This is a genomic window from Kushneria sinocarnis (genome assembly GCF_003633775.1).
GTDB classification, from domain to species: domain Bacteria; phylum Pseudomonadota; class Gammaproteobacteria; order Pseudomonadales; family Halomonadaceae; genus Kushneria; species Kushneria sinocarnis.
Genome location: NZ_RBIN01000004.1, coordinates 1 through 57,393 on the forward strand (window position 1 = coordinate 1; position 57,393 = coordinate 57,393).

General features: G+C 65.1%; 52 protein-coding genes and 1 pseudogene (1 of these 53 only partly in view). 18 read left to right on the plus strand and 35 right to left on the minus strand.

Features of this window, described 5'->3' with window-relative positions; genetic code table 11:
- The first annotated feature begins 146 nt into the window (after positions 1 to 146).
- Positions 147 to 482, plus strand: coding sequence for an STN domain-containing protein (locus tag C7446_RS06865; protein ID WP_121172368.1), 336 nt, complete (start codon positions 147 to 149; stop codon positions 480 to 482).
- A gap of 315 nt (positions 483 to 797) precedes the next feature.
- Complete coding sequence (locus tag C7446_RS16290) at positions 798 to 1,121, plus strand: hypothetical protein (protein ID WP_147408736.1); 324 nt, start codon at positions 798 to 800, stop codon at positions 1,119 to 1,121.
- 158 nt (positions 1,122 to 1,279) lie between these two features.
- Here C7446_RS16290 and C7446_RS06870 read toward each other — a convergent pair whose 3' ends face one another.
- Positions 1,280 to 4,096: a sensor domain-containing protein gene (locus C7446_RS06870; protein ID WP_121172688.1), complete on the minus strand. Its 2,817-nt coding sequence runs from the start codon at positions 4,094 to 4,096 to the stop codon at positions 1,280 to 1,282.
- Positions 4,097 to 4,356: 260 nt separating this feature from the next.
- Between C7446_RS06870 and C7446_RS06875 the strand changes: the two genes are divergently transcribed.
- The 6 genes from C7446_RS06875 (at position 4,357) to C7446_RS06900 (ending at position 10,850) form a co-directional block, all read left to right on the plus strand.
- Positions 4,357 to 5,790 carry an FAD-binding oxidoreductase gene (locus C7446_RS06875; protein ID WP_121172369.1) on the plus strand — a complete coding sequence of 478 codons (1,434 nt, stop codon included), beginning with the start codon at positions 4,357 to 4,359 and terminating at the stop codon, positions 5,788 to 5,790.
- An 81-nt stretch (positions 5,791 to 5,871) separates the two neighbouring features.
- Positions 5,872 to 6,471: a deoxynucleoside kinase gene (locus C7446_RS06880; protein WP_170150018.1), complete on the plus strand. Its 600-nt coding sequence runs from the start codon at positions 5,872 to 5,874 to the stop codon at positions 6,469 to 6,471.
- A 276-nt stretch (positions 6,472 to 6,747) separates the two neighbouring features.
- Positions 6,748 to 8,043 carry an Nramp family divalent metal transporter gene (locus C7446_RS06885; protein ID WP_121172371.1) on the plus strand — a complete coding sequence of 432 codons (1,296 nt, stop codon included), beginning with the start codon at positions 6,748 to 6,750 and terminating at the stop codon, positions 8,041 to 8,043.
- A 127-nt stretch (positions 8,044 to 8,170) separates the two neighbouring features.
- Positions 8,171 to 9,943 carry a methyl-accepting chemotaxis protein gene (locus tag C7446_RS06890; protein WP_121172372.1) on the plus strand — a complete coding sequence of 591 codons (1,773 nt, stop codon included), beginning with the start codon at positions 8,171 to 8,173 and terminating at the stop codon, positions 9,941 to 9,943.
- A gap of 199 nt (positions 9,944 to 10,142) precedes the next feature.
- The gene (locus C7446_RS06895; RefSeq protein ID WP_121172373.1) at positions 10,143 to 10,337 is read left to right on the plus strand and encodes a hypothetical protein; all 195 of its coding nucleotides are present in this window, start codon (positions 10,143 to 10,145) and stop codon (positions 10,335 to 10,337) included.
- Positions 10,338 to 10,436: 99 nt separating this feature from the next.
- Positions 10,437 to 10,850, plus strand: coding sequence for a hypothetical protein (locus C7446_RS06900; protein WP_121172374.1), 414 nt, complete (start codon positions 10,437 to 10,439; stop codon positions 10,848 to 10,850).
- Between the two features lie 82 nt (positions 10,851 to 10,932).
- Here C7446_RS06900 and C7446_RS06905 read toward each other — a convergent pair whose 3' ends face one another.
- From C7446_RS06905 to C7446_RS16565, 3 genes and pseudogenes are all read right to left on the minus strand, one after another.
- A complete protein-coding gene (locus tag C7446_RS06905; protein ID WP_121172375.1) occupies positions 10,933 to 13,359 on the minus strand; it encodes a phosphoketolase family protein in 2,427 nt (808 codons plus the stop codon).
- 54 nt (positions 13,360 to 13,413) lie between these two features.
- A pseudogene (locus tag C7446_RS16555) lies at positions 13,414 to 14,376 on the minus strand (acetate/propionate family kinase).
- The gene (locus C7446_RS16565; protein ID WP_211327885.1) at positions 14,340 to 14,618 is read right to left on the minus strand and encodes a hypothetical protein; all 279 of its coding nucleotides are present in this window, start codon (positions 14,616 to 14,618) and stop codon (positions 14,340 to 14,342) included. Before C7446_RS16565 ends, C7446_RS16555 begins: the two are co-directional and overlap by 37 nt.
- A 181-nt stretch (positions 14,619 to 14,799) precedes the next feature.
- Between C7446_RS16565 and C7446_RS06915 the strand changes: the two genes are divergently transcribed.
- Entirely contained in the window at positions 14,800 to 15,072 is a 273-nt protein-coding gene (locus C7446_RS06915; protein ID WP_121172376.1) for a hypothetical protein, read from the plus strand.
- A gap of 47 nt (positions 15,073 to 15,119) precedes the next feature.
- On the opposite strand, the gene C7446_RS06920 is transcribed toward C7446_RS06915, so the two are convergent.
- The 11 genes from C7446_RS06920 to C7446_RS06970 all read right to left on the minus strand — a co-directional run bounded on the left by C7446_RS06920 (position 15,120) and on the right by C7446_RS06970 (position 27,015).
- Positions 15,120 to 17,225: an FUSC family protein gene (locus C7446_RS06920; protein ID WP_121172377.1), complete on the minus strand. Its 2,106-nt coding sequence runs from the start codon at positions 17,223 to 17,225 to the stop codon at positions 15,120 to 15,122.
- A complete protein-coding gene (locus C7446_RS06925) occupies positions 17,222 to 18,205 on the minus strand; it encodes an efflux RND transporter periplasmic adaptor subunit (protein ID WP_121172378.1) in 984 nt (327 codons plus the stop codon). The genes C7446_RS06920 and C7446_RS06925 overlap by 4 nt, the downstream gene beginning before the upstream one ends.
- Positions 18,206 to 18,218: 13 nt before the next feature.
- Positions 18,219 to 18,425, minus strand: a complete 207-nt coding sequence (locus C7446_RS06930; RefSeq protein ID WP_121172379.1) for a DUF1656 domain-containing protein — start codon at positions 18,423 to 18,425, stop codon at positions 18,219 to 18,221.
- Positions 18,426 to 18,678: 253 nt separating this feature from the next.
- Positions 18,679 to 19,875: a porin gene (locus C7446_RS06935; RefSeq protein ID WP_121172380.1), complete on the minus strand. Its 1,197-nt coding sequence runs from the start codon at positions 19,873 to 19,875 to the stop codon at positions 18,679 to 18,681.
- 328 nt (positions 19,876 to 20,203) lie between these two features.
- Positions 20,204 to 20,977, minus strand: coding sequence for a ProQ/FINO family protein (locus tag C7446_RS16655; protein WP_245977748.1), 774 nt, complete (start codon positions 20,975 to 20,977; stop codon positions 20,204 to 20,206).
- Between the two features lie 82 nt (positions 20,978 to 21,059).
- Complete coding sequence (locus tag C7446_RS06945) at positions 21,060 to 21,581, minus strand: dihydrofolate reductase (RefSeq protein WP_121172381.1); 522 nt, start codon at positions 21,579 to 21,581, stop codon at positions 21,060 to 21,062.
- Positions 21,578 to 22,372: a thymidylate synthase gene (locus tag C7446_RS06950; protein ID WP_121172382.1), complete on the minus strand. Its 795-nt coding sequence runs from the start codon at positions 22,370 to 22,372 to the stop codon at positions 21,578 to 21,580. Before C7446_RS06950 ends, C7446_RS06945 begins: the two co-directional genes overlap by 4 nt.
- A gap of 3 nt (positions 22,373 to 22,375) precedes the next feature.
- Positions 22,376 to 23,197, minus strand: coding sequence for a prolipoprotein diacylglyceryl transferase (gene lgt / locus C7446_RS06955; RefSeq protein WP_121172690.1), 822 nt, complete (start codon positions 23,195 to 23,197; stop codon positions 22,376 to 22,378).
- Between the two features lie 43 nt (positions 23,198 to 23,240).
- The gene (locus C7446_RS06960) at positions 23,241 to 24,029 is read right to left on the minus strand and encodes a sulfite exporter TauE/SafE family protein (protein ID WP_121172383.1); all 789 of its coding nucleotides are present in this window, start codon (positions 24,027 to 24,029) and stop codon (positions 23,241 to 23,243) included.
- Between the two features lie 139 nt (positions 24,030 to 24,168).
- A complete protein-coding gene (gene ptsP / locus C7446_RS06965; protein ID WP_121172384.1) occupies positions 24,169 to 26,436 on the minus strand; it encodes a phosphoenolpyruvate--protein phosphotransferase in 2,268 nt (755 codons plus the stop codon).
- 84 nt (positions 26,437 to 26,520) lie between these two features.
- Positions 26,521 to 27,015, minus strand: a complete 495-nt coding sequence (locus C7446_RS06970; RefSeq protein WP_121172385.1) for an RNA pyrophosphohydrolase — start codon at positions 27,013 to 27,015, stop codon at positions 26,521 to 26,523.
- 201 nt (positions 27,016 to 27,216) lie between these two features.
- On the opposite strand from C7446_RS06970, the gene C7446_RS06975 reads away from it, so the two are divergent.
- Entirely contained in the window at positions 27,217 to 27,876 is a 660-nt protein-coding gene (locus tag C7446_RS06975) for a histidinol-phosphatase (RefSeq protein WP_121172386.1), read from the plus strand.
- 257 nt (positions 27,877 to 28,133) lie between these two features.
- Positions 28,134 to 29,543, plus strand: a complete 1,410-nt coding sequence (locus C7446_RS06980; RefSeq protein ID WP_121172387.1) for an FAD-dependent oxidoreductase — start codon at positions 28,134 to 28,136, stop codon at positions 29,541 to 29,543.
- Between the two features lie 78 nt (positions 29,544 to 29,621).
- Here the strand turns inward: C7446_RS06980 and C7446_RS06985 are convergent, their stop codons facing one another.
- The 8 genes from C7446_RS06985 to C7446_RS16825 form a co-directional block, all read right to left on the minus strand.
- Positions 29,622 to 30,173, minus strand: a complete 552-nt coding sequence (locus C7446_RS06985) for a disulfide bond formation protein B (RefSeq protein WP_342768352.1) — start codon at positions 30,171 to 30,173, stop codon at positions 29,622 to 29,624.
- Between the two features lie 47 nt (positions 30,174 to 30,220).
- Entirely contained in the window at positions 30,221 to 31,819 is a 1,599-nt protein-coding gene (gene gshA / locus C7446_RS06990; RefSeq protein ID WP_121172389.1) for a glutamate--cysteine ligase, read from the minus strand.
- A gap of 212 nt (positions 31,820 to 32,031) precedes the next feature.
- Complete coding sequence (locus tag C7446_RS06995; RefSeq protein ID WP_121172390.1) at positions 32,032 to 34,359, minus strand: Tex family protein; 2,328 nt, start codon at positions 34,357 to 34,359, stop codon at positions 32,032 to 32,034.
- A gap of 141 nt (positions 34,360 to 34,500) precedes the next feature.
- Complete coding sequence (locus C7446_RS07000) at positions 34,501 to 36,069, minus strand: phosphoenolpyruvate carboxykinase (protein WP_121172391.1); 1,569 nt, start codon at positions 36,067 to 36,069, stop codon at positions 34,501 to 34,503.
- A gap of 281 nt (positions 36,070 to 36,350) precedes the next feature.
- Positions 36,351 to 37,241: an Hsp33 family molecular chaperone HslO gene (hslO, locus tag C7446_RS07005; RefSeq protein ID WP_121172392.1), complete on the minus strand. Its 891-nt coding sequence runs from the start codon at positions 37,239 to 37,241 to the stop codon at positions 36,351 to 36,353.
- Positions 37,242 to 37,306: 65 nt separating this feature from the next.
- Complete coding sequence (locus tag C7446_RS07010; protein ID WP_121172393.1) at positions 37,307 to 37,699, minus strand: RNA-binding S4 domain-containing protein; 393 nt, start codon at positions 37,697 to 37,699, stop codon at positions 37,307 to 37,309.
- 106 nt (positions 37,700 to 37,805) lie between these two features.
- Complete coding sequence (locus tag C7446_RS16820; RefSeq protein WP_342768353.1) at positions 37,806 to 38,228, minus strand: HAD-IA family hydrolase; 423 nt, start codon at positions 38,226 to 38,228, stop codon at positions 37,806 to 37,808.
- A gap of 12 nt (positions 38,229 to 38,240) precedes the next feature.
- Positions 38,241 to 38,456, minus strand: coding sequence for an HAD family hydrolase (locus tag C7446_RS16825; protein ID WP_342768354.1), 216 nt, complete (start codon positions 38,454 to 38,456; stop codon positions 38,241 to 38,243).
- 100 nt (positions 38,457 to 38,556) lie between these two features.
- Here C7446_RS16825 and nudE point away from each other — a divergent pair, with 100 nt between their 5' ends.
- Positions 38,557 to 39,129, plus strand: a complete 573-nt coding sequence (nudE, locus tag C7446_RS07020) for an ADP compounds hydrolase NudE (RefSeq protein ID WP_121172394.1) — start codon at positions 38,557 to 38,559, stop codon at positions 39,127 to 39,129.
- Between the two features lie 107 nt (positions 39,130 to 39,236).
- On the opposite strand, the gene C7446_RS07025 is transcribed toward nudE, so the two are convergent.
- Positions 39,237 to 39,689, minus strand: a complete 453-nt coding sequence (locus C7446_RS07025; RefSeq protein WP_147408737.1) for a hypothetical protein — start codon at positions 39,687 to 39,689, stop codon at positions 39,237 to 39,239.
- Positions 39,690 to 39,997: 308 nt separating this feature from the next.
- A complete protein-coding gene (locus C7446_RS07030; RefSeq protein ID WP_147408738.1) occupies positions 39,998 to 40,435 on the minus strand; it encodes a hypothetical protein in 438 nt (145 codons plus the stop codon).
- 167 nt (positions 40,436 to 40,602) lie between these two features.
- Here C7446_RS07030 and C7446_RS07035 point away from each other — a divergent pair, with 167 nt between their 5' ends.
- The 5 genes from C7446_RS07035 (at position 40,603) to C7446_RS07055 (ending at position 46,326) form a co-directional block, all read left to right on the plus strand.
- Positions 40,603 to 41,361: an SDR family NAD(P)-dependent oxidoreductase gene (locus tag C7446_RS07035; protein WP_121172397.1), complete on the plus strand. Its 759-nt coding sequence runs from the start codon at positions 40,603 to 40,605 to the stop codon at positions 41,359 to 41,361.
- A 21-nt stretch (positions 41,362 to 41,382) separates the two neighbouring features.
- Positions 41,383 to 43,014, plus strand: coding sequence for a dihydroxyacetone kinase subunit DhaK (locus C7446_RS07040; protein WP_121172398.1), 1,632 nt, complete (start codon positions 41,383 to 41,385; stop codon positions 43,012 to 43,014).
- 141 nt (positions 43,015 to 43,155) lie between these two features.
- Positions 43,156 to 44,595, plus strand: coding sequence for a circularly permuted type 2 ATP-grasp protein (locus C7446_RS07045; RefSeq protein WP_121172399.1), 1,440 nt, complete (start codon positions 43,156 to 43,158; stop codon positions 44,593 to 44,595).
- Positions 44,589 to 45,533, plus strand: a complete 945-nt coding sequence (locus C7446_RS07050) for an alpha-E domain-containing protein (protein ID WP_121172400.1) — start codon at positions 44,589 to 44,591, stop codon at positions 45,531 to 45,533. Before C7446_RS07045 ends, C7446_RS07050 begins: the two co-directional genes overlap by 7 nt.
- Before the next feature lies 1 nt (position 45,534).
- Positions 45,535 to 46,326, plus strand: a complete 792-nt coding sequence (locus tag C7446_RS07055; protein WP_121172401.1) for a transglutaminase family protein — start codon at positions 45,535 to 45,537, stop codon at positions 46,324 to 46,326.
- 18 nt (positions 46,327 to 46,344) lie between these two features.
- Here C7446_RS07055 and C7446_RS07060 read toward each other — a convergent pair whose 3' ends face one another.
- The gene (locus tag C7446_RS07060; RefSeq protein WP_121172402.1) at positions 46,345 to 47,334 is read right to left on the minus strand and encodes an NAD(P)-dependent oxidoreductase; all 990 of its coding nucleotides are present in this window, start codon (positions 47,332 to 47,334) and stop codon (positions 46,345 to 46,347) included.
- Between the two features lie 167 nt (positions 47,335 to 47,501).
- On the opposite strand from C7446_RS07060, the gene C7446_RS07065 reads away from it, so the two are divergent.
- Complete coding sequence (locus C7446_RS07065; protein WP_121172403.1) at positions 47,502 to 48,248, plus strand: proteasome-type protease; 747 nt, start codon at positions 47,502 to 47,504, stop codon at positions 48,246 to 48,248.
- Between the two features lie 119 nt (positions 48,249 to 48,367).
- On the opposite strand, the gene lon is transcribed toward C7446_RS07065, so the two are convergent.
- The 9 genes from lon to nrdR all read right to left on the minus strand — a co-directional run.
- Positions 48,368 to 50,779, minus strand: coding sequence for an endopeptidase La (gene lon / locus C7446_RS07070; protein ID WP_121172404.1), 2,412 nt, complete (start codon positions 50,777 to 50,779; stop codon positions 48,368 to 48,370).
- A 113-nt stretch (positions 50,780 to 50,892) separates the two neighbouring features.
- Positions 50,893 to 52,173 carry a DUF945 family protein gene (locus C7446_RS07075; protein ID WP_170150019.1) on the minus strand — a complete coding sequence of 427 codons (1,281 nt, stop codon included), beginning with the start codon at positions 52,171 to 52,173 and terminating at the stop codon, positions 50,893 to 50,895.
- 49 nt (positions 52,174 to 52,222) lie between these two features.
- Positions 52,223 to 52,696 carry a phosphatidylglycerophosphatase A family protein gene (locus C7446_RS07080; RefSeq protein ID WP_121172406.1) on the minus strand — a complete coding sequence of 158 codons (474 nt, stop codon included), beginning with the start codon at positions 52,694 to 52,696 and terminating at the stop codon, positions 52,223 to 52,225.
- Positions 52,693 to 53,721 (minus strand): thiamine-phosphate kinase, encoded by a 1,029-nt coding sequence (gene thiL / locus C7446_RS07085; RefSeq protein ID WP_121172407.1) that lies wholly within the window; start codon positions 53,719 to 53,721, stop codon positions 52,693 to 52,695. Before thiL ends, C7446_RS07080 begins: the two co-directional genes overlap by 4 nt.
- Before the next feature lie 57 nt (positions 53,722 to 53,778).
- Positions 53,779 to 54,279, minus strand: a complete 501-nt coding sequence (gene nusB, locus C7446_RS07090; protein ID WP_121172408.1) for a transcription antitermination factor NusB — start codon at positions 54,277 to 54,279, stop codon at positions 53,779 to 53,781.
- Complete coding sequence (ribH, locus tag C7446_RS07095) at positions 54,276 to 54,779, minus strand: 6,7-dimethyl-8-ribityllumazine synthase (protein WP_121172409.1); 504 nt, start codon at positions 54,777 to 54,779, stop codon at positions 54,276 to 54,278. The genes nusB and ribH overlap by 4 nt, the downstream gene beginning before the upstream one ends.
- A 132-nt stretch (positions 54,780 to 54,911) precedes the next feature.
- On the minus strand, positions 54,912 to 56,066 hold the full coding sequence (gene ribBA / locus C7446_RS07100; RefSeq protein WP_121172410.1) for a bifunctional 3,4-dihydroxy-2-butanone-4-phosphate synthase/GTP cyclohydrolase II: 1,155 nt from the start codon (positions 56,064 to 56,066) through the stop codon (positions 54,912 to 54,914).
- A gap of 144 nt (positions 56,067 to 56,210) precedes the next feature.
- Positions 56,211 to 57,377, minus strand: a complete 1,167-nt coding sequence (gene ribD / locus C7446_RS07105; protein WP_211327887.1) for a bifunctional diaminohydroxyphosphoribosylaminopyrimidine deaminase/5-amino-6-(5-phosphoribosylamino)uracil reductase RibD — start codon at positions 57,375 to 57,377, stop codon at positions 56,211 to 56,213.
- Positions 57,364 to 57,393: the end of a transcriptional regulator NrdR gene (gene nrdR / locus C7446_RS07110; protein ID WP_121172411.1), read on the minus strand. The gene runs 474 nt beyond the window's last position; the window shows 30 of its 504 coding nt (coding positions 475–504); the start codon falls outside the window, past its right edge — the gene reads right to left on this strand; the stop codon is at positions 57,364 to 57,366. Before nrdR ends, ribD begins: the two co-directional genes overlap by 14 nt.

The window sequence follows — 57,393 nt, forward strand, 5'->3', positions numbered from 1 at the left end:
TCATCGGGTAGCTCGGTCAGGTGGTGACAGGGTAGCCAGATTCTACCCCGCCGATGGCGATCAGGCAGCTGCGGCGGGATTTATGCAGCGTTTCCCTAGCCGAGATACCATGGCCCTTTTCAGCCGACCAGCAGAAGGCTCGCCCCATGACGGCACACACTCGACCGTGCGCCATCCTGCTCATTGCCGCCCTGATGACCGGGGGCTGCAGCGCGACCACCTCCCATGCCCCGGCCGCCCCTCAGGGCGCCTGCGACAGGGTGGCCGATTACGCCATTCCGGCGCAGCGCTTCGATGAGACGGCCCAGCAGCTCGCGCACGCCACCGGCTGTTTCATCCGCACCGACCTCTCCCGGACCGGCGCGATCCCCGTGCAGCCCGTCACGGGCACGATGAGCCTGCGTCAGGCGCTCGAGCGCGCCCTGCAGGGCACCGGGCTGAGCATCACCGACCATCGGCCGGATACCCTTACCGTTTACTGAGCACTCCCTGGCCACTGCGCTCTTCCCCACTCCGACTGCCCCGGGCAGCGGCCGGTTCCTCGCCAGCCTGCAACGATCATTGGTCGTGTGCACGGAACTGTACAGGAAATATGTGTACAGAACTGCTACAAATGTAAGTGTGCGTTACGACGCTCATTTCCATACAGGCCGGTCTTCACAGGGAGGTGAAATGACTTATTGGCTGACCGCGATCGTTTCCGTGGCAGGTATCGTGCTCTGTGCCTACGGCACCATGGAGGGACTGTTCATGATGGCCGGTGTCCAGTAGCGAGACATCCGGCAGGAGCGATCGCAGTGGCTGATGGGGCCGCCGCGAACGCCACACGCCCCGAACCGGCACCGCAACCTGATTTCGGTAAAGGAATTGCCCGCCCGGCTTCCGTTAACATCCGCCAACTTTCGGATACCGAATCAACCCATCGGGAGGACCGGGCAGACCCCATGAAAGTATTGCTGAAAGCGCTGACGCCCCTTGTGCTGCTGCTGAGCGCGGCCCTGATTTACAAGTTCTGGGCCGGGTCGCGCAGCGATCCTGACAACCCCGATGCCGAAGGGGATCGACTGATTCGTCATTACGACAAGCAGAGGCAGCAAGACCGGCAGCAGCAGGAGCGCTGATGCCCCTGCCCGAAGCGACCCGGCCGCCAGCACCGGCTGCCCGGCAAGACCGCAATAACATTGTGCTGCAGAACTGCCCTGCCGGTAATTCGGGAGCGCTTTGCTGACAGTTCGCCACCGGAAGCCGCGCCTTCGTAAACAAACACCACTGTCGCGTTTTACCGGCCCACTACACTGCGACCTCCCTGAACGGAGGAGGTCGCAGAATGTGGGCATGGATCGCAACAAGCTGGGGCTGGATCACGGCCAATGCCACCGTGTTCAGCGGGCTGACCAGCGTGGGCATGCTGCTGATCTGGGGCATCTATCTGCAGCTGATACTGCATAACTTCCGGATGCAGCGGCGCCCCCAGATCATCATCAATCGTGACCGCGGCCGGGATATCAACTCGCTGTGCCTGATCAGCAACATGAGCCAGGAAGCGGTCTTCATCGAAACCATCTTTGCCCAGCTGGAAACCTCGCGCGGCAGCTGGTTCATCGATATCACCGATATCATTGACGAACAGGCCACCCGTCATGATGAACAGCACCAGACCGGGGCGGATACCCGCATGCTGAGCCGGGTGACCCATCAGGGCCCGCTCAACAAGGGCCAGTACATGGAAAGCGGTACCATCGGTCTGATCATCCGGCGCATCGCCGACGCCAACGGGCTCGAACTGAACGAGACCTGTCATGCCGGTTCGGCAGAGGTCGAACTGCACTCGCTGGCGATCTTCCTGATCGCGGTATTCGGCAACGAGAAGCGGCCCATCGGGGCCCGGCGGCGCTTCAAGCTGGTCGATGACGATGAGCGGCGCCTCTCGCTGGTGCCGGACGAGCCCGGTACACGCCAGCTCAACAGTCGTCGCCACCGGCTGGAGATCCGGCGCTGGCAGCAGGCCCTGCTGTAGGGCCGAAAGCGTCACGCGGCCCTCGTCCAGAATATCGAGCCGGCCCGGTCGGCCGAAGAGGTACCCCTGCAGATGCGAGCAGCCCTCGCGCTGCAGCAGGTCGACCTGCTCGGCACGCTCCACGCCCTCGGCAGTCGTTTCGATGTCCAGGCTGCGGCTCATGCTGGTAATCGCCCGCACGATGGCCAGCGCCTCGCGGCTCTCGCAGACCTCGTTGATGAAGCTCTTGTCGATCTTGATCTTGTCGAAGGGGAAGGTGCGCAGATAGCGCAGCGAGGAGTAGCCGGTACCGAAGTCATCCAGCACGATCCGCACGCCGAGCTGCTTGAGCTGGCGCAGGGTTTCGAGATTGCGCTGGGTCTCGTCGAGCAGGACGGATTCGGTGATCTCCAGTTCGAGCCGCTGCGGGGCGAGCCCTGACGTGGCCAGGGCCCCTTTCACCCGGTCGACCAGATTGCGGCGGCCGAACTGGATCGGCGACAGATTGACCGACACCACCTGCTCCGGTGGCCAGCGCATGGCTTCCCGACACGCCTCGACCAGCACCCACATGCCGATCTCGTGAATCAGCCCGGTCTCCTCGGCAATCGGAATGAACTGCAGCGGCGGAATCAGCCCCTTGGTGGGATGATTCCAGCGCAGCAGCGCCTCGTAGCCCGACAGGGCCATGTTCGCCGAGTTCTTGATCGGCTGATAGTACAGCAGCAGCTCATGGCTGGTCAGCGCCTGGCGCAGATCGGTTTCGACATCCAGCCGGTGACGCGCCACCTCTTCCATGTCGCAGCGAAAGAATTCGTACTGATTGCGCCCGTTGCGCTTGGCTTCATAGAGCGCCAGGTCCGCCTGACGGAAAAGCTGTTCCGCGCTGTCGACCCCTTCGGAGGAGAGGGCAATGCCGATGCTGATGCCGGTCTGGATCTGGTGGCCATTGATGAAAAACGGCGATCTGCTGACACTCACCAGCTGCCGGGCCAGATCCTCCACCTCTGCGTGATGCCGGCAGGCCGGCGCCACCACCGCGAACTCGTCACCACCGATCCGGGCGAGCGTCTCACCGGCGTTCAGGGCCTCGCCCAGCCGACCGGCCAGCTGTCCCAGCAGTTCGTCACCGGCCTGATGGCCCAGCACGTCGTTGACATCCTTGAAGTTGTCGAGATCGAGCAGCAGTGTGCCGACCCGCTGCTCCCGGTCATCGGCGTGTCGCAGCGCCTGGCCGAGGCGCTCGCCGAACAGCATCCGATTGGGCAGGTTGGTCAGCGCATCGTGATGCGCCATGTGCCGTATCAGTTCATTGGCCGCATGCTCTTCGGTCACGTCCTCGATCAGGTACATCAGGTGTCCGGAGTGCTGCTCGCCTCCCTGCAGGATCAGGATGCGACACTTCAGCCGGCTGGGTACCGCGCCGGTATCCAGCTCGATTTCCGTTTCCACGCACCGCCCGGTCGTCATCACTTCCGCGGCCTGGGCCTCGAGATGCGCCAGGATCTGTGCCGGGCGGGAGGCCTGGCCGATCCGCTCGTCCGCCTTGCCGGGCCGGGCCGGAAGCTCATCGTGGTTGCTCAGCAGTACCCGGCCGCTGCCGTGATCCTGCACGATCACCCAGGTGGGAATGTTGTCGATGACCGTATTGAGAAAGCCGGAAAGCACGCCCAGCTCTTCATTGCGCTGCTCGGTCTGCTGCCGGGCATGGACAAGCTCATCCTCATAGCGCTTGCGCTCGGTCATGTCGCGGGTGATCTTGGCAAAGCCGATCAGCGCGCCGCCCTCGTGCACGGCATCGATCACCACGCTCGCCCAGAAGGCGCTGCCATCCCGCCGTATGCGCCAGCCTTCGGCCACATAGCGCCCCTCCTGACGGGCCGCCGCCAGCCCCCGATCGGGCAGCCCGGCCCGGCGCTCTTCTTCGCTGTAGAAACAGGAGAAGTGCCGCCCGATGACTTCATCGCGGTCATAGCCCTTGATGGCCCGGGCGCCGGCATTCCAGCTGGCGATCCGGCCCTCGGGATCAAGCATGTAAATGGCGTAATCGGTAATGTTCTCGACCAGCTGACGGTAGGACTGGTCATTATCGATCAACACGGAATCCATCCCCTCACAAGTCGGCGCGAACGGTAGGTTGAACGGTGCCGCCGGCACCCTGTGGCCAACGTTATTGCCGATATCGACCGCAAGCATCATGTTCTTGACCCCCGGCGGGATGTTCACTTCAGCCGGTTCCTGCATCCAAGGTATAAGCCCGGCGCCCGCCACCCCTCTGCTATCGTGGCTGCGCCACGATCTCATCTTGCGCATGCCCGGCCAGCGCCTGCCCATCTTCATCAATCACCGGAAGCCGCCTCATGACATCGAGTGCCAGCGCCATCGCCGACCAACTGACCGCCCTGCTCGGCAGCAGGGGGGTACTGCAGCATGACGCGGACCTCGGCCGCTACATGGAGGACTGGGCCGGTCACCGGCGCGGTCGGCCACTGGCCGTGGCGCGCCCGGCAAGCACCGAGGAAGTCGCCGCGGTGGTGCGCTTCTGTCATGCCAACGGCATTCGCATGGCGCCCCAGGGGGGCCATACCGGGCTCGTGGACGGCGCCCTGCCGGCCGAAACCGACGATGAGCTGATCATCAGTCTGGAGCGCCTCAATCGTATTCATGCCATCGACCCGATCAGTTTCACCATGGACGTGGACGGCGGCTGTATCCTGGCCGATATCCGGGAGGCAGCACAGGCGCAGGCATGCTTCTTCCCGCTCTCCTTCGCTGCGCAGGGCAGCTGTCAGATCGGCGGCAACATTGCCACCAACGCCGGCGGCATGAATGTGCTGCGCTACGGGGTCACTCGCGAGCTGGTGCTGGGGCTCGAGGTGGTGCTGCCCGACGGGCGCATCTGGAACGGCATGAAGGCCCTGCGCAAGGACAACCGCGGCTACAATCTCAGGCAGCTGTTCATCGGCAGTGAAGGCACCCTGGGCATCATCACCCGCGCCGTGCTGAAGCTCTTTCCGAAGCCCGATCAGACGGCGACCGCCCTGCTGGCAGTGCCCTCGGTGGAAGCCGCCGTGCGCCTCTACGGCGAGGCCCGGCGCGGCTGCAGCGATCTACTGTCGGCCTTCGAACTGATTCCCCGCAGCTGCCTGGAACTGGCCTTCGAGGCGACCGACCAGCTCAGCGACCCGCTCTCCACGGCCTACCCCTACTACGTTCTGCTGGAAGCCTCGGCCACCGGCCCAATCGAGCTCGATACCATGGTCGAGCAGCTGCTCGAACACGCCATGGCGCAGGAGCTGCTGCTCGACGGCGTGCTGGCAGCCAGCAGCTCCCAGGCCGAGCGGCTGTGGCTGATCCGCGAGAGCATGCTGGAGGGACAGCGCGCCCGGGGCCCTCATCTGCGCACCGATATCGCCGTTCCACTGGCCCGGATTGCCGAATTCGTGACCGAGGCGAGCGCTGCTGTCGAAGCCGCGTCGCCGGACTCCACGGTGCTGGTCTATGGCCACATCGGTGATGGCAACCTGCACTATAATATCCTGCCACCATCACAGCTCCCGGAAGCCGACAAGCACGCCCTGCTGCATGACCTCGAGGCCCTCGTCTTCAGCGTGCTTGACCGCTTCGACGGTAGCCTCAGCGCCGAGCACGGCATCGGCCGGCTCAAGCAGGCTGCCTGGCTGGAGCGCGTCTCGAGCGATGAGCTCGCCCTGCTGACCGGCATCAAGGCGGTATTCGATCCCGATCAGCTGCTGGCCGCCAACCGCATCCTGCCCGCCTCAGGGCGCGACTGACACCGGCAGCAAGAGGCACAGGCAGCGGGCCCGTCACGACGCAGGGAGCCCGTGGTTACCCGATTTCGGATGGAGCCGCCCATGATGATCGCGTTCGAAGGTCCCATCGGCGTCGGCAAGACCACGCTTGCCGAACAGCTGGCCGATTTTCTCGGCCCGCAGACCCGGCTACTGCTGGAGGATTTTGCCGGCAACGCCTTTCTCGACGATTTCTACGCTCAACCGGAACGCTGGGCGCTGCCGGCCCAGCTCGAATTCCTGGTCTCGCGCCACGAACAGCTCAGCGCCTGCGTGCCGGACCCGGCTGCACCGACCATTGCCGATCACAGCCTGATGAAGGATCGGATATTCGCCGAGCTGCTGCTGAGCGGCCGGGAGCGGGCGCTGTACGACCGCCTGGCCGCCCGGCTGCAGGGCGAAGAGATCACGCCCGACGTGCTGATCTATCTGGATGCCGAAACCGGAGTGCTGCTCGAGCGCATCGCCCGGCGCGGGCGCACCTTTGAACGCGATATCAGCGGCCATTATCTAAAGGCTCTGCGGCAGGGCTATGAACGCCATCTCGCTGCCCTGGCCGACTCGACCCTGCTGCTGCGCCTGGATACCTCGAACATGGTGCCGACATCGGCCAACGAGCTGGCCTCGCTCTGGCATCGCATTCAACACTCCTGCCCGGAGTAGCACGGAGGCGGATCGTAGTGCCGTCATCCGTCAGCCACCCCGCAACCGTATCCGATTCACGGCTGACAGTCGCTCTCATCAGCTTGACGGGATAATCTGCCCTGTTTATTTTTAACCATGGTTTAATATCGTAAACCCGGGAATATTACCTCACCCGGCCCGATCAACGTACAAGGAGCCAGACGTGAGCGCACGGCAACCAACGGGTACCTGTCCAGCGCCCGGACAGCACTCCGCCGGCCCGGAGCACCGGAGCGGAGACGGGAGCAGCCGGTAATGAGCAGCCAGCAGGGAGAAACGCTCGAACATCTACCCGGAGAAACCGCCACCATTCACGCGGCCCAGTCGGCGCTCGAGGGCCATCAGCGAGGGCTGCGGCGTCTGCTGCCCTTTCTGGGCCCCGCCTTCATAGCCTCCGTGGCCTATATCGACCCCGGCAATTTCGCGACCAACATCCAGGCCGGCTCCACCTACGGCTACATGTTGCTGTGGGTGGTACTGGTCTCCAACCTGATGGCAATCCTGATCCAGTCGATGTCGGCCAAGCTGGGGATCGCCACCGGTCGCAACGTGCCGGAAGTCTGCCGGGAACGCTTCTCGCGTCCGGTCACCATCGCACTGTGGATCCAGGCCGAAATCATCGCCATCGCCACCGATCTGGCGGAGTTCATCGGTGGCGCCCTGGGGCTCAACCTGCTGTTCGGCATACCGCTGTTTCCGGCCGCCGTGATTACCGGGATCTTCTCCTTTGCCCTGCTGGAACTGCAGCGCCGCGGTTTTCGTCCGCTCGAGGCCGGCATCACCGCACTGGTGGGGATCGTGGTGGTCTCCTTTGCCTATGAAGTCATCATTGCCCGCCCCGATGGCAGCGCACTGCTGGCAGGCCTGACCATCCCCCGCTTCGACGGCACCGACAGCATCCTGCTGGCCGCCGGCATCCTGGGGGCCACCGTCATGCCGCACGTCATCTACCTGCATTCGGCACTGACCCAGCGCCGGGTCGTCGGTCGTACCGAAAACGAGCGGCGGCGCATCTTCCGTTTCGAATTCATCGACATCCTGATCGCCATGGGCGTTGCCGGGCTCATCAACGGCGCCATGCTGGTGATGGCGGCCGGCCTCTTCTTCGGCAGCGATGTCACCATCTCCACCCTCGAAGGGGCCTTCGCCCATCTGGATGACAAGGTCGGGCCACTGGCCGCCATCCTGTTCGGGGTCGGCCTGCTGGCCAGCGGCTTCTCGAGCTCCTCGGTCGGCACAATGAGCGGGCAGATCGTGATGCAGGGCTTCATCAACCGCCGGATTCCGATCTTCCTGCGCCGGCTGATTACCATGGGGCCGCCGCTGCTCATTCTCGGCCTGGGGCTCGATGCCACCTCGGCACTGGTACTCAGTCAGGTAGTGCTCTCGTTCGGCATTCCGTTTGCCTTGATCCCGCTGCTGCTGTTCTGCTCCAACCGTGAACTGATGGGCTCACTGGTCAATCACCGCCTGACCACCGTGACCGCCTGGCTGATTGCCGCTGTCATCATCAGCCTCAATATCTTCCTGCTGGTCAGAACCCTGACCTGAACCGGCGTGAGCAGCCCGTTCGGCTGCTCATGGCTGACGCCCCGACTGCGACATTTCACCACTCAGCTTTTGCCCCCTGCCGCCGATAATCCGGCGAAGCCGAAAGCAATTACAGGGGCAAGGCACGATGAAGTGGCTCGAAAACATGACGGTCAGGGTCAGCTGGACCCTGGTGCTGCTGGTCTTTTTTGCACTGGTGCTCGGCGTCAGCTCGCTGGGACTGTATACGCTGCACTACAGCAGCGAATCGCTGGCTCGCCTGCATCAGGTCAACGTCAGCCAGCAGACCCTGCTCGACCGGGTCAACACCCGCCTGCTGGCACTGCGCCTGGACATTGCCCACCAGACGGGCTCGGCCCGGGTGGACACGGCCGGGCTGAACCAGCAGCTCGACAGGATTCGAACGACCTTCCAGCAGTTCACCGCCCTGCCCTTCGCAAGCGAGCAGCGTGCCGGTGTCGAGGCCCTGCGGCAGGATTTTTCACAGCTGGTCAGCGAGGGGCTCACCCCCCGCATCAGTGCCTTGCGCAGTGACCCGGCCAGCAGTGAGGCCGATGACCGGCTGCACACCCTGGGCGATGCCTTCATGGCGGATGCCGAGACCTTCATCAGCTCGGCGGAGCGCACGGGCAATACCCTCTACAGCCGCTTCCAGCAGCACGCCACCCTGCTGCAGGTGCTGATGATTGCCGCCATCATCGCCGCCGTGGTGATCAGCCTGATCGTGATGTGGGGCGTGACCGCCAATGTCATCCGGCCGCTCAAGCGTCTCGTGGGTCACTTCGAGCGCATGGCCCGTGGCGATCTCTCCGCGGTGAACGAGCGCCACGGCAACAACGAGATCGGCAAGCTGTTCAGCGCGCTGGCGCGCACCCGACAGAGCCTGGCCGACACCGTGACCACGGTGCGCGCCGGCAGTGACCACATCAACAGTGATGCCCGTACCATCGCCCGCGACAACATCGATCTCTCCTCGCGCACCGAGCAGCAGGCAGCCTCGCTGGAAGAGACGGCCGCCAGCATGGAGCAGCTGACCTCCACGGTACAGCAGAACGCCGACAACTCCCGCCAGGCAAGCCAGCTGGCCAACCGCGCCAGTGACACCGCACAGCGGGGCGGCAAGGTCATCGGCGAGGTGCGTGAAACCATGCAGGAGATCTCCAGGGGCGCGCATCAGATGGTCGATTTCATCGCCCTGATCGACTCCATTGCCTTCCAGACCAACCTGCTGGCGCTCAACGCGGCCGTCGAGGCCGCGCGTGCCGGTGAACAGGGCCGCGGATTTGCCGTGGTGGCCGGCGAGGTACGCGCCCTGGCCGGCCGCTCCAGTGAAGCGGCGCGAGAAATCCGTTCCCTGATCGACACCTCGATCGAGCGGGTCGACAGTGGCTCGAACCTGGCCGACCAGGCCAATGACACCATGCGCGAGATTGTCGAGGCGGTGCAGCGTGCCACCGAGCTGATGACCGAGATTGCCGCCGCCTCCGAGGAGCAGAGCAGCGGCATCAGCCAGGTCAATCAGGCGGTTTCGCAGATCGACCAGGCCACCCAGCAGAATGCCGAACTGGTGCAGAACGCCGCCCAGGCCGCACGCGAACTCGAGCAGCAGGCCGAAGCGCTGCGCGCCTCGGTGGCCGTGTTTCAGCTGGAACAGACCGACCGTTCGCCCCGCCCCCGCACCGCAACCACCGAGGCCCGCCAGCAGCCGCGGGAGGCCGGCACAAGACGTTCGAACACGGCGGAGCAGCCTTCGGGCGAGCCGCAGAGCAACCCGGCATCACGCTCGCCCTCCCGGCCGCAGCCGGAGGCCTCGTCCCACCCGGCCGCCACCACGGCCACACTGCCGGCACGTCCTGCCCGGGCCGCTACCCGCGACGAGGATGAGTGGGAAACCTTCTGAAGCATCGCCGCTACACCGTCATGACACAGCCGCCTCCGGGCGGCTGTGTCGTTCAGGAGCCGGGGCACAGGGAGAGCGCCGGGGGAGCTCTTCCCGGGCTTTCCCCGCCGACATCGAGCGCGGACAATGGTGCCGTCTCGGTGGCGCTCGCCGACAATGGCGTGCCATCTTCACTCCACGACCGCGAAAGGAGCAGAACATGAACAGCGGTGACGAGCTGGTCATCGGCCTCGATATGCTGCCCGAAGGGGCGGATGTCGGCACCATCGTGCATCTCGAACTGCCTGCGGACAGTGAGGGCCAGGCCCCTGCCGGGCACTACGCCCTGCTGGTACGCCAGCTGGGCCCGGAGGAAGCGCTCTGTGAGGTCATGGCCATCGCGCCGACCCACTGACGTGCCGCCGCCCGAGGCCGGATCACCGATTCGCCGAGCCGGCCGACTTCGAACTACACTGTGGGCGTCGTTGTTCGTTATTACTGCAGGGAGGCATACATGGCCGAACAGCATCGCAATCAGCACGCAAGGGAAGAGCCCGAGCGGCGCGAAGAGGCGCTGGAGCCGCACGAGGATGAGCTCACCGCGACGGCCGAAGAGGTCGAGTCACTGACCGATCGCTCCGAAGAGGACTTCGACGGCACGGCATCGACCCAGCCGGCCGAGGAGCTGCCCCAGGAGTTCGATGAGCAGGCCGAGGAGGCGGTGATCGGCGATCTCGACCGGGACGAGGCCGAGCTGGCCCGCAAGGAGGCCGAGCTGGAAAACGAGCTGGAGGTCACCGGCGCGGATGAGGAAGGCGTGGAAGCGCACATCAAGGAGCTCGATTTCGATGAGGCCGAGGGCGAGGATGGCGTCGATCCGGAAGCCACCCGACCGGATCGCCAGAGCCGCGACCCGGATTCGCTCTGATCGACCCTTGCCCTGATCGACCATTGATAGTGGTCAAGTCTGAAGCGCATCGCGACTGAAGTCGCTCCTGCAATACCAAAACTCAGGGCTCATCGCGCGCCGGCAGCCGGGCATGGCCGTTCGACCAGACCCACTCGGTGATCTCGGGCATATCCTCGAAGTGCTCCTGAATGTAGCGCTCGTGACGCTTCAGCAGCGCTTCCAGATCGCTGATGATACCGGCAGCACGCTCCAGCTGCTTCGGCACATAGCGCAGCGCATCCAGCGCCAGGTGGATCCGGCTCATGCGATTGAGCACGGTCATGTCAAAGGGCGTGGTGGTGGTGCCCGCTTCCATGTAGCCGCGCACATGCACCCGGTCGGTGCCGGGACGGTGATGGATCAGCTGATGCACGACTCCCCGGTAACCGTGGAAAGCGAACAGCACCGGCCGATCGGCGGTAAACAGCGAGACAAAGCGCGCCTGACTGATACCGTGCGGGTGATCGACATCGAGGCTCATCAGATCGACCACGTTGACCACACGCACCTTCAGCGCCGGCAGGTAGCTGCGCAGCAGATCGACGGCCGCCAGCGTCTCCTGGGTGGCGATATCACCGGCACAGGCCATGACGATGTCCGGCTCCTCGTCGCCGCAGTTGCTCGCCCACTCCCAGACATCACAGCCCAGCCGACAGTGCTCGCGTGCCTCCTCCATCGAGAGATACTGCAGCTGCGGATGCTTGTCGATGACGATGGCGTTGAGGTAATCGACACTCTGAAAGCAGTGCTCGGCCACCGACAGCAGGCAGTTGGCATCCGGCGGCAGATAGATGCGGATCACCTCGGCCTGCTTGGTCAGCAGGTTGTCGATGAAGCCCGGCCCCTGGTGGCTGAAACCGTTGTGATCGTTGCGCCAGCAGGTCGAGGTCAGCAGATAGTTCATCGACGGCACCGGCTCCCGCCATGAGACATTGCGGGCGTGCTCGAGCCACTTGGCGTGCTGGACCGCCATCGAATCGATGATCGAGGCAAAGGCCTCGTAACTGGCAAACAGACCGTGCCGGCCGGTCAGTACATAGCCTTCCAGCCAGCCGTTGCAGTTATGCTCGCTGAGCACCTCCATCATGCGGCCGTCGCGGGATACCTGCTCGTCCTGATCGTGAATCTCGCTGACCAGGCAGCGGTCGGTGGCCTCGAACACCGCCCCCAGCTTGTTGGAGTTGACCTCGTCGGGACAGAACAGCCGGAAGGTCGTGGGGTTGTCGCGATAGATGTCGCGCATGTACTGCCCCAGCCGCTCGGTCGAGCCGTGCAGCTCCCGGGCTCGATTGTCTTCGGTGACCTCGACCGCATACGCCTGCAGATCGCGCAGTGTCAGCGGCTGTCGCAGCTTCCCGCCGTTGGCGTGCGGGTTGCTCCCCATGCGCTGCTCGCCGCGCGGCGCCCGATCCGTGATCTCCCGGTGCGGGCGACCCTGCTCGTCGAACAGCTCTTCGGGGCGATAGCTGCGCATCCAGCGCTCGAGATGGGCGCGATGCTCATCGTTGTCGCGCACGCCTCCCATCGGCACCTGGTGGGCATGAAAGGTGCCTTCCACCGGCACGCCATCCACCCGATCGGGGCCGGTCCAGCCCTTGGGCGTGCGCATCACGATCATCGGCCAGGCCGGCTTTTCGCGCACACCCTCTTCACGGGCACGGCGCTGGATGGCATGAATTTCGTCGATCACTTCGGTCAGCGTCTCGGCCATGGCGCGATGCACCGTCATCGGATCATCGCCCTCGACAAACCGGGGTTCATAACCGTGCCCGCGGAAATAGTGGGTCAGGGTCTCGTCGCTTTCGCGTGACAGCACCGTGGGGCTGCCGATCTTGTAGCCGTTGAGGTGCAGGATCGGCAGCACGGCACCGTCGCGGGCCGGGTTGAGAAAGCGCATCCCCTTCCAGGAGCCTTCCAGCGGCCCGGTTTCCGCCTCGCCATCGCCGACTACGGCAGCAGCAATCAGACCGGGATTGTCGAAGACGGCACCAAAGGCGTGCACCAGCACATAACCGAGCTCGCCACCCTCGTGGATCGAGCCGGGCGTGGGCACACTGACGTGACTGGGTACGCCGCCGGGAGTGGAGAACTGGCGAAACAGCTGGCGCATGCCGGCCTCGTCACGGCTCACATGCGGGAAGTGCTCGCTGTAGCTGCCCTCCAGCCAGACATTCGCCAGCAGCGCCGGTCCGCCATGTCCGGGACCGGTCAGATAGGTCATGTCGAGCTCACGGGCACGGATCTGCTCGTTGAGATGGGCATAGATCAGGTTGAGCCCCGGCGAGGTGCCCCAGTGCCCCAGCAGGCGCGGCTTGATGTGTTCCGGTTCGAGCGGTTCGCGCAGCAGCGGATTGTCCTGCAGATAGATCTGGCCAACCGCCAGATAGTTGGCGGCCCGCCACCAGCGATCGATCTGTTCGAGCGTGGATTCGTCGGGCGCCAGCGTGGCGGCCTGCTGTCGGGTCTGCGCGGTATCGTGGGCTGCCATGGATTCCCTCCCGTTCGTGGCCTGTCGGTAACCTCCCGGCAATCGCTTGCCGGTTCAGTGCGAGCGCCACAGTTGCCAGGTATGTTCAGCCAGCATCGCCTCCTCGTCGGTCGGCACGACGCGGACGGTAATGGCGCTGTCCTCGCTCGAGATCAGCCGGGGCGAGTCGCCGCGATTGGCGTCGCTGTCCAGCCGCACCGACCACAGCGGGGTCAGCCGTTCGATGATCGCCTCGCGAATGGGGGCGGCATGCTCACCAATGCCGGCGGTAAACACGATGCCATCGACTCCGCCGAGCGCGACCGCCATGCGCCCCATCTCCTGGGCGGCGCGATACACGAAGAAATCGATCGCCCGGCGCGCCTCCGGCGCCTCACTCTCCAGCAGCACGGCCATGTCGCTGTCGATGCCGGAGAGCCCCAGCAGACCGGACTCGTGATAGAGCAGATGCTGCAGGGCATCCTCGTCGAAGTCGTGCTGGCCCTGCAGATAGAGTACCGCACCGGGATCGAGTGCCCCGCAGCGAGTGCCCATCGGCAGGCCGTCGAGCGCGGTGAAGCTCATGGTCGTCTCGCGACTCCTGCCGGCCTCCATGGCACACAGGCTGGCGCCATTGCCCAGATGGGCCACGATCACCCGTCCGCGCGCCAGGGCCGGATCAACCTCCGCGAGCCGCCGGGCGATGTACTCATAGGAGAGCCCGTGGAAGCCGTAGCGCCGTATACCCTCCTCGTAATAGCGTCACGGCAGACCGGTCAGCTGGGCGATCTCGGGTCGGGCGAGATGAAAGGCACTGTCGAAACAGGCGACCTGCATGACCTCCGGCGCAAAACGACTGACGGCATCGATGCCGGAAAGATGATGCGGCTGATGCAGCGGTGCCATGGGGGTCAGCGAAGCGATGCGCTCGCGCACGTCACGGTCGATCACCACCGGCGCATCGAAGAAGCGACCGCCATGCACGATCCGGTGCCCGACCGCTACCAGCTGAAAGGCATCGAGCTGCTCATCGAGCATGCGGCGAATGCGCTCATAGCGTGATCGTGATCGGGCACTTCCTCGCTGGAGGGGTCTTCGTCCGTCACTACGGTGCCATCGGCGAGCTCGCCGGCCAGATGGGGATGGCTCCCGATACCGTCGAGTTGAGCGTGTGCCAGCAGTTCGGGGGGCGTCTCGCGGTCCACTCGATACAGTGACAGCTTGATGCTCGACGAGCCTGCGTTGACCCCGATGATGACGGTTCGATTCGAATCCGGCATGCGCGCTCCCTGCGTAACCGATGAAGGTGGCCCCTGAGCATCAAGCGTAGCCAGGATAGCCGCCCCCGGCGCAAGAATCGCCACTCCGGCAGTCACCGCACAGCGAACCCGTCAGCCCGGTCGAAGAGTCCGTCTCCCTCTTCTACTCTGTAACGGCACACATCTGCGACAAGGAGCTGTCATGCCTATTGTTCAACGACTCGAAGACGTTACCCGCACCATGATCGAGGATGCCGAAGCTGCCACCGAAACCGGGCCGGATGCCAACCCGGGTGGCCATGAGCACAGCAGCAATCCGGTGGCGGATCTGGGCATGTCGCTGAAGCCGCACATCGACCAAGGCATGTCGCGCAAGGAAGTGGCCGAGCGGATCGGTGCCTCCACCGATCTGGTCGATCGCTGCCTCAGCCATCCGATCGTCACCCAGCTCGACGAGGGCACCGACGGACGATGAGCCCCCACCCCTGATGGCAACAGGCCGCGTTCCCACGCGGCCGACCGTCAGTTATCTTCCCGGCCCAGCGCCGGGCGGATTTCCGGCTCGGGGCTTTCGGCACTCAGGTTGGCGTAGCGCCTGAGGGTGATCACCAGCCGCTCGTTGAGCCCTTCCAGCAGATCGATCTGATCGCTGTCCAGCCGGCCCGAACCGCGCAATGCACTCACCAGCTGTGCTCCGTCGCGCTCGAAGGTCTCGTCGTACTCTCCCCACGCACTGTGCTCGTAGGCCCGCGCCAGGGTGTACTGCCAGCGCCGCAGCGTCGCGCGTACCCGGGGCGTGTCATCATTGGTACTGATGCGCCGGTTCATGCGCAGGATCAAATGGCCGAGATTGAGCCCGCTCAGGCCCATGTCGAGCAGGTAGCGCTCATCCTCGGGCAGCGCGCTGTCGTGCCCCGACAGGCGCTGGATGCGCTCGATCATGCGCCCGTTGAACCAGTCGGCGGTGCTCTCGCGGGAGTGCTTCTGCGAATGCTCCCAGAGATGCAGCAGGTCATCGGTGATCGCGCCAATGGCCCGCCGGCGCATCACCAGCGGCCCCGGGCCGGGAAAGAGCCGGAACACGGTCCACAGGATGATCAGACCGAGAATCACGGCCACGGCCCGATTGAAGAAGCTGACCACGCTGAAGGTCATGTCATTGCTGGGCTGCACCGTGATCACGAACAGAATGCTGAACCCCAGCGCATAGGGCAGCGTGACGAAATTGGCAATGCCCATCAGCCCGAAGAACAGCGGTACGCCGAAAATCAGCGCCAGCATTTCGTAAAAGCCGGTGGACTGCGCCAGAAAGACATAGCCGAACACCAGCGCCGCCACCAGCCCCAGCACGCCCCCCTTGAGAACGTTGCGAATCATGACGGTAGGATTGGGAAAGCGGTTGAACATGATGCCGAAGATCACCGGCAGGATCATCATCAGTACCGCCGAGTTCCACTGGGTGCCGACATAGATCACCGCACCGATGATGAACAGCACACCGGCCCGCAGCGCGGTATTCATCGCCTGCAGATAGTCGCGATGATGGGCAAAGCGCCGCGCGCGCAGGCGCATGGTGGAGGTATGGCGGATGGCACCACGGGCCTGCACCATGACATGCGCGCAGTTGAGCAGCTCATGCAGCGCCTGCCCGAGCCGGCGCTGCAGATGCGACCCCGAGCTTGCGCTGGTCAGATCGGCATCCTGCACCCGCCGGCGCAGGGCATTGAGCACCCGGCGGCGCTCCTCGGTATTCTCCAGCGAACGCAGGCGCGAGAAGGTGCGCCGGATATCCTCCAGCACCGCCTTCATGGAATCGGTCATCAGCTCGGAATGATTGCGCACCAGCCGTCCGGACACCTGCATCTCGGAGAGCAGGGTCAGCGTGCGCTGGGCCAGCAGCTGCGCCGCCCGGGCACGCCCGGGACCTTCCGGCCCTTCGTAGATGATGGCACTGCTGTCGGTATTGAGGGTGACCGCCGCCTGCAGCGCTTCTACCGTCATGCCCTGCGCGCGGCCCAGCGAAACCTCCGGATCGAGCTCCGCCTCCAGGGCAGCAAAGGCCTTGTCGATGACCTGACTGGCATGGCCGTTGACGACTTCGCGCACCCGCACCGGCCAGACCAGCATGCTGACCAGGGTTGCGCAGGTGGCCCCCAGCCCGATTTCGCTCATGCGCGCCACGGCGGTCTGGAAGACCCCATAGCTGGAGTTGTTGCTGATCATCGGGATCAGCACGATCAGTGCCGCCGTGGCCGCGCCGATGGCAAAACCGTAGGTGAGATTGTTGTTGCGGGTCAGGGTGGAGACCGCTGCATTCAGACAGATCCAGATCATCAGAAACATCAGCCCCAGGCCGGGCAGCTGCATGAACTGCGCCATGATGATGATGCCCACGGCACCCCCGATCAGGGTGCCGCCGATCTGGCAGATGCCCTTCTCGATCACCAGTCCGCTCTGGGGCCGGATCTGCAGAAATACCGCGGAGATGACCGCCCAGTAGGGGCGATCCAGACTCATCAGCATGGCCAGATAGAGCGCCAGCGACATCGCCAGCACTCCCTTGAAGGCAAACCGCAGGGTGTTGATGTCCGGCGTGAGATAGACGCCGAGCTTGGGTCCCAGCTTCATTGCGACTGCCCGGGCGGCGCGCTGCCGGCGCCGGTTGCTCCCTCGATGCGCGGTGCAGCGCCCTGCTCGCTGCTGTTGTGCTGGATGGCCTCGGGGGGCGTATCCCGGTTGCTGTCATCACGATCTTCCGGCGCGATCCTGACCGTCGCCGTCATGCCGGCACTGAGATAGACCCCATCGGGGATATGATCGATCACGATATCGACCGGGATGCGCTGGGAGAGGCGCACCCAGGTAAAGGTCTGCTGCACCTGGGGCAGCAGCTGGTTGTTGCCGGTGGTATTGGTATTGGCGATGCCTCGACCGATGCTCGCCACATGCCCGGTCAGCTCCTTCGCCCCGCTCATCAGATGAATCGAGGCCCGGTCGCCGACATCGATCGGGGGCAGCTTGGTTTCGGCAAAATAGGCCGTGACATAGAATGAGCCGGCCCGGATCAGCGACATCTGCGCATTCCCCTGGCTGACGTAATTGCCCTCGCGCAGGTTCAGGTTGACGACGGTGCCATCGGTCGGTGCCCGGATCACCGTGCGCTCCAGGTCGATCTGCGCGCTCTCGAGCTGCGCCTGCGCCTGCTCATAGCTGGCTTTCGCGCTCTGGGCGTTGAGCTGGGCCGTATCGAGACTTTCACTGCTGATGGCATTGCTCGAAAGCCCCCGGCGGCGCTGGTAGTCATGCGCCTGCAGCCGGTACTCCGCCTGACGCTGTGACACGGTCGCCTTCGCCTGGTCGAGGGCCGCCTGGTAGCGGCGATCGTTGATGCGAAACAGCACATCGCCCTTGTGAACATCCTGGCCATCCTGAATATCCATCTGCGATACCCAGCCGGAGACATCCGGGGCGATGGTGATGACATCCGCCCGGACGCGAGCATCGCGGGTCCAGGGCGTGTACATGTAGTAGTGCCAGAGCCAGAGTCCGAGTGCAGTGGCCAGCGCCACCATGACGAGAGTAATCAATACTTTCAGGAAGGTACGCATCCGGATTCCGTGTTTAGTCCATCGAAGTCAGCACGTAGGTCACGACTGCCAGTACGCAGACGAACAGCGATACATCAAACCAGGCTTCCTGCCAGACAAGGCGTGACAGCACGCTCTTGTGGATCAGGGTCCGCAGCAGGGTAGCGACAACCAGGCTGATCAGCACGAAGATCAGCATGGGACTGTAGAAGATGCCCCCCAGGGCCATTTCATGCAGCATGACGAGGCTCCTTCTGTCATCCCGGACAGGCCGGCAGGTGATCGGACACTTCAGGCAGGAACGGGTTCAGCGCGGGGCATGGTGGTCTGCCAACGGGCAATTCTATCCAGGTTGGCAGGCTGTTGCGAAACCGGTGTCGAGTGATGCCGAAAAACCGACCGGCCGCTACCGGGTCACCCCGAGGGCACAACGTAAAAAGCCGGCCCGCAATGGGCCGGCTTTCTCTGGCTTGCTTCAGCCGAGCGGGGTCTGCTCAGAAGCTGTAGACCACGCCGGTAGCCACACCGGTGCCATTGTCTTCTTCGCGATCGTAGCTAGCACCCTCCAGATAGACGTACATCTGGGCGCTCAGGTTATAGGTACCACCCAGCACGACCTCGTTGTAGCTCTTATCGTTGGTATTATCCGTGTCAAAACCTTCCGGATCGACCAGACGAACAGCATTGGCTTCAGCATCAACGTACTGATAGGAGCCGTAGAGATCGCCGTTGCCATAGCCCCAGCGGGCGCCCAGCGCGTAGCGGTCGACGTCGGCATTGCTCGACCAGTCAGCATCCAGCTTCTCATACTTGAGGGCCACGCGCAGGGTGTCCCACTGGTAGCTGGCGTTCATGCCATAGACGCTGCCGAAGTCTTGCTTGTTGTCATAGTTACCAACGTTGACGGTAGTAGTATTACCGAATGCATCTGTATTGGTAACTGTAGTAGTGCCTGCAAAATCCTGATAAGCAAAGTTATCCAGATCGTCATACACAGCAGCCAGAGTCAGGCCACCAGTTGTGTAGCGCACACCACCGAACGGGGAGGCCTTGCCATCGCGACCGACGAAGCGGCCCTGATCTTCGGGAATATTATCATTATAAGCGTAATCATCCAGTTCGTCGTCGTCACCGTAGTAGTTGAAACCAACGGCAAACTGCAGACCCGCCATGATCGGCGAGGTGTAGGTAATCTTGTTGCCTTCGTGCTTCTGACTGGAAATGTCCGACTGGGCTTCGGTGTTGTCGAAGTATTCGTTGTTGGAGATCGGATCGTCGATCCAGTCATCCATCAGCGGGTCCCAGGAACCGATGCGCAGGTCACCGAACTCGCCGGTCAGCCCCAGGTACGCCTGGTCACCCTTGGAAAGTCCCGAGCCATCCGAGTTATTATCCAGAGAGTCGTAGTAGCCCTTCTGCTCGTCGGCGTTGAATTCGAACTCGGCGCGGAAATAGCCGGTCAGGTTCGGATTGATGATGTGCTCGCCACGGAACCCGATGGTGGAACCGTTGTCGAAGAGTTCATCCTGATAATTACCGTCTTCGTCCTGCACATTCTTCCAGCTGATCTGGAGGTTGCCGTAGACGTCGAGCTTGGAGCCGTCCTGGTTATAGACAGTAGCGGCCTGGGCACCGGTGGCCAGAGTTCCCACAACACCGGCGATTGCAGTCGCGAGGAGCGTCTTTTTCATCGTGATGGTTCCTTGACTAGCTTACTGTTCGATTATTGTCTGCCTGGGCAGAAAGCTCGCCGCCTAAGGCGTTGAGCATGGTTATTGTCTGTATGCTCGCCCGAGCACCTTATACCGGGCTTTTTGAGAACGCAACAAAAAAAAACACTGTTTTCGTTCCGGGTGCCATCGTTCTGCAGGGCGCCATGATCAGGGTTTCATGTGCCATTTCAATGACACTTTGGTGTCTTCTACCAAGGGATAATGCCGCCCTGAATCAGGCGTTTTGTTCACTGTCTGCAATTTCTCATTGCAGACAGTGAGTCAACTTCGCCGGAAGGCAGGGCCGCTACTGATGACCATGGCGGGAGGCCAGCGCCGAGAGCTTGCTGGCCATGCGTTTCGACTGCGCCTGCTGCTCACGCTCACGCTGTTTCTGCTGCAGTGAAGTCAGCTGCTCGGCGGCATGGTGGGCATCCTGCTCACTGACTTCACCTGCCTCACCGCCATCCAGATCGACGCGCACATTGCCGTGGCGTACCGACTTGAGATAGCGCGGCAGATTGACGTAACCGGCCAGCGCCCGTCGGATCAGCTTTTCCGGCCAGGGCTCGCGTTCGGCCAGGTCGTGATGGATGCCGATCTTCAAAGGTCGGGTGTGGCCCCTGAAAAAGGCGTTCGGATAGCGCTGATACCACTGCTTCAGCAGGGCCTGGGGGGAAGGGGGTTGTGATGCGGGCTGTTCGGCCTCGCTGGCGCCATGAGAAGGCGACGACTCGACTGCGGTGCTTGCCTGCTGCCCGGTCGACGGCGACGGTGCCTCGTCGGCGGGCTCGTCCGCCGTGGCCATGTGTTCGGTCGAAACGCTGTCACGCTCCGGCGCGGCGTTCCCGGGCGATTCGCCGGCAGCCGCGGCAGCCTGCGTGTCATGCAGGCTGGAGGGGCCGTCGGCAGATGCCCCACCACCTGCGGCATCCAGGATATGACCGAGGCGCTGCTCGAGCGCCTGATTGCGAACTTCCAGCTCATGAATACGCTGATGTGCCGATTCCAGCTGCGAGCGTGCCTGCGAGGCCTGCTGTTCCAGCGCGTCCAGCAGCTCACCGAGACGATGGGTCGTCACTACGCTGTTCTCCCTGCTGCCCTGTTCAATCGGAGCCGACTCGTCATGCACGCCCTCGGCGCCATGACGGCGTGATGATGGGTCATGCCTGTTCACGGCGCTCGTAGCGCACGAAGTCGTAATGCGGCCTGTCGGGCGCCTCTTCGCCGGGGTGACGCTCGACCTCCTGCCAGCCCTCGTCCAGCGGCGGAAAGAAGGTATCCCCGTCGATCTCCGCATCCACTTCGGTCAGATACAGCCGCTGCGCCAGCGGCATGGCCCGGGTATAGATCTCCCCACCCCCGATGACCATGATCTCCTCGCACGCATCCAGCATCGCCTGATGATCGGCCATGTCGAGCGCGCTCTCCAGATCATGACAGACCCGCACGCCCTCGTGATGAAAGTCCGGATTGCGGGTCACCACGATGTTGAGCCGATTGGGCAGCGGGCGACCGATCGATTCAAAGGTCGCCCGCCCCATCACCAGCGGCTTGTCCCGGGTGACTGCCTTGAAGAACCTCAGGTCCTCGGGCAGATACCAGGGCAGTTTGCCCTGCGCGCCGATGACCCGGTTGCGCGACAGCGCGGCAATCATGGCCACCGGCACGACCAGCTCGTTCATACGGCCACCTGCGCCCTGATGTGAGGATGCGGCTCATAGCCCTCGATCGCAATATCCTCGTAGCGGAAGGCGAACAGGTCACGCACCTCGGGGTTGAGTTTCAGCCGGGGCAGCGGCTGTGGTGTCCGCGACAGCTGCAGCTCGGCCTGCTCGAGATGATTGAGGTAGAGATGCGCATCACCGAAGGTATGAATGAACTCGCCCGGCGCCAGATCGCAGACCTGCGCCACTATGTGCGTCAACAGTGCGTAGCTTGCGATGTTGAACGGCACGCCGAGAAAGATATCGGCACTGCGCTGGTAGAGCTGGCAGGAGAGCCGGCCATCGGCCACGTAGAACTGGAACAGGGCATGACACGGCGGCAGCGCCATCTCGTCCACCAGCGCCGGGTTCCACGCCGACACGATCAGACGGCGGGAGTCCGGGTTGCGACGGATCTGTTCGATGACATTGGCGATCTGATCCACGCTGCCACCGTCCGGGCGCGGCCAGCTGCGCCACTGGTAGCCGTAGACCGGGCCCAGCTCGCCGTTCTCGTCGGCCCAGGCGTCCCAGATGCGAACGCCGTGCTCCTTCAGGTAGGCGATGTTGGTCTCCCCCTGCAGGAACCACAGCAGTTCATGAATGATCGAGCGCAGATGCAGCTTCTTGGTAGTGACCAGCGGAAAGCCATCGGCGAGGTCGAAGCGCATCTGATGGCCGAAGACCGACAGGGTCCCCGTACCGGTGCGGTCGCTCTTGCGCGTGCCGTGATCGAGCACGCGCTGCATGAGATCCAGATAGGGCTGCATGAATCAGACTTCTTGCGCTTGGGGTGAAGAATCGGCACCGGTGCGTGACCAGTCGGGCGTCCGGCGGCGCGACCAGACCATCAGGGCGATGCCGGCCAGGATCATGGGAATGCACAGCAGCTGTCCCATGGTCATCCAGTCAAAGGCGATGAAGCCCAGCTGGGGATCAGGGCGGCGTACGAACTCCACCGAGAACCGGAAGAGGCCGTACAGCACCAGAAAAAGCCCCGAGATCAGTCCGCGCCGCCGCGGCTGTCGTGATACCCACCAGAGTATGGCGAAGAGAATCACGCCTTCCAGCAGAAATTCGTAAAGCTCCGAGGGATGACGCGGCTGCGAGCCGTACCGGGGATAGATCATCGCCCAGGGTACATCGGTCACCCTGCCCGGCAGCTCCTGATTGATGAAGTTGCCGAGCCGCCCGGCCCCGAGACCGATCGGCACCATGGGGGCGATGAAGTCGGTCAGCTGCAGGAAGGCCAGCCGATGGCGCCGGGCAAACAGCAGCGCCGCCATCAGGACCCCGATCAGCCCGCCATGAAAGCTCATGCCGCCATCCCAGACCTGGAAGAGCCACAGCGGATTGTCGAGAAAGCGCTCCCAGCCGTAGAACAGCACGTATCCCAGGCGGCCGCCGAGGACCACCCCGAGCGCGCCGTAGAAGATCATGTCGCCGACCTGGTCGCGGTTCAGGCCCAGCCGGGCGGCACGGCAGCGCGCCAGCCACCAGGCCGAGACAAAACCGATGACATACATGATCCCGTACCAGTGAATCTGCAGCGGGCCGATCGCAAAGGCCACGGGGTCGAACTCCGGATAGTGCATGTACATGCTTGATTCCACTCGGTTGACCGGGCTTGCCAGCGGGCTAGCCCAGCAGGAACTTGAAGGCCACCAGTACGATCAGGGCAGCGAAGATGCGCTTGAGCACCCGATTGGGCAGCGCGCTGGCCACCCGCGCCCCGAGTCGGGCGAAGGGAACGCTCAGAATGACGATACCCAGAAAGGCCGGCCAGTAGACATAACCGGTTGCCCACGGCGGCAGCCCCTCTGCCCCGCTGCCCACCCCCATGGCGGTCAGCGCACCGATCACGGCGATCGGGATGCCGGCGGCCGACGAGGTGCCCACCGCCTGTTTCATCGGCACGCTGCGCCATTCGAGAAACGGCACCGAGAGCGTGCCGCCTCCGATGCCGAACAGCGCCGATACCGCACCGATCACGCCGCCTGCCGAAATCATCCCCGGCCGGCCCGGCAGCGGTCGGCGCCCGCCCGGCTGCAGATTGAACACCAGCTTGATGGCCATCAGCAGAAAGAAGATGCCCAGCAGCAGCGACATGGCGCCACCGGAAAGCGCGCCGCCGATGAAGACGCCGAGCACCGCCCCGGCGATCAGCCCCGGCAGCAGCGGTAGCAGACAGTCGCGGCGGACATTGCCCCGCTGATAGTGCGCCCGGGCCGAGGAGAGCGAGGTCAGCGCAATCGTGGCCAGCGAGGTGCCGATGGCCAGATGCAGGATGATCCCTTCGGGAAGCTGCTGGAGTCCGAAGGCAAAGGCCAGCAGCGGCACGATCACGACACCGCCCCCGATGCCGAACAGGCCCGCCATGAAACCGGCCAGCGCACCAATGACTGGGTATAACAGGATGGACTCCACCCGACGCTCCTCTCTCCCGGGGCAAGGGGCGCCAGTTTAAAGGCAGCGCGCACGACTGTCATGCCACAGGATGATGTGCCCCGTCACACCGCTTTCAGGGCTTCGAACGCGCGGACAGCCATGGCAGCGAAAAGCTTCCTCAGCGGTCGTCACGGGGAGGCAGCAGATGCGCCAGCCCCCATTCACTCATGCGCTTGAACAGGTGGGCGTGCACCTCGGTCAGGGTCGGCAGGGCCAGCGTTTCGTCGGCCAGGGCACAGGCATGGTGGCTCTCCACCCGGCGAATGGCAGCACGTACCCGCGGCAGACTGGTGGCATTCATCGACAGGGTACGAAAGCCCATCCCGGCCAGCAGCAGGGCCCCGGCCGGATCCCCCGCCAGTTCGCCGCACACCGAGGTCGGGATGCCCAGCCGCTCGGTGTCCCGCGCCAGCCGCTGCAGGGCATGCAGCACCGCCGGATGACAGGCGTCGTACAGGCCGGCCACACGGGCATTGTTGCGATCCACCGCCAGCAGATACTGGGTGAGGTCGTTGCTGCCGACCGAGAAGAAATCGACCCGGGTTGCCAGCGCATCCAGCAGGTAGAGTGCCGAGGGCACCTCGATCATCACGCCCAGCCGCGGGCGCTTGACGTCCAGCCCGTCCTCGCGCAGCTCCTCGATGGCACGATCGAGCAGCCGCAGCGCCGTGTCGATCTCCTCGATGCTGGAGATCATCGGCAGCAGCAGACGCAGGTTATCGAGACCCTCGGCGGCGCGCAGCATGGCCCGCAGCTGGACCATCAGCACCTCGGGGTGATCGAGCATCACCCGGATGCCGCGCCAGCCGAGAAACGGATTGGCCTCCTCGATGGGGAAGTACGGCAGATCCTTGTCACCACCGATATCCAGCGTGCGCATCACCACCGGCAGCGGCGCAAAGCCGGAGAGCTGGTCGCGGTAGAGCCGCGCCTGCTCCTGCTCGCTGGGAAAGCGCTGATGCATCATGAAGGGGACCTCGGTGCGATAGAGCCCGACGCCATCGACCCGAGCGCTCAGCGTACTGCTCAGTTCCGCGGTAAGCCCGGTATTGACCATCAGCCGGATACGCTCACCGTCACGGGTTTCGGCCGGCAGCGACTGCTCGCCCTCCAGCACTTCCGCCAGTGCCCGCTCCTCGTCGATCAGACTGGTATAGCGTGCCTCGAGGTCGCTGTCCGGCCGCACGATCAGCTTGCCGCGATGGCCATCGACGATCATCCGCGTGCCCGAGAGCCGGGAGAGCGGCAGGTCGGTCATCCCCAGCACCGCAGGAATGCCCATCGCCCGCGCCAGAATGGCCACGTGGGAGGTATTGGAGCCGCGTGCGGCCACCAGCCCGACCAGCTTGTTGCGCGGCACTTCACCGAGCTGGGCGGCGCTGATCTCGTCACCGACCAGCAGTGTCTGATCCGGGTAGCGCGCCGGCGAGGCACTGCTTTCCTGCTGCAGATGCCCCAGCACCCGACGCCCGAGATCGCGGACATCGGCGGCGCGCTCGCGCAGATAGTCATCGTCGACCCGCTCCAGATACTGCACATGACGACGCACCACCTGCGCCAGCGCCCCCGGCGCCCACTGGCCGTCGCGAATGCGGTTCTCGACCTCCTGGCCCAGCGCCGCCTCACCCAGCATCTGCTGATAGACATCAAAAAGCGCCTGCTCCTGGGTGGAGATTCGGCTGGCCAGCCGCTCGGCCGCCAGCCGGATATCCTGACGCACCCGGCCGATGGCATCGTGCAGGCGGCGCACTTCCAGCTCGATATCCTCGGCGGCGCGCTCGGGCACGGCGTCCAGATTGGCCGGCGGAATCACCACGAAGGCTTCACCGATCGCCATCCCCGGCGAGGCGGCCACACCACTCAGCACGGCCTGGCCATCGGGATCGCTCAATCGCGCCAGCGCCCCGGTCGCCAGCGCGTGCATCAACACGCCCGAGAGCTGGGCGGCCATGGTGATCAGAAAGGCTTCCTCACCCTCTTCGAAGCGGCGCATCTCGCGCTGCTGAACCACCAGTACGCCCAGTACCCGGCGCTGATGAATGATGGGCACGCCCAGGAAACTGGAGTAGCGCTCCTCGCCCGTTTCGGCGAAGTAGCGAAAGCCCGGATGGGCGGGGGCATTTTCGAGGTTGAGCGGCTCCTCGCGCTGGCCCACCAGGCCGACCAGCCCCTCGCCCGGACGCAGGGTGACATGGCCGATGGCGCCGGCATTGAGTCCGATGGTATCCATCAGCACGAAGCAGTCGTGCTCCTCGTTGCGCAGGTAGACCGAACACACATCGGTCTGCATGGCCTTGCGAATGCGACGCACGATGATCGACAGTGCCGCATCCAGGCTGCGGGCACCGTTGACCTCCTGAATGATGCGTCGAAGCACCTCGAGCATGGCGGAAGATCATCCCTGGTTGTTGTGAGGTCCGAAGGCCCCGTGGCACTCCCTGCCCGGGATCGGACCGAAATCGACAGTGTCTCAGCGCTCGAGCCGCTCGCCGGTCAGTACCAGCCGGGGAGCCAGTTCATGCAGCGCCCGGCGGTAGACATCGCGCTTGAAGGAGACGACCTGACCGAGCGGATACCAGTAGCTGACCCAGCGCCAGCCATCGAATTCCGGCTTCGGGGTACTGTCGACGCAGATGCGCGTCTCCTGGCAGCGGATACGCAGCAGGAACCATTTCTGTTTCTGGCCGATACACAGTGGACGTGAGTGAGTTCGGATCAGACGCCTGGGTAGACGATAGCGCAACCAGCCACGGGTACAGGCGAGCACATCGACGTCATCGGCGCACAGGCCGATCTCCTCTTCCAGCTCGCGGTACAGCGCCTGCTGCGGTGTCTCGTTGGCCTGAATCCCCCCCTGCGGAAACTGCCAGGCATTCTGTCCGACCCGTCGCGCCCACAGCACCTGGCCTTCGCAGTTGGCAATGATGATGCCAACATTGGGCCGGAAGCCATCAGGGTCGATCACGGGTACTACCTTCACTGAAATCTGTTACCGGCATTCTTCCACAAAGCGCAAAAGCGCATCAACAAGGCTTGTGTCAAGGCGTGACGCTGATCGTGGCGTGCTCATCAACCCTGTTACCGAGTGTGAGTTCCTGCCATCATGACCCTCTGACATGGCGCGACAGCCGACGCGCTCAAGCAGTCACCAGGCAAGGAGAGATGCGTGCGTCTGGCCATTTTCGATCTCGACAACACCCTGCTCGGCGGCGACAGCGACCACAGCTGGGGCGAGTTTCTGGTAGAGCAGGGAGCGGTCGACGCCGAACACTACCGGCGCGAGAACGACCGTTTCCACGAGGACTACAACAACGGCGTGCTGGATATCGACGCCTATCTGCGCTTTGCCCTGGCACCGCTGGCCGAGCACCGCCCGGAGCAGCTGGATGCCTGGCACCGGCAGTTCATGGCCTCACGCATCGAGCCGATGATCCTGCCCCGTGGCGAAGCCCTGCTCGCCGAACACCGGGCACGCGGCGACCAGCTGCTGATCATCACCGCCACCAACCGCTTCGTCACCGGCCCGATCGCCGAACGCCTGGGCGTGGCGGATCTGATTGCCATCGAACCCGAACGTCGCGAGGGACGCTATACCGGCCGGGTCAGCGGTGTCCCCAGTTTCCGGGAGGGCAAGATCACCCGCCTCGAGCAGTGGCTGGCCGAGACCGGGCACTCGCTCGAGGATGCCTGGTTCTACAGCGACTCCCTCAACGACCTCCCCCTGCTGGAACGGGTCGATCATCCGGTCGCGGTCGATCCCGATCCCGCACTGGCCGCCATTGCGCGCGAGCGGCACTGGCAGATCATCAGCCTGCGCGATGAGTGATTCACGTCAGCTGCGGATTCGCGCTTACCCAGGGGATTCCTTATAATGAACCCCAGCAGCCATAACTCCGGGCTTTTCGTTGTAAATCAACAACGCGACGAGGAGTTATACTAACGATCAGGGTCCTGTTGATCCCATCGAATCATCCACTGATCAGCGTGCCTGCCCGCTACACCGTCACTGCTTCCGTCAGGCATCACCTGGTGCGTCGGGTCATTTCAGGCAACTGGTTCGCACAACGACGAGCGTGAGTAGCCATGGCAGCAACGACATACGATGTCCTGATTGTAGGCGGCGGTGTATCCGGCACTGCCCTGCTTTACGAACTGGCCCGCTACACGGATCTGAAGTCGATCGGCCTGGTCGAGAAATATGACAGGGTGGCGATCGTCAACTCGCACGGGCGCAACAACAGTCAGACCATCCACTGCGGCGATATCGAGACCAACTACTCCCTCGACAAGGCCCGGGTCACGCAGCGCACCGCCGGCATGATCGTCAACTTCGGCACCAAGCTGCCCGCCGAGGAACGCGACAATATCATCTTCAAGTATCCCAAGATGGTACTGGCCGTCGGCGACAAGCAGTGCGACTTCCTGCGCCGGCGCTTCGAGACCTTCAGTGAGCTCTTTCCGCGCATGAAGCTGATGGAGCGCGATGACATCGCTGAAGTCGAGCCGCAGGTGGTCGAGGGGCGCGACCCGAATCAGCAGATCGTGGCGCTGGGCTCGACCGACGAGTACACCGCGGTCAACTACACCACGCTTTCGGAAGCGTTCATCAAGTACGCCGAGCAGGATGCCGAGCGCAAGGGCATGGACTGCGACGTGCACCTCTCCACACCGGTCGAGGACATCGTCAAGGAAGGCGACCTGTTCAAGGTGCACACCCCCAATCACGGCGTGCTGCAGGCGCGCTACGTGGTCGTCGCGGCCGGTGGGCATTCGCTGCTGTTCGCGCACAAGATGGGCTACGGCCTCGACAAGTCCGTACTGCCCATGGCGGGCTCGTTCTACTTCACGCCGAAGGTACTCAACGGCAAGGTCTATACCATCCAGAACGAGAACCTGCCCTTTGCCGCCGTGCACGGCGACCCGGACGTACTGGTGGAAGACAAGACCCGCTTCGGCCCCACGGCGCTGATGCTGCCGCTGCTGGAGCGCTACAACTCGAAGACCTTCTCCGAGTTCCTGCGCGTGTTCCGCTTCGACTCGAGCGTGGCGAAGGTCTTCTGGGACCTGCTCAAGGTGCCGGATATCCGCAACTACGTGTTCAAGAACTTTCTCTACGAAGTCCCGGTGCTGCGCGAGAAGCTCTTCCACAAGAGCATTCAGCATATCGTGCCCGGCGTGAAGTCAAGCGATGTCACCTTCGCCAAGGGCTTCGGTGGCGTTCGCCCGCAGCTGATCGACAAGAGCTCGAAGAAGCTGATGATGGGCGAGGCGAAGATCGATCCGGGCACCGGCATCGTCTTCAACATGACGCCCTCCCCCGGCGGCACCAGCTGTCTGGGCAATGCCGAAAAGGACATCCTGCTGGCCCAGCAGCATCTCGGCTTCAACTTCGACCGGGAGACCTTCGAGCGCGACCTGCTGCAGGGCGAGGTGGAATTGCGCGAGCAGAAGGGCCCTGCCACCAGTGAGGCCACCCAGCAGGTCGAGGGCTGAGCCCGGCCCGCCCGACCGATGGCATGATCGCAAAAGGGCCCCCGAGGGGGCCCTTTTGGTGGTGCGCCGAAAGTGGGCTCAGGCGTCGGCCGCCGCAGGCGAGGCGGCTCGCCCGCCTCTGCCGGCCCCGGGGCGGTGAGCGAACATCAGCCCCAGTGCCAGCGCGATCAGTACCACGAAACCGATCAGGGTCCAGCCCGGCAGGGTCAGCCCCAGCCAGCGCGCCGAGATGTTGGCGCATTCACCCGAGCCACGCAGCACCTGGGTAATCACGCTCTGGATCGGCAGCGCATCGAGCATGTAATCGAGCCCCGGCCCGCAGCTGGGTACCTGCTCCTCGGGCAGACGCTGGATCCAGACATGACGCCCCGCGATCAGCGCGCCGGCGACACTGCCGAGCAGGGCGATGCCGCCGTAGACCACCCGCCCCCAGCGCCCGGCGTTATGGCAGATGCCGATCAGAAAGCCGAGCAGCGCCCCCAGCACCGCGACACGCTGAAAGATGCACAGCGGGCAGGGCTCCAGCCCGAACCCGTACTGCATGATCAGCGCCACTGCCAGCATGAAGACACAGAACCCTGCCCCCGCCAGCGACCAGGCGCGGCAGGAGGCCCCGGACATTAACGCCATTGCCATGATCCTCGTTGGTGATAACGGCAGATACCGTCCGCTGACACTCAGGCTTCCTGGAAGGTATGGGGCTGACGGGCCCGTTCGAAATAGCGTGCCAGAAACTCGGCAAACGCCACGTCGTCATCGCCCTCGGTATCCCGCTGCTGCTCATGGGAGGTTTCGCTGAGCTGCTCGAGCAGCGCCTCCCGCGCCCGATCCATCGGTGTCGACCGGAACCACTCGGCCTGACGGCGCGCCTGGTCGGCCACCCAGTCCACGAAATCGCACTGCTCTTCGCGCATCAGCCGCTCCAGCCGCCCGGCCGGCGTGAGACCGGGATCGTCGATGCGCGGCGCCAGCGCCTGCAGGGCAGCCTGATGAGGCGTGGCGTCCTCGCCGCTGTCGAGCAGCCGTGCCACCTTGTCGAGTTCGGCGAAGATCTCGTGGGCGCAGGTGCTCATGCGGCGCGGGCCATCGGCAAAGTCGAGCTCCAGACCGGGCTGGCGTCCATAGCGCACCACCCGGGCACGGTTGTCATCGAGGCGATCGCACTCGGCATCCGGAATCCACGGGCTCTCGCGCAGCAGACACCAGACCAGAAAGGTATCCAGAAAGCGGATCTCGGTTTCGTCGATGCCCAGCGGCAGGAACGGGTCGAGATCGAGACAGCGCACCTCGATATATTCGACGCCGCGGGCCTCCAGGGCCTGGGTGGAGGTTTCATCGTGACGCGCCACCCGCTTGGGGCGGATATCACTGTAGTACTCGTTCTCGATCTGCAGGATGTTGGAGTTGAGCTGGCGCCACTCGCCGTCCTGCTCGACGCCGATACGCTCGTAATCCGGCCACGGTGTGGCGATCGCATGGCGCAGCGTGCCGACATAGTTTTCCAGCGAGTTGAAGCAGATGCGCAGCTGCTCCTGGACCTTGTTCTGATACCCCAGATCACTCATCCGCAGCGTCGAGGCCGTGCTCGAAAGCAGCGTGTGCTCGCCGTGGTGGTCGAGCCCGGCATCGCGCCCGTCGAGAAAGCTGCGATCAACCGCCGGCGAGGCACCGAACAGATACATCAGCAGCCAGCTGTTGCGCCGGAAGTTGCGGATCAGATCGAAGTAGGCGCGCGAACGGTAGGCATTGGGCGAGGCACTGCTCTCCCCCTCGAGCTGCTGAAGTTCGCTCCACAGCGCATCGGGCAGGGAGAAGTTGTAGTGAATCCCCGCGATCGACTGCATGATGCGGCCGTAGCGCACATCCAGTCCGCGTCGGTAGACATGCTTCATGGTGCCGACATTGGAGTGGCCGTAGTCCGCGATGGGCACGCTGACGTTGCCCTGCAGCCGTGACGGCATGCTGGCCGGCCAGATCAGTTCGTCACCGAGATAGCGGTAGGTGAAACGATGCAGATCGGCGAGAAAGTCGAGCGCATCCTGCGGCCGGCAGAACACCGGCGTGATGTATTCCAGCAGCGCTTCCGAATAATCGGTGGTGATGTGCGGATGGGTCAGCTTCGAGCCCAGTGCCCGGGGATGCGGCGTCTGCTCGATACTCCCCTGCTGATCAACACGCAGCCCTTCCTTTTCGATCCCACGGCGTATGCGGGCGAACAGACCCCGCTGGGCCGCCCCTTTCAATCCCTCGATACGACGGGCGAGTTGCTCGGACAAGGTTGACCACCTTCTCTTGCGGGAGTGCGGGTCGTGGCAGGCGCGGGCCGGCTTGTCGGCACCGTCACTCCGGTCGGTTTCGCCGGCAGCACCGGCGGTTGCTGTGATACGGGACCCGAGTCCCCGAATGGTCCCTCATTATGGAGACCTGGGCCCGGCTTTCAAGCGCCCGGGTCGCGGTTCAGCGGTAGCGCACAGCCACCGCCGCCCGTTCAGCGCCGGCGATCGGCGCCGGCCTTCTTCAGCGCCTCGGCCATGGCCCCCTGCGCCGGGGCCTCGCGCTTGCGCTGCTGCCGGGAGTCATTGCCTGACGAGCGTTTCGACTCGCGCCGGCCCTGATCGTTCGCCCGGCCGCCGTCGGGGGTGTCATCGAGTCGCATCGACAGGGCAATGCGCTGTCGCGCCAGATCGACCGACATCACCTTGACCTGAACGATGTCACCGGCCTTGACCACCGAACGCGGATCCTCGACAAAGCGGTGGGAGAGCGCCGAAATGTGCACCAGCCCATCCTGGTGAACCCCGATATCGACGAAGGCGCCGAAGTGCGTCACATTGGTGATCACTCCTTCAAGCACCATGCCGGATGCCAGATCACTGACCTTCTCCACGCCCTCCTGGAAACGGGCAAAACGGAAGGCCGGCCGCGGGTCACGCCCCGGCTTGCGCAGCTCGCCGAGAATATCGCTCACCGTGGGCACGCCAAAGCGCTCGTCGGTATAGTGCCGGGCGTCGAGCGACCCCAGAAAGGCTTCATCACCCACCAGGCTGCCCAGCTGCCGGCCGTTTTCGCGCGCGATGCGCTCCACCACCGGATAGGCTTCGGGGTGCACGGCCGAGCCATCCAGCGGATTGTCACTGCCATTGATCCGCAGGAAGCCGGCACACTGCTCGAAGGTCTTCGGCCCCAGCCGGCTCACTTCAAGCAGCTGGCGCCGGTTGGCAAAGGTGCCATTGGCATCCCGCCAGGCAACGATATTCTCCGCCAGCGACTCGTTGAGCCCCGCCACGCGGGTGAGCAGTGCACTCGAGGCGGTGTTGAGATCGACGCCCACGCCGTTGACGCAGTCCTCGACCACGCCATCGAGCGCTCGCGCCAGCTGAAGCTGGGAAACATCGTGCTGATACTGTCCGACGCCGATCGATTTGGGGTCGATCTTGACCAGTTCGGCCAGCGGATCCTGCAGCCGGCGGGCGATCGACACCGCGCCGCGCAGGGTGACATCGAGCTCGGGAAACTCCCGGGCGGCCGTCTCGGAGGCGGAATAGACCGACGCTCCGGCCTCGCTGACCATCACCCGAGTGAGCGTGCGATCGTCGAACTGCGCCACCAGCTCGGCGGCCAGCCGATCGGTTTCGCGACTGGCCGTCCCGTTGCCCACCGCGATCAGCGATACCTCATGTCGGCGACAGAGCTGCGCCAGTGTCTCCAGCGAGGCCCGCCACTGGTTCTTCGGCGCGTGTGGATAGATGGTGGCGGTATCCAGCAGCCGGCCGGTACCATCGACCACCACGACCTTGACCCCGGTCCGCAGCCCCGGATCGAGCCCCAGCGTGACGCGTGAGCCCGCCGGCGCCGCCAGCAGCAGATCCTTGAGATTGTGGGCAAAGACGGCAATGGCCTCGCTTTCGGCCCGCTCGCGCAGCTGCCCCAGCAGTTCGGTTTCAAGGTGGGTATAGAGCTTGACCCGCCAGGCCCAACGCACCACCTCCTTCAGCCAGCGATCCGCAGCCCGGCCGGCATCGCGGATACCGAAGACGCGGGCGATCTCGACCTCCATGGGATGAACCGAGGCCTCCTCCTCGTCGGGCAGCCTGAGCGCCAGCCCCAGCACCCCTTCATGGCGGCCGCGAAACATCGCCATGGCCCGGTGGGAGGGCACCTTCGCCAGCGGTTCGCGATGGTCGAAGTAGTCCGCGAAGCGCGCACCGTCGCTCTCCCTGCCGGCGATCACCGTGGCGACCAGCTCGCCCTCCTGCCACATGCGCTCGCGCAGCCGCCCGACCAGTTCGGCGTTTTCGGAAAAACGCTCCATCAGGATCTGTTTGGCGCCATCCAGAGCCGCTTTGGGCTCACCGATGCCCTGCTCGGCATCGACATACGCCTGCGCCGTGTCTTCGGGATCAAGCGTGGGATCATTCAGCAGAGCATCGGCCAATGGCTCGAGCCCCGCTTCACGGGCAATCTGCGCCTTCGTGCGACGCTTTTTGCGATACGGCAGATAGAGATCCTCGAGACGCTGCTTGGTCTCGGCCGCCATGATCTGCGCCTGCAGGGCCTCATCCAGCTTGCCCTGCTCCTCGATGGCGGCCAGTACCGTGTCGCGGCGCTCGTCGAGTTCGCGCAGATAGCGCAGCCGACTCTCCAGGCTGCGCAGCTGGCCATCGTCGAGACCGCCGGTCACCTCCTTGCGGTAGCGGGAGATGAACGGCACCGTGGCGCCCTCGTCGAGCAGGGCGATGGTGGCTTCGATCTGGCCGATTCGAACCTCGAGTTCACCGGCCAGCCGTTCGGCAATCGGAGTAAGTGCGTGACTCATGACACCTGACTATCGGCTCGTGGATGGCGCCAGGGTACCACGAAAGGCGCCCTCATGCCCCGGCAAAACGACAGCGGGGAGCGCCTGAGCGCTCCCCGGAGCAGCGTGCCACTCCCGATCTGCTGCAGTCGAGAGTCTGCTTCAGTCGAGAGTGGGGCCCGCGGCAACGATGGCCTCATCGACCCCTTCGAATCTGTGGAAATTCTCAACGAAACGATTGATCAGCTCACGTGCCCGGGCCTCGAAGGCCGCCTGATCCGACCAGGCCCGACGCGGATCGAGCAGTCGCTCATCAACCCCGTCGACGTGGGTCGGCACTGCCAGGTTGAGCCCTTCAAGCCACTGCGTCTCGACGCCCTTCAGCGCGCCGGAGTGGATGGCCGCGATGATGGCGCGGGTCGTTTTCAGGCTGAAACGCTCACCGCCCTCACCGAAGGCGCCACCGCTCCAGCCGGTATTGACCAGATAGACCCGGGAGCCGAAGGCCTCGATCCGCTTGATCAGCAGCTCGGCGTACTCGCGCGCCGGACGCGGAAAGAACGGGGCCCCGAAGCAGGTCGAGAAGGTGGCTTCCAGCGCGCTGGCACTGCCCGTTTCGGTCGACCCGAGCCGGGCCGTGTACCCTGACAGGAAGTGATAGGCCGCGGCCTCCCGCGACAGGATCGATACCGGCGGCAGCACGCCACTCATGTCACAGGTCAGAAAGATGAGCGTGGTGGGTTCACCGGCCCGCCCGGCCTCGACCCGCCTGTCGACGAACGACAGCGGATAGGCCGCCCGTGCATTCTGGCTCAGGCAGTCATCGCCGTACTCCGGCCGCCGGGCATCGTCGAGCACCACGTTTTCCAGCACGCTGCCGAACCGGATGGCGCGATGAATGATCGGCTCGTGCTCCTCGCTGAGATCCATGGTTTTGGCATAGCAGCCGCCCTCGAGGTTGAAGACGGTCCCCTCGCCCCAGCCATGTTCGTCATCGCCGATCAGATAGCGCGCCGGGTCCGCCGACAGGGTGGTCTTGCCGGTGCCCGAGAGACCGAAGAAGAGTGTCGTCTCGCCATCCTCGCCGAGATTGGCGCTGCAGTGCATCGGCAGCACGCCCTTCTCCGGTAGCAAAAAGTTCTGCACCGTGAACATCGCCTTCTTCATCTCGCCGGCGTAGCGCATGCCGGCGAGCAGCACCCGACGCCGGGCGAAGTTGATGATCACCGCCCCCTCGGAACGGGTGCCGTCACGCTCGGGATCACAGGCGAAGCCGGGCGCGCCGAGAATCGTCCACTCCCGCTTGTCCTTGGGATTGAACGGTGCCGGACGCACGAACAGGTTGCAGGCGAAGAGGTTATGCCAGGCGTACTCGGTGACCACCCGGATCGGCAGATAGTGCTCGGCGTCGGCCCCGACGTGCAGCTCGGACTCGAAGCGCGACTGCCCCTCCAGCCAGCCCTCGACCCGCTCCCACAGCGCATCGAAACGGCTGGCGGGAAAGGGCTGATTGACACTCCCCCAGTCGATCTCGGCACTGGTGGAGGGCTCATCCACGATGTAGCGATCCTTCGGCGACCGACCCGTGCGACTGCCGGTTTCGGCCACCAGCGCGCCATTGGCCGCCAGCCGGGCCTCGCCATTGAGAATGGCGTGCTCGACCAGCTCGGCAGGACTCGGGTTGAGGCGGGGCCGCGAGGCGCGCTCCCGGCTCGTGGTTGTGTTGCTCATGCGTTGTCCTCGGCGAAACCGCTTCTCTCCAGCCCGGTTACGGGTGCCGACCCGTCACCACCCCGGTCAGCGCCATGCACGGCTCATCCCGAACGGCATCAATGCCCGCGGGAAGCTGGGCAACGGCCCTCTTCACCGCTGCGTTGTCCCGGCGGCTCCGACGGAACGGACGAAGCCACGGCGGTTCACCATTATGGCAGAAACCCCGGGGGCGCGGAACGCGCCCCCGGGGTAGCTTCGGCAACCGGGCACGGCTGGCGCCCTGACACGCCGGGGCGCTGTCAGTGCACGATCGGCGAACTGTCGTCCGGGGAGTCGATCAGCGACTCCACCGCCGCCGCCGAAAACACGTAGCGGGTATTGCAGAAATGACAGTGGGTTTCGATCTCCCCCTGCTCGGCCACGATGCTGCGCAGCTCCTCGGCACCCAGCTGATGGAGCCCGTTGGCAAAACGCTCCCGGGAGCAGGTGCAGCCGAACTCGACCGGCGCGGGATCGAACAGCCGCGGATTGTCCTCGTGAAACAGCCGGTTGAGGGTATCCAGCGGCGCGAGATCGAGCAGCTCCCGCTGGCTGATGGTATCGGCCAGCATGGCCAGCCGGTTCCAGGCATCCGGATCCTGATTGCGCTCGTCGTCGGGCAGCTGCTGCAGCAGCAGACCGGCAGCGCCCTCGGCATCGGCCGCAAGCCACAGCCGGGTGGGCAGCTGCTCGGAACGCTCGAAGTAGGCCTCCAGACAGCCGGCGAGCGTATCGGCCTCCAGCCCCACGATGCCCTGATAGCGCTGCCCCTCCTTCGGGTCGAGCGTCATCACGATCTGGCCTTCACCGACCAGTTCCGCCAGCCCGGCGGAGTCGCCGGACACGGCGGTGACATCGTTGAAGCGGGCGATGGCGCGCAGCTGCTGGCCCTGCTCTGCCGTGGCCGGATTGGACTCCGCCATCAGCAGCGATACCGGGCCGTTGCCGCGCACCTCCAGGCTCAGTACGCCGTCGAGCTTGACGGTTGCCGTCAGCAGCGCCACGGCCGCCAGCATCTCGCCCAGCTGATGGGCGACCGGCTCGGGATAGTCGGCGTGGCGGCTGCGCACTTCGCGCAGGGTCTCGGGAGCATTGACCAGCTCACCGCGGACATTGGTCTGGTCGAAAATAAAACGTTGAATGCGATCCATGAAAGGTCTCGTGCGAAGTCGAGCGACGGCCGGAAGCATCCGGCCCGCCGCCTCGGCCTCGATGGTCAGTCGTCGGACATCTGCCGCTGAAAGCGCTGGATATCGCGACGATCGCGACGGTCCGGACGCCGCTTCGGCGGCTGCATGATCTGGTTGTTGAGGCGGCGGTTTTCCACGTCCTGCTGGCGACGCTCGGCGCTCTCTTCCGTCTCGCGGTAGAGGGTGCGGGCCTCGGGTGCACTGCGGCGCTTGTCGCTGACACCCAGCACTTCCACCTCGATGCGCGACCAGCCCTGGGGAATTTCCAGATGGGCACCGACCTCGACGGCCTTGCTGGTCTTCACCCGTCCACCGTTGTAGTGCACCTTGCCACCTTCAACAGCCTTCTGGGCCAGACCGCGGGTCTTGAAAAAGCGCGCGGCCCAGAGCCACTTGTCGAGCCGTACCTGGTCACTCATGCGCTCTCCTTGTGCTTGCCGGCATGATCTCGCGGCGTGGTTCACTGCCGGACCACTGTGGTCCGAATCAGCGTATACCCGATCCATGGGGGCAGGTCGTGCGGACTCAAGCCCCCATGACGGCTGCAAAGCGATCCAGACAGGTAAACGCCTCGCTGTCGACCGGCGCGCGCTGGCTGTCGGGCTGGCGAATCCCCAGCAGATGCCGGATGCCACTGGCCCGGGCGCACTGCAGCACGGCCGGATTGTCGTCGATCAGCAGCGTCCGCTGCGGATCATGGGGCTCATGATTCAGCAGCGCCTGCCAGAACTCCGGCGACTCCTTCGGCGCGCCCAGGTCCTCGGAAGAGACCAGCGCATCGACATACCGGTCCAGACCGGTGAGCTCGAGCTTCAGGGCCATCCCCGCACGATCGGCGTTGGTCGCCAGCACCACCCGCTGCGGCGCGGCATGCAGCCACTCGAGAAACGCCCGGGCATCGCTGCGATAACCGATCAGATGGCTGATCTCGCGCTTGAGGGTGAGCATGTCGACCTCGAGCTAGCGCTGCCAGTAGCGCAGGCTGTACCAGTCCAGCGTCCCGCGCTCGGCCAGGATACGCTCGACCAGGGCATGGCCATGCGACGTCTCGAGGCGATGGATCTCGCAGTAGCGCCGCGGCAGGTGCTCCAGCCAGAAATGGGTATCAAAGTGCAGATCCAGCAGGGTACCGTCCATGTCCAGCAGCACGGTATCGATATGACGCCAGTCGATCATGGGCAGTTCGCCACCGGGAATTCACCCTTCATTGTACGGGACGCATCGCTTCGCGCCCATCGCGGTGTCATCATGGGCGATCGTTGTGGAGGAAGCACTCATGTCACGTCATCACCGCCCCGTGATCCATCAGCGCCGCGAGGTCGCTGCCAGTCGCCTGTTTCGCATCGAGTCACTGGAACTCGAGTTTGCCAACGGCAATCGCCGTACCTTCGAACGCCTGCGCAATGCCGGTCGCGGTGCCGTGATGATCGTGGCCCTGCCCGATCCGGAGCATGTGCTGCTGATTCGCGAGTATGCCGCCGGCATCGACGACTACGTGCTGACCCTGCCCAAGGGCGTCATCGACCCCGGTGAGGACATGATCACCGCGGCCAATCGCGAACTCCAGGAGGAGTGCGGCTTCAGCGCCGCCCGTCTGGAACCGCTGATCGAGCTGACCCTGGCGCCCAACTACATGAATCACCGCATCAGTGTCCTCATGGCCAGCGAGCTGCAGGAGTCGCGCCTGCCCGGCGACGAACCGGAGCCGCTGACCGTCGAGCGGATGCCGCTGGAGCAGCTGGACAGCCTGCTGGCCACCGGCGAGCTGCACGAAGGCCGGGCCGTGGCAGCGCTGCTGATGGTCCGGGAGCGGCTGCGCGAGCGCCAGGAGCTGCCGACCCTGTGGTAGCCCCGGCACGGCAGGTGTGCCCGGATGAGCGTGGCAGGGCACGGGCATGAAAAAACCGCCGTCGGCGGACCGACGGCGGTGAATTCAGCTACGAACGGGGCAGCGGATTACTGCTGATCCTGGCCCTGGTCAACGCCGCCACCTGCCTGGGTGGGATCGCTGTCACCATCGGGCACGGTGCTCTCCATCTGCGAGGAGTGCCCCTGGCGACCGGTCGGCGTTTCAGCCGCACCGCTGGCGCCACGATTCATGTCCGACTGCTGGTTGTCCATGCCGGCACCAGCGTTGTGCTGATCGTCATTGCCGTCGGGCATGGCATTTTCCATCTGTGCGGAATGCCCCTGACGCCCGGTATCGGTGGCATCAGTGCTGGTGCGGCTGTTGTCCATGGTATCGGCCGTACTGGTCGCTTCGGAGCCCATCTTGGACTGGCCTTCATCATCCTGATAGGCCGAGGACTGACCCATCGCGGATTCGCTGTCATCGGCCGCCAGCGCCCCGACGGTCGGTAGTGCCAGCAGAGTCGAAACGGCGGCTACGGCAAAGGTTCTCTTCATCATGATTCCTTCCCTTGATTCCGGATTCCGGGATGGTGGAAGCCATCCGGTGCCATCCTGACACCATGCTTTAGCCGGGTAATCGGCTGAGGACACTCCGTGAAGTGGCGATGATTCGAAGACGGTGGCAACCATCCCGTTGATTTACACTCCAAAAGTTAGTCGCCAACCTTTCTTCTGTCAAAGCCGTGTACATCATGCGTACAAGTTTTTAAGAAAAATCCAGGCGAGAGCCTGATGACCCTCGCCCGGAACGACACCGTCACGTGTCGGGCAGCGGCGCCTGCAGAACCGATCAGATGACTCGGGTCTTACCGGTCATTGTAATCGCTCTGGTTGTCGCCATCGGGAAGCGTGCTCTCCATCTGTCCGGAGCGCCCCTGACGGCCGGTCGGGGTATCGTTGTCGAACTGTCCGCTGCCATTCGCTGTACCGCTGGGTGCAGGCGCAGTATGACTGGTGCCATTGCTCCACTGCTGATGACTGCCCTGACCGGAGTCGTGCATGGTGTCCTGCATCTGGGCGGAGCGTGGCTCGCGATCGGCCGGCGTGGCGTTATCGAACTGGCCGTTGCGGACATTGCCCCGGTCCTGATTGCCAAGGGTGTCTTCCATCTGCGCGGAACGCCCCTGCCGGCTGGTCGGGGTGCCGTTGTCGAACTGCGCATTCTGATCGGGCTGGCCGGCACACCCCTGCAGCGCGGTCAGGCCAAGACCGGCGATGGCGACAGCTGTCAAAGTCCTTTTCATGTGACTGCTCCCATTGTCCTGAATGATCACACTACGAATTTCTTGATCATCATGGTCGATTTCAACCCGTGCGTCTCATCGGTCGCCCGTTGCCCGGGAGTCGGTCTATTCTGGGGAGGGAGTCGCTGCCACTCCCGATCCTTTCCGATTCATCCCAGGAGGTCTGCATGTCCCAGGTTGTCTTCATTACCGGCGCCACCTCGGGGTTCGGGCGCGCCTGTGCCCACCGTTTTGCCGAAGCGGGCTGGTCGCTGGTACTGACCGGTCGCCGGCAGGAGAGGCTGGAAGACCTGAAAACGCAGCTCGGCAGCCGCGTGCCGGTGCATGTCGCGGCGCTGGATGTTCGCGATGACAGCGCCGTGAAGGCGGTTGTCGAGGCCCTGCCCGGCGATTTCCGGCCGATCACCGCCCTGATCAACAACGCCGGGCTGGCGCTGGCGCCGGAACCCGCCCAGCGGGCAGCGCTGGAAGAGTGGCACACCATGATCGATACCAACATCACCGGCCTGGTCAATGTCACCCACGCCCTGCTGCCCTCGCTGATGGAGCGCGGCGAAGGGGCCTCCATCATCAATCTGGGCTCGGTCGCCGGTCAGTGGCCCTATCCCGGCAGTCACGTCTACGGCGCCTCCAAGGCCTTCGTGCAGCAGTTCTCCTACAACCTGCGCTGCGATCTGCAGGGCACCGGTGTGCGGGTCACCGATGTTGCCCCGGGACTCTCCGAAAGCGAGTTCACCCTGGTGCGCAACCGTGGCGACCAGGCCGCCTACGACAAGCTCTACGGCGATACCACGCCACTGCAGCCGGAAGATATCGCCGAGCAGATCTTCCACGTGGCCACCCTGCCGGCGCACGTCAACATCAACCGACTGGAAATCATGCCCACTCGCCAGGCCTGGTCGCCCTTTGCGGTCGACCGCGACTGATCCGGCAGGGAGCCCCTTATCATGGATCACTTCTATAACCACCCCGATCGGCTGATCGCCGATGTGCTCGAAGGCGTGGCACTGACCACCGGCGTGCACTACTCCGAGGATCCGGCAGCCCGGATTTTGATGCGGCCCGACTGGCAGCCCGACCGCGAGGGCCGTGACCGCGTGGCGGTCATCTCCGGAGGCGGCTCCGGTCATGAGCCGGCACACGCCGGATTCATCGGCCAGGGCATGCTCACCGCCGCGGTCGCCGGCGAGCTGTTCGCCTCTCCCAGCGTGGAAGCGATACTGGCCGCCATTCGTGCCTGCTGTAGCGATGCCGGCTGCCTGCTGGTGATCAAGAACTACACCGGTGACCGGCTCAACTTCGGACTCGCCGCCGAGCGCGCCCGCGAAGAGGGCTACCGGGTCGCCAGCGTGATCGTCGCCGATGACATCGCCCTGCCCGATACCGACCAGCCCCGGGGGCTGGCAGGTACCGTGCTGGTCCACAAGGTGGCCGGCTTTCATGCCGAGCGTGGCGATGACCTCGACACCGTCGAACAGCGCACGCTGCACATGGTGCAAGGCGTGAAATCACTGGGCATGGCGCTTTCCAGTGCTGCCCTGCCGGGTCAGCGCGGCGAGCGCCGCAGCCCCGAGCTGGGGCTGGGCATTCACAACGAGCCCGGTGCCCGCCGGGTCGATCCGGGCACGGCCGAGGAAGCCGCGGCACTGGTCGTCGATCCGCTGAAGGAGGCGCTGACCGATACCGACAACACCCTGATGCTGATCAACAACCTGGGCGGCTGTGCGCCCCAGGAGATGCAGGTGCTGGCGCGCGAGTGCCTCAAGCGCTGGGGCAGCGACCGGGTACGCTGCCTGGTGGGGCCGGCCAGCCTGATGTCGTCGCTCGACATGCACGGCTTCTCGATCAGCGTGGTCGCCGCCGACGATGATCTGACCGAAGCCGTCACCGCACCGACCACGGCCGCCGCCTGGCCGGGCGCGACCACCGAACGGCAGGCGACAGCCTTCACGCCCACCTTCAGCCGCACCACCGAACCGGGCAGCGGGGCCCGCGACGCCGAGCGTGCCAGCCATCTGACCCGGCTTGCCGAGGCCATCCGCGACAGTGAAGCCGAACTCGACGAACTCGATGCCCGCACCGGCGATGGTGATGCCGGCGCCACCTTTGCTGCCGGCGCCCGGGCGATACTGGAAGCGCTGAAACAGGACCGGCTCTCCACCGGAGACGATGCCGAACTGGCCGGCGAACTGGGACGACTCTTCGCCAGTGCCATGGGTGGCTCGAGCGGCGTGCTGCTCTCCATCCTGATGACCGCCACCGCCCAGGCACTTGAAGCGGGCAGCGACTGGCCGAATGCACTTCAGGCCGGGGTCGAACGCATGCAGCACTATGGCGGTGCGCAGGAGGGGGACCGCACCCTGCTCGACGCCCTGATCCCGGCAGTGCGCACCCTGGTGGAGGGTAACCCGATGGCGGATGCGGCCCGCCGTGCCCGGGAAGGTGCCGATGCCACCGCGAAGCTGGAGCGTGCCGGGGCCGGCCGCTCGGCACAGGTGCCCTCGGAGTCGCTGAGCGGCGTGGTCGACCCCGGCGCCGAGGCGATCGCCCGGGCGCTGGAGGCGCTCGCCCGGAGCTGAACCGAGCGGGGGCGGCAGCACTGCGGTTCCGGCACAGTACTACCGCCGCCGCTCGACTACCCTGAAGAGGGTAGCGGTCGGCCACAACGCCACTCCCGTTCGCAGGGCGCATCAGCGCCTTCTCCCGAGCCAGGAGTGGCAATGACTGACAACAGCTACAATGAAATGTTCGAGCCTACGGGGGCGTGCCGGGCGCACTACGACGCCTATCAGCGCTGGCTGGCCGACACGCCCGAAGAGCTGCTCTCGCGCAAGCGTCATGAAGCCGATCTGCTCTTTCACCGTGCCGGCATCACCTTCACCGTCTATGGCGACGAATCGGGCACCGAACGCCTGATCCCCTTCGATCCGCTGCCGCGCATCATTCCGGCCCGCGAGTGGGCCATGCTGGAAGCCGGCTGCCGCCAGCGGGTGCAGGCCCTCAACGCCTTTCTGGACGACATCTACCACGACCAGCACATCCTGAAGGAAGGCCTCATCCCGGCCGAGCAGGTGCTGGCCAACCCCCAGTACCAGCTCGCCATGCAGGGCGTCACCCTGCCCCACGGCATCTACAGCCACATCAGCGGTGTCGATCTGATCCGCGATGGCAACGGTCGCTACTGCGTGCTCGAGGACAACCTGCGCATCCCCAGCGGGGTCTCCTACATGCTGGAGAACCGGCGCATGATGATGCGGCTGTTCCCGGAGCTCTTCACCCTCAACCGCATCGCGCCGGTCGATCACTACCCCAACCTGCTGCTGGAGACGCTGCGCTCGAGTACGCCGACCGACGCCCCCTGCGTGGTGGTGCTCTCGCCCGGACGCTACAACAGCGCCTATTTCGAACACGCCTTCCTCGCCCAGCAGATGGGCGTCGAGCTGGTCGAGGGGCAGGATCTGTTCGTCAGCGATGGCCGGGTGCGGATGCGCACTACCGCCGGCCCGCGGGTGGTGGATGTCATCTATCGTCGGGTCGATGAGGCCTTTCTCGATCCGCTCGCCTTCAACCCCGATTCCATGCTCGGCGTGCCGGGGCTGCTGTCGGTCTATCGCGAAGGCGGCGTGGTGCTGGCCAACGCGCTGGGCACCGGGGTGGCCGATGACAAGTCGATCTACCCGCATGTGCCGGCGATGATCCGCTTCTATCTCGACGAGGAGCCGATTCTCGACAACGTGCCCACCTGGCAGTGTCGTGATCCGGAGCAGTGTCGTCATGTGCTCGACCATCTCGGCGAACTGGTGGTCAAGGAAACCCAGGGTGCCGGGGGTTACGGCATGCTGATCGGCCCGGCGGCCAGCCGCGAACAGCTCGAGGAGTTCCGCCGCCGGGTGAAGGCCAATCCGGCCGGCTACATCGCCCAGCCGACCATGGCCCTGTCGACCTGCCCCACCTTCGTGGAAGCCGGCATCGCTCCTCGCCACATCGATCTGCGCCCCTACGTGCTGTCCAGCTCGCAGGGGGTACGGCTGGTCCCCGGCGGGCTGACCCGGGTGGCGCTGCAGGAAGGCTCGCTGGTGGTCAACTCCTCCCAGGGCGGCGGCACCAAGGATACCTGGGTGCTGGAAGACAACCCCACCTCGGAGACGTCATCATGCTGAGCCGTACTGCCGCCAACCTCTACTGGCTGGGCCGCTACATGGAGCGCGCCGACAGTCTGGCCCGCCTGCTGGATGTCAGCGCCCGGCTGGCACTGCTGCCGCGCTCCGCGGCACGCGAGGAGCTGACCGCCATCCTCAGCGTCAGCGGGGTCAGCGACGCCTTCTGGTCCATGCGCAGCCAGCTCGACGCCAACGCCCTGCTCAATTTCATGATCGGCGATATCAGCAACGTCTCGAGCATCCACAACTGCCTGCTGACGGCGCGCCAGAATGCCCACGCCGTGCGCGGCCACATCACCTCCGAAATGTGGGAAGCGGTCAACACCACCTGGCTCGAGCTGCGGGACTGGACCACGCCCGGCGTTACCCTGCGCACCGCGCCGGCCTTCTTCGACTGGATGCGCCAGCGCACCCATATCTATCGCGGTGCGCTTTACGGCACCGCACTGCGCGATGACGGCTTTCGCTTCATGCGCCTGGGCGGCTGTCTGGAACTGGCCGACAACACCCTGCGGCTGCTCGATACCAAGTATCAGATGATCGATCTGGCCGATGACGTGGCGATTCCCGATGCCACCGTGCGCGCGGAATATCTCTGGCAGGCGGTGCTCGAGGCGCTGGGCGCACGCGAGGCCTATACCCGGGCCTACAGCTATCTGATCGAGGCCGGCCAGGTGATCGAGCTGCTGATCCTGCGCGAGGATGTGCCGCGCTCGCTGCGCGCCTGTCTGGAGGAGCTGGTCGAACTGCTCGATGAGCTGGAAAGCCCCGGCGGCCGGCAGGCCAAGCGGCTGGCCGGTGAGCTGCATGCCCGGGTCCGCTACGGCGAGATCGCCGACATCGTCAGCTTCGGCCCCCATGACTGGCTGACCACCACCATTGATGATGTTGCACTGCTGGCACGGCATGTGCAGGCCGCCTATCTGGAGGTAACCTGAGATGCAGCTCGCGGTGCAGCACTGCACCCGCTACCGCTACGAGCACGCCGCCCGTTCGAGCATCCAGTATCTGCGCCTGCAGCCGCGCAACGGGCCGGGGCAGCGCATCGACGCATGGCAGCTGAGCCTGCCCGGCGGCAGCCGGCCGCCGATCATCGAGGACGGCTTCGGCAATCTCATGCAGGTGCTGGTGCTGGAGCGGGCTCATCGCGAGATCGCGATCGAGGCCCGGGGGCTGGTGACCCTGACCGATCGCTTCAACGGCCGCCGGCAGGATGCGCTCGATCCGCGCCCCTTTCTGCGCCCCACGGCGCTGACGGCCCCGGACGGCGCGCTGGCGCGGCACCACCTCGGCCGGCAGCGTGATCTCGCCGCCCTCTGCACCCTGCAGCAGGCCATTCTGGCCGCCATGCCCTACACCCCCGGTGCCACCGAGGTCTGGCACAGCGCGCGCGACGCCTGGGCCATCGGCTCGGGCGTATGCCAGGACCATGTGCATGTCATGCTCGGCTGCGCCCGGCTGATGGGGCTGCCGGCCCGTTATGTCAGCGGCTATCTGCACAGCGCCGACGACACCCACCTGGCCTCTCACGCCTGGGCGGAAATCCACCTCGAGGGCGGCTGGCAGCTCTTCGATGTCACCAATGGCCTGACACAGCCGACTCATCATGTCCGGCTGGCGATCGGCATGGATTACCTCGATGCCTGCCCGATACGCGGCATCCGCCGCGGTGGTGGCGCGGAGGTCATGGCGGCCGGGGTCAGGGTGCAATACGCGCCGACCGATCAATAGACCGGTGACCGGCCCATTTCAGGAGTCGATCGGATGCAGGGTCACCGAGTCGGCATTCACCGCGCCGTCGGGTACTTCACCACGCAGGATCCGGCGCACCTGCTCGACCGTCTGCAGGGCCTGATACTCGATGGCCTCGGGTACCATGCCCCCGATATGGGGCGTGGCCAGTACCCCCGGCATGGCCGCCAGTGCCGCGGCCGGCACATCCCCCTCGCCGCTGCCGACATCCAGTGCCGCACCGGCCAGCGGCCCCTCATTCAGCGCCTGCTGCAGCGCCCGCTCATCCACCAGTGCCCCGCGGGCGGCATTGATGAACCAGCTCCCCGGTTTCATGGCGGCGAATGCCGAATGATCCATCATGCCCTCGGTTTCCCGGGTATGAGCCGCCAGACAGATGACCGCATCCGCACGCGCCAGCAGGGTTTCCCGGCTCACCGCTTCACCACACTCCGGCGGCACCGTCACCCCGGGATCATGGATCAGTACCTGCATGCCCAGCGCCCTGAGCATAGGCGTCAGGTAACGCCCGATATGTCCCAGTCCGAGCACCCCGGCCGTCAGCCCTGCCAGCTGGCGCCCCATGACCGGCCGGGGCGTTTCCCCCCCGCGCCAGGCCAGCGTATAGTCGGGCAACCCCCGCGCCAGATTGATCAGCTGGGCTACCACCCACTCCGACACCGCCTGCACGAAGCCCGGTCCGGCATGCGTCACCAGTACGCCCCGGCGGGACGCCGTCTCGACATCGATGGTGCGAATATCCATGGCGCAGCGCACCACCGCCCTGAGCTCGGCCCCCGCCTCGATCAGCTCGGCAGGCACGGGGGTGGCGCGGTCGGCCACGATCAGCTGACAGTCACGGGCCTCGTGCAGCAGGGCCTCCCGGGACCACTGCCGCTCCGGACAGACCACCGGCTCGCCCAGTTGTGCCAGTCCGGCCAGTGCCCTTTCGCCATACCAGTACTGCAACGCCTCGGCGTCATGGGTCAGCAGAATGCGACAGCTCACTCGTGATTCCTCCCGGTCCGCTCATGACTCATCTTCCTGCGGCAACAACTGCCGGCCGCTCGATCCGGCGATGTGCTGCCGGACATGTCGCGATTGCAATTCGCCGGGTTTTACCTTTCACTGCCGCTGAAGCCCTGGTTTCAGTATGAACTATCGGAAAACGATCCATGACCTACTGTGTTGCCATGGCCCTCGGCGAGGGCGTTGTCTGTATCTCCGATACGCGCACCAATGCCGGCATCGACCAGATCGCCAGCGTGCGCAAGCTGATGGTTTACGGCACCCCGAACGAACGCGCCCTCATCATCCAGACCGCCGGCAACCTGTCGACCTCGCAGGCCGTGCTGACCCGACTCGAACAGCAGTTCGGCAGCGAGGGCGAGCATCTGCTCAATGTACCGACGCTGTTCGATGTCGCCCGGCTGGTCGGCACCACCCTCAAGGGGATCGTCGCCGACTACGGCAGCGACCCCGCCATGCAGGGCATCGATGTCACCGCCTCGTTTCTGATCGCCGGCCAGATCCGCGGCGGACGCACCGAGGTCTACAATGTCTACCCGCAGGGCAACTTCATCGCTGCCACGCCGGATACGCCCTACTTCCAGATCGGCGAGAGCAAGTACGGCAAGCCGGTGCTGGACCGGGTGCTGGACTACCACACCCCGCTCAACGAGGCCCTGCGCTGCGGGCTGGTCTCGTTCGATTCGACCCTGCGCAGCAATCTCTCGGTGGGCATGCCGCTGGACATCGCGCTCTATCCCAACGACCTGCTCACGCCCCCGCTGATCCGGCGCATCAACGAGGACGACGACTACTTCACCCTGCTGCGCAGCCGCTGGTCAAGCGGGCTGCAGGCACTGATGGAGAGCATCGACCCGCCGGAAGAGCCGTACTGGCGCACGCCGCCCGCATGAGCCGGTCGGGCCGGTTCTTCATGACCTGCCCTTCATGACCCGCCCTTCATGAACAGGGCCCGCATGCCTTGCGGCATGCGGGCCCGGAAGCACGACTGTCGGCGGGACGACATCCTCGCTCAGCCGAACACGATCTTCGACACGTCGCGATAGACCTTCGCAAAGTGCACCGTCACGCCCTCCTTGAGATAGTCCGGCAGCTCATCGAAGTCGCGCCGGTTGGCATCCGGCAGGATCACCTCGAAGATGTCGCTGCGCCGCGCGGCGATGATCTTCTCGCGAATGCCGCCCACCGGCAGCACCTGCCCGGTCAGGGTCAGTTCACCGGTCATGGCCAGCGGCCGGTTGACCTCGATGCCGCGCGCCAGTGACAGCAGCGCGGTGGTCATGGTCACGCCGGCCGAGGGGCCATCCTTGGGCGTGGCGCCTTCCGGCACGTGCAGGTGGATGAAGGAGTCATCGAAGAACTTCTCCGAGACGCCATAGTCGCCGAGATGACCCAGCACGAAGCTGTAGGCAATGTTGGCGGACTCCTGCATCACGTCGCCGAGCTTGCCGGTCAGCTTGAGCCCGCGCTGCAGGCCGTGTACCCGGGTGGCCTCGATCGGCAGCGTCGCCCCGCCCATCGAGGTCCAGGCCAGGCCGGTCACCACGCCGGTGCCCTTGAGCACATGCTCCTTGCGGAACAGCGGGGCGCCGAGGAACTCCTCGAGGTTGTTGACCGAGACCTTGACGTCCTCCTGCTCGTTCTCCAGCAGCTTGACCGCGGACTTGCGCACGATGCGGTGCAGCTGCTTCTCCAGCTGACGCACGCCGGCCTCGCGGGCGTAGCCATCGATCACGTGCCTGAGCGCGGCATCGGTCAGGTTGATGCGCTTCTTGGGAATGCGATCGCGCTTGAGCAGCTTGGGCCAAAGATGGTGTTTGGCGATCGCCATCTTCTCTTCGGCGATGTAGCCCGACAGCCGGATCTGCTCCATGCGATCGAGCAGTGCGCTCGGAATGGTGTCGAGCTGGTTGGCGGTGCAGACGAACAGCACCTTCGACAGGTCCATGCGCACATCGAGATAGTGATCAAGGAAGTCGCTGTTCTGCTCGGGATCGAGCACTTCCAGCAGCGCCGAGGCCGGATCACCCTGGAACGACTGGCCCAGCTTGTCGACCTCGTCGAGCATGATCACCGGATTCTCGACCTCGACCTCCTTGATCGCCTGTACCAGCTTGCCCGGCATGGCGCCGATATAGGTGCGCCGGTGGCCCTTGATCTCGGACTCGTCGCGCATGCCGCCGACCGAGAAACGATAGAACTGCCGGCCCAGCGCTTCGGCGATCGAGCGCCCCACCGAGGTCTTGCCGACCCCGGGCGGCCCCACCAGCAGCAGGATCGAACCACCCACGTCGCCCTTGAAGGCGCCTTCGGCGAGGAACTCGACGATGCGATCCTTGACGTCCTGCAGGCCGTCATGGTCGCGGTCGAGCACCTGGCGGGCGTGAGGCAGATCGAGCTGATCGTCGGAGGTGATCCCCCAGGGCAGCGAGGTCAACCAGTCGAGATAGTTGCGCGTGGTGCCATACTCCGGCGAACCGGTCTCCAGCACCGACAGCTTGCCCAGCTCGTCGTCGATCCGGCTCTGCACCCGCTCGGGCACCACCTTGTCTTCCAGCCGCCCGCGGAAGGTATCCACGTCATTCTCCCGGTCATCCTTGGAGATGCCGAGTTCCTTCTGGATGATCTTGAGCTGTTCGCGCAGGAAGAACTCGCGCTGACGCTCCTGCATCTGGGCGTTGACCTGCTCGGAGATCTCGCTCTGCAGCTGGGCGACCTCGATCTCCTTGCGCAGCAGCGGCAGCACCACCTGCATGCGCTCGAGCACCGGCAGCGTCTCCAGTACCGACTGCAGCTCGGGCCCCTTGGCCGAGGTGATGGCGGCGGCAAAATCGGTCAGCGGCCCCGGCTCGTTGGGGCTGAAGCGATTGAGATAGTGCTTGAGCTCTTCGCCATAGAGCGGATTGATCGGCAGCAGTTCCTTGATGCCGTTGATGATCGCCATGGCGTAGGCACGGGTCTCGTCGCCATCCTTGTCGACCGGCTCGTTGGGATAGCTGACCTCGACCAGATACGGCGGCTTGCGCGACAGCCAGCGGGTGATGCGAAAGCGGCGCAGCCCCTGGGCGATGAACTGGAGCTGTTCGTTCTCGCCCTCGCTGCGATGCACCCGCACGGCCGTGCCGATCTCGGGAAACTCGCTGGAACTCGGGTCCTCGTCGACATCGCCGACAAAGGCCAGCCCCACCGTCTGGTGCGGGGTGTTGTTCACCCGGTCCATGGTTTCGGTCCAGCGATTGCGGTTGATCACCAGCGGCTGAACCTGGGCCGGGAAGAAGGGACGATTGTGGATCGGCAGCAGATAGATCCGTTCGGGCAGATACTCACGGGTGGGAATGACCGCCTGGCTCTTGATCGCCTCGGTCGGATCCTCGTTACCCTGTGCGTCGGTCACGACATCCGACTGATCGTCGTTCTCGCTCATCCATGCATCCTGTTCAGTAACGGGAAGCCCGCGATGACGATCGCGGGCATGTGACTGTTATCAGGGATGAGGTCTGCCAGGGGCGTTATCAAGCCCCGACGACATGCCGGGCCTCAGGGCACGCTCAAAAGTCGCCCCAGCGGCAGCAGCGGCTGGTCGTTGACACGCAGTTCACCATCGCTGATCGCAAACTCGATGGGGTTCTGATCCGGATTCTGACCAATGATCAGCGCCAGCAGCGGCGGCGCGTGGGAGAGCGTGAAGCTGCCCGTCAGACGCTGCAGGAAGTGACGCATGCCCGCCGGCCGGCGCAGTTCGGCGATCCGGGTCTCGGTCACCCCCTCCCCGTTGAAGGTCAGCTGGCCGCTCAGCGCGATCGGCTGATCGAGCATCGGACTGCGGACCTGCAGCTCACTCAGGGTCAGCTGCGGCGACGGCGCCAGCATGGCCAGAAACGACGACTCCACCGGCTCGATCAGCCCCAGCCAGTCGTCGGCGGTGGAGGCCGGTGAGCGACGCAGCCCCGCCATGAACCGCTCGGCCGCCTCGGCGCCGAGTCGATCGAGGGTGGCGTTCAGCTTCAGGCTGCCCAGCCCCTGCTGCGACACCCGGATACCCTCGATGCGACTCGAGAGCGCGTAGCTCAAAAGGCCCTGACGACGTTCGGCATGGCCCTGCCAGTGGAGCCCCCTGAGGGTGACCGGCAGCGCGCCCGGCGAGTGCACCTGCAGCTGCTCGATGCGCAGCTGCTCGATGCGCTGTTCGTCATCCTCGCCGGAGGCATTGGCCATCCGGCGCCGCGAGGAGAACTCGCCGGTGCCGAGCGCCAGCGAGCCGCTATCATCCGCCAGTTGCAGGCTGTCGAAATGCCCCTTCAGGTTCAGGTGGTGCTCGTCGCCCTCAAACTGCAGGCGGGCGCCGGCGAGCGTGGCCCGGCGCGGGCCCTGCGTCATGCCGACCCGCTCGGGAAACGTCACGTCCAGTTCGCCGTTGCGCTGAAAGTGATGAATCACCGCCGAAAGCTGCACCCGCTCCCCCGGCGACAGCCGGTCGGCGAACAGCCGCGGACCGTCATCGCCGCCGCGCACATCGGCCTCGCCGCTGAACCGGGTGGCAAGAATACCGTGGCGCGCCTGCCAGGGCATGACCAGCTCGATCGGTTCACCGGCCAGCGTGGCCTGCTGCCAGGTGACCACCAGCGTGCCATGGGTCCGAAGGAAACCGCGCTCGAGCTGCTGCTGCGAGGCCGAGAGCGCCGGCGACGCATTGAGCCGGGTCATGACCTCATCCAGGCGCTCGGCAAAGACATGCCGGCTCCAGGCAATACCGCCCAGCCAGGCGCCGCCCAGCACGATGGCGACCGCCACCAGACTGCCAATGACTCGTTTCTTCATGCCTCTCCCTGAACCGGCACCGCCGGATACCTGCCGGATGAATCCGGGTCTAGTGCAGCCAGAACCACAGGTGCATCGTGCTCCACGCATACACCCCGGCCAGCACATCATCGAACATGATGCCGAAGCCGCCGGTGACGCGACGATCGACAAAGCGCACCGGCCACGGCTTGATGACATCGAACAGCCGGAACACGGCGAAGCCCCACAGCGCCGCCGGCCAGGAAAACGGCACTGCCATCATGGTCACCCAGTAGCCGACGAACTCGTCCCAGACGATCCCGGAGTGGTCGTGCACGCCCATGTCCCGGGAGGTGCGATCACACAGATGAATCCCCCACAGCCCCGCCACCAGCAGCACCAGCAGGTAGACCGACAGCGGCAGATCGGAGAGCAGCCAGTAGAACGGGATGGCGGCCAGGGTGCCGAAGGTGCCGGGGGCAAACGGTGCCATGCCACTGCCCAGCCCGAAGGCGAGAAAATGGGTGGGGCGGCGCCAGACGCTCGAAGGGCCGCGATTCATGGCGCTGCTCCCGTCTCCGGATGATCGTCGACCTCGACATCAAAGTGCTGCCAGCCGACCCGCCCGGGCGGCACGCCATGGATGCCCGGCTCGCCGACCGTACGGCCGATGATCGCAAGGTGACTGCCGACCTCGGCCAATCGCGCCTGCGCCCGGTCGCGCACACTCTCCGGCAGGGTACACAGCAGCACATAATCGTCGCCGCCGGTCAGCGCGGCCTGCTGCGCCTGCGCCTCACCGAGACGCTCGCCCAGCCCGGCAGCCAGGGGCAGCCGCTCGACCTCCAGGCGTGCGCCCACCCCGGAAGCGCGGCAGACATGGGCCAGATCCGCGACCAGCCCATCGGAGATGTCGATGGCCGAAGTCGCCAGATCGCGCAGCGCTTCACCGGCGGCCAGCGCCGGCTCCGGCCACAGGAAGTCCACGAGCAGTGGATCGGCCGGGTCACGCGCGCCCGCCTGCCAGGCCTGCAGGCCGCCATGGGCGCCCCCGAGCGGGCCGGTCACCGCGATCAGCTCATCGACACCGGCGCCGTCACGGCGCAGGGCACGCTGCCGTGGCACCTCGCCATGCACGGTAATGGTGATCGACAGCGGCCCGCGGGTAACATCGCCGCCCACCAGCCGGATGCCGCTGCGATCGGCGAGTGCATGCAGCCCGCGCGCAAAGCCGGTCAGCCACTCCGGGTCGATGTCGGGCAGGGTCAGGGCCAGCACGTACCAGCGCGGCCTGGCGCCCATCGCGGCCAGATCGCTGAGATTGACGGCCAGCGCCCGGTGGCCGATCGCCTCTGCCGGCGCCCCGGCCGGAAAGTGCACATCCGCAAGCGAGGTATCGACACTGACCGCCAGCTGCCAGCCGGGGGTGGGCTCCAGCAGGGCACAGTCATCGCCCTGCCCCAGCGCGATGCCGGCGGCGGGATCGTCGCCGCCATAGCCGTCGCGACGCGCCGTACCGGCCGGGGTATCGCGCACGAAAAAACGGCGAATCAGGTCGAACTCGCCCAGACGTTGTGAGTCGCTCATCGCTGTCGCTTCCTCCGGGACGCTTGCCGAACCCTGGATAGCGGTCGCCACACCGGCCTAACGGCGGCGCGCACTGACCTCGACACTGCGCAGCTGATGGGCGAGCCGGTCGAGCAGGGAGTTGACGTACTTGTGACCGTCGGTGGCCCCGAAGCCCCTGGCCAGTTCGATGCCCTCGGTGATCACCGAGATGTAGGGGACTTCAAGGCGGTGGGCGAGCTCATAGGCGCCCAGCCGGAGAATCGCCAGCTCGATCCGATCGAGCTCCTGCAGGGAACGATCGAGCAGCGGCGCAAGCTGCTCGTCGAGCTCATCACAGCGCTTGACCACGCCATGCAGCAGTTCGTGAAACAGCGCCAGGTCGGCGATCTGCATCACCTGCACCCAGTTCTCGTGCGGCGCCAGATCCTCGTCGGCGGTCTGGGCCCGAAACTCGGTTTCCAGCTGGGTGACCGGCTTGCCGGTCATCTGCCACTGATAGAGCGCCTGAACGGTCAGCTCACGGGCGGCCCGGCGTGCCTGCTGGGCCTTCGAGGGCGTTCGGCCATCGCGACTCACGCCTCACCTCCTTCTCCGGCCGGCGCACCGCCGAGCTGGCGCAGCAGCGAGACCATTTCCATCGCCGCCATGGCGGACTCGAAGCCCTTGTTGCCGGCCTTGGTCCCGGCCCGTTCGATGGCCTGCTCGATCGAATCGACCGTCAGCACGCCATTGGAGACCGGCGTGTCGTAATCGAGCTGAAGCCGGTTCATGGCCGAGTTGCACTGGCTGGCGATGTGCTCGAAGTGAGGCGTCCCGCCCTTGATCACCGCGCCCAGCGCAATCACGGCATCGGGATGCAGCCGATCGAGCACCCGCTTGACCGCCAGCGGCAGCTCCCAGGAGCCCGGCACATGGATGATGTCGATCTGCTCCTCATCGACGCCGTGGCGGACCAGCGCATCCACGGCTCCCTCGACCAGCGAGTCGACGACATGATGATTGAAGCGGCCGACCACGATGGCGTAACGCCCTTCGACGTCGTTGAATCGACCCTCTACCTGCGCAATCGGTTGCATTGATACGAATTCCCTGATCGCCCTCGCTCACCGGCAAGGGACGGTTGATCTCATGGTGACCGGCGCCGCTGCGGCCCGATCACTGACGTTGCCCGGCCACGGTGCAGGACCTGCACCGGGCCGCTGGCGGAGTCACTGCGACGGGGTCGCGTCATCTCCGCTGATCTGTTCGACCACTTCAAGATCGAAGCCGGAAAGCGCGGAAAACTTCCACGGCGAACTCAACAGTCGCATCCGGCCGACACCGAGCCGGCGCAGGATCTGCGCGCCGGTGCCGATGGTCTGGTAGTTGCCGGTGCCATCGACATGGGCATCCCGTGGCACCCGGCGCCGTTCGAAAAAGATGTCCAGCTGCTCGCGCAGGTCCTGCACCGGACGGTTGCTGTCGAGCAGAACCAGTACCCCGCTTTCGCTGCGGGCAATTTCATCAAGTGCACTGTGCGCCGTCCAGCTGCTGCCGCCGCCCGGGCGCTGCAGCCCCAGCAGATCACGCAGCGGATCGGTCACGTGGACCCGCACCGTCGTCGGCCGTTCGGGCTGCGGCGCGCCGTGCACCAGCGCGAGATGATGGCGGCCCTGGATGCGATCGCGAAAGCAGTGCAGCTGAAAGCTGCCACTGGCGGTGTCGACCGGCTGGGTATCGACATGCTCGATGGTCTGCTCGTGGTGCATCCGGTAGTGGATCAGATCGGCAATGGTGCCGATCCGGATCCCGTGTTCGGCGGCAAAGCGCTCCAGCTCCGGCCGACGGGCCATGGTGCCGTCATCGTTCATCACCTCGCAGATCACGCCACACGGCTCGAACCCGGCCATCGCCGCCAGATCACAGGCAGCCTCGGTATGACCGGCGCGGCGCAGCACCCCGCCCGGCTCCGCCATCAGCGGAAAGATGTGACCGGGCTGCACGATATCGTCGGACCGCGCCCCGCGCGCGGCGGCGGCCCGCACCGTACGCGCCCGATCGGCGGCGGAAATGCCGGTGGTGATGCCGCTGGCCGCCTCGATCGACACCGTGAACTTGGTGCCGAAGCCGGAGCCGTTGTCGTTGACCATCAGCGACAGACCGAGCTGCTCGCAGCGCTCGCGGGTCATCGGCTGGCAGATCAGACCGCGTGCATGGCGTGCCATGAAATTGATATGCGAGGCCTCGACGCACTCCGCCGCCATGATCAGATCGCCCTCGTTCTCGCGATCCTCGTCATCCATCAGAATGACCATTTTTCCCTGGCGGATGTCCTCGACCAGCGAGGCGATATCACTCAGTGTCTGCGTGGGCTGTGAAGTCATGCACCTGTGCCGAACGTCGTCGGCCCCCTTCGCGGTTGGATTCTGATCTGCCGGCACCTGCCGAGGTGCGGACTGCGGACAGACCGGGGATGGCATCAAAGCGCGCCGATTGTCGCACTACGCGGGCCACAGGGAAACTGTTGCTCACTCCGGCGCGCTCGTCGCCGGGCGCGGCCGAGCGGTGATGCACCAGTCCTCGCCCACCGCCCGGATGTCGTCGATGATCATGCCACGCTGCTGCGCCATGCGCTCGAGCCCGGGCAGGTTCAGCAGGCCGCGCGCCTCGTGGCCCAGCAGGGTCGGCGCCATGAAGAGCTTCAGTTCATCGACCAGCCCGGCCTCGAACATCGCCCCGGCCAGCCGCGGGCCGCTCTCCAGCAGCACCTCGTTGCAGGCCTCGTGTTCGCCGAGATGGCGCATCAGCGCGGCCAGCTCGACGCGTCCGTCACGTGCGGGCAGTACCACCGGTTCGGCACCCGCGGCAATCAGCGGCGCCTGTCGCTCGGGGCCGTCCACCAGGGTCGCCACCAGGGTGCGCCCCGGCCCGGCCAGGATCGGCGCCCGGGGAGAGAGCCGCAGCGCCGAATCGATCACCACCCGCAACGGCTGGGTGCGCGTCGCCTCGCGCGCCGCCTCCGGTGACAGACCGGCATCAATCAGCGCCTGATGACGCACCGTCAGCCGGCTGCCATCCAGGCTGACGGCATCGACACCGCTGACAATGGCACTCGAGCGCGAGCGCAGGCACTGCACCACGCCGCGGGCCGCGGGTCCGGTAATCCACTGCGACTCGCCGCTGGCCATGGCCGTCCGGCCATCCAGACTCATCGCCAGCTTCAGCCGCACGAACGGCAGACCGTGCGCCATGCGTTTGACAAAGCCGGGATTGATGGCCGCCGCTTCCTGCGCCATCAGATCGCACTCGACCTCGACCCCGGCCTGTTCCAGCATTGTCAGACCTCGTCCGGCCACCATCGGGTTGGGATCGCGCATTGCGGCCACGACCCGGGCCACGCCGGCTTCGGCCAGCGCCCGGGCGCAGGGGCCGGTACGCCCCTGGTGGGAACAGGGTTCGAGCGAGACATAGGCCGTGGCGCCGCGCGCCTGCTCGCCGGCCGCCTGCAGGGCATGCACCTCGGCGTGCGGTTCACCGGCACGCTCATGCCAGCCCTCGCCGACCACGGCCCCCGCGCGCACCAGTACGCAGCCGACCCGCGGATTGGGATGCGTGGTATAGAGCCCCCGGCGGGCCAGCTCCAGCGCCCGCGCCATCCAGCGAGCATCGTCGGCGGCCGAATCAGTGCTGCTCATGATCCGGCTCGCTGGA

Bases quoted from the DNA above. Each gene is read 5' to 3' on its own strand.
- C7446_RS06865 (WP_121172368.1), top strand. From the start codon at position 147: ATGACGGCACACACTCGACCGTGCGCCATCCTGCTCATTGCCGCCCTG.
- C7446_RS06875 (WP_121172369.1), top strand. From the start codon at position 4,357: ATGACATCGAGTGCCAGCGCCATCGCCGACCAACTGACCGCCCTGCTC.
- C7446_RS06880 (WP_170150018.1), top strand. From the start codon at position 5,872: ATGATGATCGCGTTCGAAGGTCCCATCGGCGTCGGCAAGACCACGCTT.
- C7446_RS06885 (WP_121172371.1), top strand. From the start codon at position 6,748: ATGAGCAGCCAGCAGGGAGAAACGCTCGAACATCTACCCGGAGAAACC.
- C7446_RS06890 (WP_121172372.1), top strand. From the start codon at position 8,171: ATGAAGTGGCTCGAAAACATGACGGTCAGGGTCAGCTGGACCCTGGTG.
- C7446_RS06895 (WP_121172373.1), top strand. From the start codon at position 10,143: ATGAACAGCGGTGACGAGCTGGTCATCGGCCTCGATATGCTGCCCGAA.
- C7446_RS06900 (WP_121172374.1), top strand. From the start codon at position 10,437: ATGGCCGAACAGCATCGCAATCAGCACGCAAGGGAAGAGCCCGAGCGG.
- C7446_RS06905 (WP_121172375.1), bottom strand. From the start codon at position 13,359: ATGGCAGCCCACGATACCGCGCAGACCCGACAGCAGGCCGCCACGCTG.
- C7446_RS16565 (WP_211327885.1), bottom strand. From the start codon at position 14,618: ATGCCGGATTCGAATCGAACCGTCATCATCGGGGTCAACGCAGGCTCG.
- C7446_RS06915 (WP_121172376.1), top strand. From the start codon at position 14,800: ATGCCTATTGTTCAACGACTCGAAGACGTTACCCGCACCATGATCGAG.
- C7446_RS06920 (WP_121172377.1), bottom strand. From the start codon at position 17,225: ATGAAGCTGGGACCCAAGCTCGGCGTCTATCTCACGCCGGACATCAAC.
- C7446_RS06925 (WP_121172378.1), bottom strand. From the start codon at position 18,205: ATGCGTACCTTCCTGAAAGTATTGATTACTCTCGTCATGGTGGCGCTG.
- C7446_RS06930 (WP_121172379.1), bottom strand. From the start codon at position 18,425: ATGCTGCATGAAATGGCCCTGGGGGGCATCTTCTACAGTCCCATGCTG.
- C7446_RS06935 (WP_121172380.1), bottom strand. From the start codon at position 19,875: ATGAAAAAGACGCTCCTCGCGACTGCAATCGCCGGTGTTGTGGGAACT.
- C7446_RS06945 (WP_121172381.1), bottom strand. From the start codon at position 21,581: ATGAACGAGCTGGTCGTGCCGGTGGCCATGATTGCCGCGCTGTCGCGC.
- C7446_RS06950 (WP_121172382.1), bottom strand. From the start codon at position 22,372: ATGCAGCCCTATCTGGATCTCATGCAGCGCGTGCTCGATCACGGCACG.
- lgt (WP_121172690.1), bottom strand. From the start codon at position 23,197: ATGCACTATCCGGAGTTCGACCCCGTGGCCTTTGCGATCGGCCCGCTG.
- ptsP (WP_121172384.1), bottom strand. From the start codon at position 26,436: ATGCTCGAGGTGCTTCGACGCATCATTCAGGAGGTCAACGGTGCCCGC.
- C7446_RS06980 (WP_121172387.1), top strand. From the start codon at position 28,134: ATGGCAGCAACGACATACGATGTCCTGATTGTAGGCGGCGGTGTATCC.
- C7446_RS06985 (WP_342768352.1), bottom strand. From the start codon at position 30,173: ATGGCGTTAATGTCCGGGGCCTCCTGCCGCGCCTGGTCGCTGGCGGGG.
- C7446_RS06995 (WP_121172390.1), bottom strand. From the start codon at position 34,359: ATGAGTCACGCACTTACTCCGATTGCCGAACGGCTGGCCGGTGAACTC.
- C7446_RS07000 (WP_121172391.1), bottom strand. From the start codon at position 36,069: ATGAGCAACACAACCACGAGCCGGGAGCGCGCCTCGCGGCCCCGCCTC.
- hslO (WP_121172392.1), bottom strand. From the start codon at position 37,241: ATGGATCGCATTCAACGTTTTATTTTCGACCAGACCAATGTCCGCGGT.
- C7446_RS07010 (WP_121172393.1), bottom strand. From the start codon at position 37,699: ATGAGTGACCAGGTACGGCTCGACAAGTGGCTCTGGGCCGCGCGCTTT.
- C7446_RS16820 (WP_342768353.1), bottom strand. From the start codon at position 38,228: ATGCTCACCCTCAAGCGCGAGATCAGCCATCTGATCGGTTATCGCAGC.
- C7446_RS16825 (WP_342768354.1), bottom strand. From the start codon at position 38,456: ATGATCGACTGGCGTCATATCGATACCGTGCTGCTGGACATGGACGGT.
- nudE (WP_121172394.1), top strand. From the start codon at position 38,557: ATGTCACGTCATCACCGCCCCGTGATCCATCAGCGCCGCGAGGTCGCT.
- C7446_RS07025 (WP_147408737.1), bottom strand. From the start codon at position 39,689: ATGATGAAGAGAACCTTTGCCGTAGCCGCCGTTTCGACTCTGCTGGCA.
- C7446_RS07030 (WP_147408738.1), bottom strand. From the start codon at position 40,435: ATGAAAAGGACTTTGACAGCTGTCGCCATCGCCGGTCTTGGCCTGACC.
- C7446_RS07035 (WP_121172397.1), top strand. From the start codon at position 40,603: ATGTCCCAGGTTGTCTTCATTACCGGCGCCACCTCGGGGTTCGGGCGC.
- C7446_RS07040 (WP_121172398.1), top strand. From the start codon at position 41,383: ATGGATCACTTCTATAACCACCCCGATCGGCTGATCGCCGATGTGCTC.
- C7446_RS07045 (WP_121172399.1), top strand. From the start codon at position 43,156: ATGACTGACAACAGCTACAATGAAATGTTCGAGCCTACGGGGGCGTGC.
- C7446_RS07050 (WP_121172400.1), top strand. From the start codon at position 44,589: ATGCTGAGCCGTACTGCCGCCAACCTCTACTGGCTGGGCCGCTACATG.
- C7446_RS07055 (WP_121172401.1), top strand. From the start codon at position 45,535: ATGCAGCTCGCGGTGCAGCACTGCACCCGCTACCGCTACGAGCACGCC.
- C7446_RS07065 (WP_121172403.1), top strand. From the start codon at position 47,502: ATGACCTACTGTGTTGCCATGGCCCTCGGCGAGGGCGTTGTCTGTATC.
- lon (WP_121172404.1), bottom strand. From the start codon at position 50,779: ATGAGCGAGAACGACGATCAGTCGGATGTCGTGACCGACGCACAGGGT.
- C7446_RS07075 (WP_170150019.1), bottom strand. From the start codon at position 52,173: ATGAAGAAACGAGTCATTGGCAGTCTGGTGGCGGTCGCCATCGTGCTG.
- C7446_RS07080 (WP_121172406.1), bottom strand. From the start codon at position 52,696: ATGAATCGCGGCCCTTCGAGCGTCTGGCGCCGCCCCACCCATTTTCTC.
- thiL (WP_121172407.1), bottom strand. From the start codon at position 53,721: ATGAGCGACTCACAACGTCTGGGCGAGTTCGACCTGATTCGCCGTTTT.
- ribH (WP_121172409.1), bottom strand. From the start codon at position 54,779: ATGCAACCGATTGCGCAGGTAGAGGGTCGATTCAACGACGTCGAAGGG.
- ribBA (WP_121172410.1), bottom strand. From the start codon at position 56,066: ATGACTTCACAGCCCACGCAGACACTGAGTGATATCGCCTCGCTGGTC.
- ribD (WP_211327887.1), bottom strand. From the start codon at position 57,377: ATGAGCAGCACTGATTCGGCCGCCGACGATGCTCGCTGGATGGCGCGG.